The organism is Burkholderia arboris, from assembly GCF_902499125.1.
In the GTDB taxonomy this organism is placed as follows: domain Bacteria; phylum Pseudomonadota; class Gammaproteobacteria; order Burkholderiales; family Burkholderiaceae; genus Burkholderia; species Burkholderia arboris.
In genome coordinates, this window is sequence record NZ_CABVPX010000014.1 from 1 (window position 1) to 55,197 (window position 55,197).

Sequence of the window (55,197 nt, forward strand, 5' to 3'; positions counted from 1 at the left end):
GCCTGAAGTGCCTTGCGATCGAGCAATTCTGCCTCCTGACCTCCATAAAGTCAGGCGTCAGGTTACGCAATCGCTCTTCAAGGCTCCACGGTTTCCTGCGATGAACCAAAAAAAAGCCCGGCACTCGACGAGCCCGGGCCTAACGCGTGATCGTGCCGTGCGGCATCGACCCGCTGCGTGGGTGGGAACGGGCGTGGCCCGTTACCGTTCCGATCGTAGCGGCGAGACGCATCGTGAACCTGATCGGAACATGAAATTTTCGTCACGCGGCGCGCATGGGCGGCGGCCGCGCTCAGAACCGGTGACGCAACCCGAGATTGACGATGCCCTGCGTGCGCGTGCCGCCATAGCCATACGAACCGATCGACGCCTGCGCCGTTTGCGTGCCGCCATCGAGCGTGCGCTGTTCCCCGTTCGCACGTTGCCACGCACCGACCGCATAGAGATCGGTGCGCTTCGACAGCACATAGTCGGCGCCGGCGGACACCTGATGGTAGGTCGCGCTCGTATCGCCGCGGGCACGCGTGTAGCTGTAGCCCAGGCCGACGAGCAGGCTGGGCGTCGCCTGGTAATTGAAGAAGCCGCGCGCGGTGTCGTACTTCTGCGTGCTGCGGAACGCGGACATCGCATCGGCCTTGTACAGCGCATTGCTGTAGTCGATGCCGACCGCGAACGGCGCGAAGTTGTAGCGCAATGCACCGCGCGCGATGCCGATCGATTTCGCGGAGATGTAGCCGCCATTGACCAGCGAACCGTCGAACGTGCCGTCGGAGGTGCCGTTCCAGCCGGTCCGGATGCCGTTGGCGAGCGAAGACCGGTTGGCCGCGTAGTAGTAGCCGCCCGCGACATCGACCGGGCCGTTGCTGTATGAAAGGCCGGCCGACCAGGTTTGCCCGGCGCCGCTCTTGCCGGCCACACCGCCGAGCGCATACATGCCAACGAACTGGAATCCGCCGATCACGGGCGACGTGTACTTCACCGCGTTGTCGGTTCGCGACGAGGTGTCGTAGTTGTCGACGTCGCCGGGCGTTGCGTACACGCTGCCGAAGTAGAAGTCGCCGGTGACGGGCCACGCGACATCGGCGAGCGCATCGTACTGGCGACCGAGCGTCAGCGTGCCCCAGCGCGCGCTTTCGAGGCCGACGAACGCCTGCCGCCCGAACATCCGGTTGCCTTGCCCGAGCGCGCCGGTGTTCGGGTTGAAGCCGTTTTCCAGCGTGAAGACCGCTTTCAGGCCGCCCCCGAGATCTTCCGCGCCTTTCACGCCGAAGCGGTTGCCGAGCAGATTGCCGTTGCCGAGGCCAACGAGATTCTTGCCGTCCGCATTGGCGTTCCATACATACGTGAGCGACGTATCGAACAGGCCGTAGAGCGTGACTTCCGTCGCGTGAGCCGCGTGGGTGGCTGCGAGCAGCGTGCCCGACATCATGACGAGCCGAACTGGAGTTTTCATGGTGTGCCCCTGAGGTTCAAGAAGATCGTTTCGTGCATCGCATCGATTCCGATGCCGAGCCTTGTGGCGGCAGGCCGAAATATCGCGATCGCGCTGGCGATTCTGGAAAGCGTTCGAATCGTGGAGGTGAGGGACAAATGAGAAAAATGTCATCGCGGTGTCATGAGCGACGAAAAATGCGCGAAACTTCGTTTGCACTGCGATGCAGGAGATGTTGGGCCGGTGACGAAACCGTCATGCGGCGATCACGATTCCGCACCGTCGCCGGATCACAGTGAAGGCTCCTGTCACGCCTCTCCCGCAAGGAGCAAACACCATGAACATTCCGCGCCCGATGATCGCCGTCGCCGTTGCCGCACTGTCGATTTCCGCCTTCTCGCAGGCCGTGTCGGCGCAGCCGAAGAGTCGTCAGGAGGTGATTCAGGAATTGGTGCGCGCGCGCCACGACGGCGTGATTCCGAGCCCGAATCACGACTACCCGGCGAGCCCGGCCACCGTCGCGCGCAATCAGGAAATCCATCGTTCGACGGTGCATCGTGGCGAGAAAGCGCCAATGGTCGATGCACACGACAACCGCTTCGCGGTGCTTTGATCAATCATTCGCGGTCGGCCGGGCTGAAGCCCGCCGGCCGGATTCAATCATGCAGAGGAGAGTGTCATGCGCGATATCGCGAAGGGAATCGTGCTGGCGGCATGCCTGATGTCGAGCGCCGCGATGGCGGCCGGCTGGCCGGAGCGGGCGCTGTCGCACGCGCCGGCACACGACGTCGGCCAGCGTGCGAACGAGCGGATGCGCTGCGAATTGGCGGCCGTGCCGGCGGGCGCATGGACCGCGACGTTTTCGCGCGGACAGTGCGAGGTCGACAACGGCCGGCTGACGTTCGTGCCGGCCGATGCGGGAAGCGAGCCGGCCACGGCGGAGAAACGGATCGTGCTCGGTGACGTCCGCACTGCGTCGCATCAGTCGCGCAAGCTCAAGGAACAACTGCAGCTGACGACGCGCGACGAAGTGATCGCGCTGAACGTGCTGACCGACGACGGCAGCCGCAAGTCGCGCGAACATGCGATCGACCTGTGGACCGCACTGCGCAACGAGGGCGTCACGCCCGTGAACGGCACGCGTATCGTCGAGACGTATCCGACGGGCGCGACGACGTGGTAGCCGGCGCGTACGGCTTATCCTGCCTTCACTGATCCTTCGATCAGGAAGAACACGATGAAGCCGATGAAGAACGCCGCCGTCGCGAACGGCGTTTCGGGCACCTCGTGCGCTTCGACCAGCAGTTCTTCGGTCACGAGGTACAGCAGCGCGACGGTGCCGAGCCCCAGCAATGCGGCGTAGATGTTGGCCGGCAGGCCGGCAAACGCCGCGTTGCCGGCCACGGCCGCGATGCTCAGCAGCGCCGCGAGCCCGACCGGCACGACGATCGACAGCATCCGGCCGATGCCTGCGGCGGCAAGCGCCGCGCTGACCGACAGCGCGAGGAACAGCACTTCGAGCGTCAGCGCGACGGTCAGGATGATGCCGCTTTCGTCGCTCGCGGAAAATGCGATGCCGAGCACCAGGCCGTCGACGACGAGGTCGATCGCGGTGACGATGATCAGGCTCACGGGCAAGCGCGCTTCCTCGTAGCGCGTCTCGATCGCGCCCGACAGCGCGCGGATCGCGAGCATCAGCGCGATGCCGAGCACGAACCCGACGACGACCGGAAACAGCGCATGCGCGCGGTCCTGCGGCAGCAGCTCGAGCGCCGCGGCGGCGAACACGATGCCGCCGGTGAAATGCTGGATGACGCTCGACGTTTTCGGGCCGGGCGCGCGCCACGCGGCCGCGAGGGCGCCGAAACAGGCCGCCAGCACGGGCGGTAACGTGAGCAGTGCAAGCTTCGCGGTCGGTGTCATGAGGCGTCTCGGCGGTGGGCGTGCCGCAGCGCAGGCTGCGTTGCACGATCGTACGCGCCGGGCGTCGCCCCGGCATCAACCGGGGATTGAACACCTTGAAGCCGCTTCAAGGTCAAGATGTTTGATGCGGGACGCGCCGGCGAGCCGGCGCGTCCGTTCCGGTCAAAGCTGCGCGAGCGCCTGGTCGAGATCGGCGAGCAGGTCGTCGATATGCTCGATGCCGATCGACAGCCGTACCGTTTCCTCCTTCACGCCGGCTTTTGCGAGCTCGGCTGGCGACAGCTGACGGTGCGTCGTCGATGCCGGGTGCGTCGCGAGCGACTTCGTATCGCCAATGTTGACGAGCCGCGTGAACAGCATCAGCGCGTCCTGGAACTTCGCCCCGCCGTCGCGGCCGCCCTTCACGCCGAACGTCAGGATGCCCGGCGCGCGGCCCGACAGGTAGCGTGCGACGAGCGGATGGTCGGGATGGTCGGGCAGGCCCGCGTAGTTCACCCATTCAACGTGCTCGTGGCGCGCGAGATGCTGCGCGATCTTCAGCGCGTTGTCGCTGATCCGTTCGACGCGCAGCGCCAGCGTCTCGATGCCCTGCAGGATCTGGAACGCGTTGAACGGCGAGATCGCCGCGCCCATGTTGCGCAGCGGCACCACGCGCGCGCGGCCGATATACGCGGCCGGCCCGAACGCTTCCGTATAGACGACGCCGTGATAGCTGACGTCCGGCTCGTTCAGCCGCTTGAAGCGGTCCGCGTGTTCGGCCCACGGGAATTTGCCCGAATCGACGATCGCGCCGCCGAGGCTCGTGCCGTGCCCGCCGAGATACTTCGTCAGCGAGTGCACGACGATGTCCGCGCCATGCTCGAACGGGCGCAGCAGGTAGGGCGACGGCACCGTGTTGTCGACGATCAGCGGGATGCCGTGGCGATGCGCGACTTCCGCGAGCGCGGCGATGTCGGTGACGTTGCCGAGCGGGTTGCCGACCGATTCCGCGAAGATCGCCTTCGTGCGTGCATCGATCAGCGGTTCGAACGACGCGGGGTCGCGCGGATCGGCGAAGCGCGTGGTGATCCCGTATTGCGGCAGCGTATGCGCGAACAGGTTGTAGGTGCCGCCGTACAGCGAACTCGCGGACACGATGTTGTCGCCGGCTTCGGCGATCGTCTGGATCGCGTACGTGACGGCGGATTGGCCCGAGGCAAGCGCGAGCGCGCCGATGCCGCCCTCGAGTGCGGCGATCCGCTGCTCGAGCACGTCCGTCGTCGGGTTCATGATCCGCGTGTAGATGTTGCCCTGGACCTTCAGGTCGAACAGGTCGGCGCCGTGCTGCGTATCGTCGAATGCGTACGCAACGGTCTGGTAGATCGGAACGGCGACCGCGCGCGTGGTCGGGTCGGGACGATAGCCGCCGTGCACGGCGATGGTTTCGAGACGCCAGTTCGAATTGGCCTGATCGGTCATGGGTGCTCCGTTTGTTGTTGTGAAGGTCGAGGGGTCCTGCCGTCCGGCGATTATAGGAGCACGCGCGCTGCTGTCCTTAGAACGAATGGTTTGTTGCTTATGGAGGCGCGGCGAATAGAATGCGTTTTTCCGCAGACGAAAGGTGCGCGATGGATCAGGATCAGTGGAATCAGGTGGATGCGTATTTTTCCGCGACGCTCGTGCCGTCCGACGACGCGCTCGACGCGGCGCTGGCGGCAAGCGACGCGGCCGGGTTGCCCGCGATCAACGTCGCGCCGAACCAGGGCAAGCTGCTGCAGTTGCTCGCGACGATCCGCGGCGCGCGCCGCATCCTCGAGGTCGGCACGCTCGGCGGCTACAGCACGATCTGGCTCGCGCGCGCATTGCCGCCCGGCGGCTCGCTCGTGACGCTCGAACTGAACCCCGGCCATGCGAAGGTTGCGACGCAGAACATTGCGCGCGCCGGGTTCGCGGACGTCGTGTCGGTGGTGGTCGGCAGCGCGAAGGACAGCCTTGCGCGGCTCGTCGACGCCGGTGAGGCGCCGTTCGATTTCATCTTCATCGATGCGGACAAGGACAACAACGCGATCTATCTCGACGCTGCGCTGAAGCTGTCGCGGCCCGGCACGGTGATCGTCGTCGACAACGTCGTGCGGCGCGGGCGCGTGGCCGATCCGGACAATCGCGAGCCCGACGTGGTCGGCGTGCGCGACGGGTTCGCGCGCCTCGTCGCCGAGCCGGCGCTCACGACGACGGCCGTGCAGACGGTCGGTCAGAAGGGCTGGGACGGGTTCTCGATCTCGATCGTCGGCGCGTGACCTGATGCGTCAGTGCGCGCTAGCAGCCGCGTCGGCGCGGCGATACAGGCGCGGCCACTGGTCCTGGAACAGGCCGTTGCAGGTGCCGTGTGTCGCGATGTCGTCGAGCAGGAAGCGCCGGCCGTCGAAGATCCACGATGCGGTCGAACCGCAATCGCCGGCACTGCGCAACCGGACCTTGCTCGACAGCATCGCACTGGCCGGATCGTAGCCGGCCTCGGTCAGTTCATTCGGGAACGACGGCGAATCGAGGCCCGCGTTCGCGTTTTCGCCGAAGTTCATCGCCGTCGGCGCGTATGGTGCGGTGCGGCGGATGCGATACCACAGGTCGGTGTGGTTATACATGCTGCTGGTCTGGCACGGGATCGCGACGAGTGCCTCGTCGGCGGAGATCGCCACGGCCGTCGATGCCTTGCGGCGATCGCTTGCCGACATTTCGTCTTCGACATCGGCCGCGCATTGCTTCACGTCGGCGCCGAATTTCGCGAGCACCGCGTCGACGAGCGGACGCTGTTCTGCCGCCGACAGGTTCGCGGCGGGCGGCGGCGCCGGCGTGACGGCGGGGGGCAATGCGGGCGCGGCCGGCACCGACGACGCAGGCCTGGTGCCGGGGCGCAGCAGCGCCGTGACCGTGCCGACGCGGCCCTGCGTATCGTCGATCAGCAGCAGCGCGGCATTCAACCCCGACAACGGCGTACGCGCGCTGTGTGCCGACGCCGGATCGCCGAAGCTCAGCAGTTGCGCATTGCGCGATGCAGAAAGCCAGGCGGCCACCGTTGCCGGATCGTTCGTGCGGATCCGCAGCGGGTGCGCTTCGTCATCGGTCTTGTCGCCGAATGCATGCCATTGGGCCGGGGCGGCATCGAACGGGCGGCCGTCGACGCGTGCGGTACGCAGGTCCAGCGGCGCCGACGCGTAGAGATCGAGCGACGGTTGCGCATCGGGGCCGGCATCGCGCGTCACGCGCAGGATGACGGCGGGGCGTGCATCGTCGATATCGTCCGTGTGGCTCTCGGCCACGCAGCGATTGCCGTTGTCGCAGACGACCGACCAGCTCTTGAAATCGCGCTCGATCGGCGGCCGCGCGAGCGGGCGGGCCTGTGCGGCGATCGGGGAGGCGGCGAGGAGGACGGCGAGGGCAAGCGAAAAGCGGTGCGGCATGACGGTTCGTATCGACGGTGAAAGGGCGGGCGGAAGATGCCGGACTGCAAGCGCATCGTCGGCAAGCGGTGCAGGTCGAGTGCAGCGGCGCGAACGGCATCAAGTATACCGCTGCAACGGGCGGCGCTTGATGCGACGGCCCGTAACGTGCGGGTACGCGCGTTGCCGGCCGCGCAGCGACAGCTGCAAATGGACCAACGGCGCGATGCCCGAAAGCACCGCGCCGTTTGCTTTTCATCGACAGTCGATGGCATCGCGCGGGAACGTGTCGCGCATCGACACGCCGCACCGCGCTATCCCTTCACGCATACCACCTGGCGCAGCGTGTGCACCACTTCGACGAGGCTGCGCTGGGCCGCCATCACCGCGTCGATGTCCTTGTAGGCCATCGGGATTTCGTCGACGACGCCCGCGTCCTTCCGGCATTCGACACCCTGCGTGGCCTTGGCCTGGTCGTCGGCCGTGAAGCGCCGCTTCGCTTCGGTGCGGCTCATCGTCCGGCCTGCGCCGTGGCTGCACGAGCAGAAGCTTTCCGGGTTGCCGAGCCCGCGCACGATGAAGCTCTTCGCGCCCATCGAGCCCGGAATGATCCCCAGTTGCCCCTTCTGCGCGGACACCGCACCCTTGCGCGTCACGAGCACGTCTTCGCCGAAGTGGCGTTCGCGCTGCACGTAGTTGTGGTGGCAGTTCACCGCGTGCTCGTCGACCGCGAAAGGCTTCGCGATCACGCCGCGTGCCGCGGCAATCACCGCGTCCATCATCGCCTGCCGGTTGCGCCGCGCGTAGTCCTGCGCCCAGCCGACCGCTTCGACGTAATCGTCGAAGTGCCGGCTGCCTTCGGTGAAATACGCGAGGTTGCGGTCCGGCAGGTTCGCGATGTGCTGACGCATGTCGGCCTGCGCGAGTTCGATGAACAGGCTGCCGATCGCGTTGCCGACGCCGCGCGAGCCGCTGTGCAGCATGAACCACACGTGGTCCGCTTCGTCGACGCACACTTCGATGAAATGGTTGCCGGTGCCGAGCGTGCCGAGATGCGCGTAGTGGTTCGTCTTTTCCAGCTTCGGATACTTGTCGACGATCCGCTTGAAGCCCGGTTGCAGCGACTTCCACGATTCGGTCACGGCGGCCGGCGTGCGGTCGCCCCACGCGCCCGGATCGCGGCGGCCCGGCGCACGGCCGTGCGGCACGGCGCGTTCGATCGCGCTGCGCAGCCCCGCGAGCGAGTCCGGCAGATCGGACGCGGTCAGCGTCGTGCGCGCGGCCATCATCCCGCAGCCGATGTCGACGCCGACCGCGGCCGGGATGATCGCGCCCTTCGTCGGAATCACGCTGCCGATCGTCGAACCCTTGCCGAGGTGGACGTCCGGCATCACCGCGATGTGGCTGAAGACGAACGGCATCTGCGCGGTGTTGCGCAGCTGCGCGCGCGCTTCGTCCTCGACGGCGACACCCTGCGTCCACATCTTCACCGGCTTGCCGCCCGCCAGTTCCATCACCTGATAACCCATGTCATTCATTTGCTTCACCATTCATTCCGTTATCCGGCGCGGCACACGTGTGCCGCGCCGTGTCCTGCATTACGTGCCCTTGATGCTGACGAGTCCGTTCAGCACCTGGTCGAGACCGCCGAACACCGAGATGCGGTCGATCCGTTCCGCGACGCGCTCGAGCGTTTCCAGCTCCTTGAGCCGCAGCGCGGTCGGGTTTTCTTCCATCACCTTCGCGGTGTTCAGCAGCGAACGCGTGGCCGCCGTTTCCTCGCGGCGGCGAATCACGTTCGCCTGCGCGGATTTCTCCGCTTCGACCACCTGCGCGAGGATCGCCTTCATGTCGCCCGGCAGCACGATATCCTTCACGCCGACGCTGCGCACGTCCACGCCCGAATCGCCGAGACGGGCGCGCACCTGCGCGATCACGACCTCGTCGATCGACTGCTTGTCCTCCAGCAGCTCGTCGAGCGAGCGCGTGCCGACCGCCGACCGCAGCGCGAACTGCAGCTCGCGATACAGGTGCTCGACCGGCTTCTGCAGCCGGCCGAACGCATGCAGCACGTCCGCATAGCACCACGTCGCCGACAGGTTCAGCCGCAGCGCAACCTTGTCGCGCGTCAGGATTTCCTGTCCGCCGACTTCGATCGCCTGCAGGCGCAGGTCGACGAGTTCGACCGCGATGTCGCGGTTGAAGCGCCAGAACGCCGAGGTACCCGCGTCCAGCAACCGCTCGATCTTGCCGTCGATCTTCAGCACGCCGACGTGGTACGCCGGCACCTGCGCCAGCAGCACGCCCGTCAGGCCCGCCACGCCGCGCGCACGCAGCGCCGGTTGAGCGATGCGCTTCACGAGCGCGGCCGGCAGCATGCTGTGCTGCGCGAGGTCGACGCGTTCGAGGCGATGCTCGGCCAGGCCGCGCCAGTACAGCCGGCGCGTGCCGGGCGCCAGGATCTCGACGAGCACGTCGTCTTCATAGCGCAGGCCCGCTTCATCGTCGGCGAGATCCATCGCGACGAAGTACTGCGCGAGCACGTCCGGTGCGTCGTGACGCAGGTAGTCGGCCAGCGCCGCGTCGGCGAGCGGCGCATCGAGACGCGCGGTCTGCACCGACAGGCGCTTGAGCGGATCGAAGGCCTTGAACACGCCCGGTTCCAGCACCTTGACGAAATCGCCTTCGCTCATCAGCAGCGCGCGCTCGTTCTTTTTCACTACATGACGCTTCCACATATTTTTGTCCTTTTTTTCAATGACCGCCGGGTGACGCGCATCGTGCGAATCGGGGTGCGACGCAATCGGGCGGGCGGCGCGCTGGCCGGCGTCGAAGCCCACGATGACGCATCCTGCATCGCGTCGTCGTGCGCATTCGCGCGGGCCGTGCGGCCGCCCGGCCGATCGCGCGGAACCGCAACCGGTCCGACGCGCGGCGGGCCTGTCGGCCCGCACCGGCGGGTACTGCTTTCATCACAAGACTGTCCTTGCGGACAGTGTTCGAGCGGGATTCGAACCCGCCGCCGGCCGGCTTTCGCCGGCTGCTCCACCTGGCTGAGCTTCCGAACAATGGGCGCTCCGGGATTCGAACCCGGACGAGGCATCCTGGCGCGCGCCCCTTTTGCCTTCATCTGTCCATGGCGGCATGCGCTGCCGCGACGAACGAGGTTCGGCGGCGGCGCACCAGCAGGGCGTTGGAACCCTGGCTCGAGGGCCAGCGGGACATCCGGCGTGTTCTATTTAGCGAGGAGCGTGCCAGCGGGTGTGTTTGCGCTCGGGATATTTTTTAATTCATTGAAAATAAAGGAGTTTTATTTGATGGGCTGCGTTGGGTGTCGATGCCTTCCGTCTCGCGTCATGATGAATTTCCGATACAATCTGATCGTTTTTTATCCCATGAGATAAGCATGCGAAAGACCGTTGCCATCGGTTTCCTCGGTACCGTGCTCGATCAGGGCGACCGCACCGCGCGCCGCTACCCGAAATGGCGGCCGACGATTTCGCTGTGCGAGCATCCCGACCTGCCGATCGACCGGCTCGAACTGCTGTATCCGCAGGAGTACGTGCGTCTCGCCAGTCACGTGCGGGACGATCTCGCGCAGTTGTCGCCGCATACCGACGTGCGGCTTACGCCCGTCACGCTCCACGATCCATGGGATTTCGAGAAGGTCTACGCGACGCTGCACGACTTCGCGCGCGCGTATCCGTTCGACCTCGAGCACGAGGACTACCTGATCCACATCACGACCGGCACGCACGTCGCGCAGATCTGCTGGTTCCTGCTGGCGGAAGCGCGCTACCTGCCCGCGCGCCTCGTGCAGACGGGGCCGCCGCAGCGCACCGACGAAGGGCCGAGCGGGCCGGGCACGATATCGGTGATCGATCTCGACCTGTCGCGCTACAACCGGATCGCGCAGCGTTTCACGCGCGAGCGCGATGAAACGGTGTCGTTCCTGAAGGCCGGCATCGCGACACGCAACGCGCGCTTCAATGCGCTGATCGAACAGCTGGAGCGCGTGGCCGTGCGTTCGCGCGCGCCGATGCTGCTGGTCGGGCCGACGGGCGCCGGCAAGTCGTTTCTCGCGAAACGCGTGTACGAGCTGAAACGCGGCCGCCATCGGCTCGCGGGGCCGTTCATCGAGATCAATTGCGCGACGCTGCGCGGCGACGCGGCGATGTCGACGCTGTTCGGTCACGTGAAAGGCGCGTTCACGGGCGCGCAGTCGGCACGCGCGGGGCTGCTGCGCGCCGCGGACGGCGGGCTGCTGTTTCTCGACGAAATCGGCGAACTCGGGCTCGACGAGCAGGCCATGCTGCTGAAGGCGATCGAGGAGAAACGCTTCTTGCCGGTCGGCGCGGACGTCGAGGCGACCAGCGATTTCGAGCTGATTGCAGGTACGCACCGCGACCTGCGGCAGATGGTGGCGGCCGGCACGTTCCGCGAGGATCTCTATGCGCGGATCAATCTCTGGACCTACGAATTGCCAGGGCTGGCCGAGCGCCGCGAGGACATCGAGCCGAACCTCGAATTCGAACTCGACCGCTTTGGCCGCGAGCAGGGCGAGCAGGTGCGATTCAACGTGGAGGCGAAGCGGCGCTATCTCGCGTTCGCGGCGTCACCGCGCGCGGCGTGGGCCGGCAACTTCCGCGAACTGTCGGCGTCGGTCACGCGGATGGCGACGCTGGCCGATGCAGGGCGGATTACCGAGGAACTCGCCGAGCAGGAGGTCGAGCGGCTGACGCGCACGTGGTCGCCGCCGGGCGGTGCGGGCGGGTCGGAACCGTGCGTCGACGCGGTGTTCGGTACGCGTGCGGCGGAACTCGACCTGTTCGACCGTGTGCAGCTCGAACGCGTGCTCGACGTGTGCCGCACATCGGCGAGCCTGTCGGAGGCCGGGCGCACGCTGTTTGCGGTGTCGCGGCAGAGCAAGCGGCAACCGAACGATGCGGACCGCCTGCGCAAGTATCTTGCGCGGTTCGGGCTGGATTGGGAGGCGGTGAGGCAGGTGCTCGACCGGGGTGTTCCGTCGGCCGGCGGGCGTTAGCGGCGTTACTTCGCAAGCCGTCGGAGCGGCCGGCACGAGCGGCCTGCGGCCAGCCGCCGGTCAGGGCGGCTGGCCGCAGGGGACCTTCTCTCTAAAAAAGGGGCTGCTTCATCCGCGGGGGCGATTGGTGAGGCATCATCGCCCCCGCGTCGGTCGGAGATCGCTTCAGGCGAGGCAGGTCACTTCCGGATCCCACTTGTAGTATCCGGATTTTGCATAATCGATCTCCCCGGTCCTGCGGTCGACCTCCATTGCGTAGAAGGTCACGATGTATTGATCGGTACCGTAACCGACAACGGAAGCGCTGACGCGGTTGTCCAGGAAATTCTTGAGATCGTAGGGTTCCTTCTTGTCGATGTTGTACGCAAGATAGGATCCCGGAACATCGTTCGGCGGGCCCTGGAACTTGAGGACTTTGGAGGCGCCGTTCGGCTCGACCGCAACCAGCGCTCCCGCGTGATTGACGTTCCCGCTGAACGAGAGGCCGCGCCAGCGAACCGTGTCGCCGCTCAAGCCGTAGATCGAGATGTCCGGCGTCGCATTCGTCGAAGGCTTCACATACTCCTCGGGTGCAACCATGTACGCATACTTCACCGAGGCGGGCCCGTGAGGGAGCCAGATGGCGGTCTGAGGCGTCTTGTTACCCACGGGTTTGAAGTCGTGCAGAATCAGCTCGACGTCGAACAGCGTGACGATCTCGATGGTCGCCGGTGCGCCGGCCAGAATTTCGCGGTGTCCCATGATTCGCTCCGAAGAGAAATGATGTGCCAAGTGAGGGCGCCTGCGGCGCCAGCGTCCCTTTCAGGTCGATAGTCTTCTTCCTGGAAGAATCCGAATCGGGTGAAGGGGTGCTGGCAGCGTAGGCGTAATGGGCACGCGAATCGATTACACGCGATTACAGTTCGGCGGAGCAATGGCCGCCGCAGTCCGCGGCGGCCCGGCCGGGAGCGCATGTGCCTTTGCCGTATAATTTCGTTTCAAAGCTAAATTCGCATGACTGCACGGAGCGTCGACGTCATGGCCAAGCAGCAAGAGGAGTCCGTTCTGACCATTACCCACCCGGCCTGCCTGATCGACGGCACGGACACGGAATTCCGCCACCTGATCAACGGGCTGCTGCCGTTCGCGGCCCGCCTGCTGTCGGTGCGCGACGGCTTCGGCTCGATTGCCGGGCTCACCGGCATCCAGTATTCGCTGCTCGTATCGGTCGCGCACCTGTCCCACGACGACGTCGTGACCGTCAACCGCCTGGCGGACCACCTGCACCTGAGCGGCGCGTTCGTGACGATCGAGACCGGCAAGCTCAAGAAGCTCGGCCTGATCGACAAGCGCGCGGACCCGGACGACAAGCGCAAGATGCGGCTCACGGTCACGCCGGCCGGTACGAAGCTGCTGAAGGCGCTGGCGCCGACCCAGCAGCGTATCAACAACGTGCTGTTCGAGGGCGTGACCAAGACCGAATTCAAGGTGCTGTGCTCGGTGATCGACCGCCTTGTCACCAACGGAGATCGCGCGACGCTCGACCTCGCGCACATGATCGCACGCCAGGAAAAAGGCTGACGCACGCCGGCCGCAGGCCGGCGCGACGTCGCGGCGCACGCTCGCTCAGTGCGCGGCCCACTCGATCGTATCGAGATCGACCCCTTCCAGATGCATGTCCCACAGCGGGCTCAGCGCGCGCAGCTTGCCGACGGTGTCGCACACCTGAGCAATCACGCTGTCCACTTCGGCTTCGGTCGTGAAGCGGCCGAGCGTGAAGCGGATCGAGCTGTGTGCGAGTTCGTCGCTGCGGCCGAGCGCACGCAGCACGTACGACGGCTCCAGCGACGCCGACGTACACGCGGAACCTGACGACACCGCGACGCCCTTGATCCCCATGATCAGCGATTCGCCTTCGACGAAGTTGAAGCTGACGTTCAGGTTGTGCGGAATCCGGTGCGCCAGATCGCCGTTCACGTACACCTCGTCGAGCGTCGACAGGCCGGCGAGCAGCCGGTCGCGCAATGCACCGACGCGGCGGCTTTCTTCCCCCATCTCTTCCTTCGCAAGCCGAAACGCTTCGCCCATGCCGACGATCTGATGCGTCGGCAGGGTGCCCGAACGCATGCCGCGCTCGTGGCCGCCGCCGTGCATCTGCGCTTCGATGCGCACGCGCGGCTTGCGGCGTACGTACAGCGCGCCGATCCCCTTCGGGCCATACACCTTGTGCGCGGTCACCGTCAGCAGGTCGACATTCAGCGCATTCACGTCCACCGGAATCTTGCCGGCCGCCTGCACGGCGTCGCAGTGGAACACGATGCCGCGCGCGCGGCACAGCGCGCCGATGTCGGCCACCGGCTGGATCACGCCCGTTTCGTTGTTCGCGAGCATCACCGATACCAGGATCGTGTCGGCGCGCAGCGCCTGCTGCAACGCATCGAGATCGACCAGGCCGTCCTCCCGCACGTCGAGGTACGTGACGTCGAAACCCTGGCGCTCGAGTTCGCGGCACGTATCGAGCACGGCCTTGTGCTCCGTCTTCACCGTGACGAGGTGTTTGCCACGGCCCTGGTAGAAGTGCGCGGCGCCCTTGATCGCCAGGTTGTTGCCTTCGGTCGCGCCGGACGTCCACACGATTTCGCGCGGGTCGGCGCCGAGCAGCGCGGCAACGTGCGCGCGCGCTTCCTCGACGGCTTGCTCGGCGTCCCAGCCATAGCTGTGGCTGCGCGAAGCCGGGTTGCCGAACTGCTCGTGCAGGAACGGCACCATCTTGTCGACCACGCGCGGATCGACGGGCGTCGTCGCGCTGTAGTCCATGTAGATCGGACGGGATTGCATCGAAAAGGCTCCGGAAAGCTGTGTCTCTCGCGGGTCGCGAAAGCCGGGGAATACGGTTGGCGCAGTGTACGTGGACATTCGCGGGCGCCACGCAACATCCATCACGCCAGTAGGGTTGTCTTTCAAATAAAGCTTTTAAGGTCAGGGTTTACGACAACTTGAATCCGTCTTTGTGTTTACATTTAATAAAAGCTAAATAACAAAGCTAAATGACGGTGCTTTGTTGGGCTGGATTCCGCAGCGGAATCCGGCGATGCAACCCAAGGAGGAAGAGATGAGCGAGAACCATGCCGGAACCGGCGCGGGCGCCGACGAGCAGCGGTGCTTTCGCACCGCGCTGTCGATGTTCGCGACGGGCGTCGCGGTGATTACCGCACCGCGCAAAGAGAGGGTGCCGGTCGGCATCACGGTCGCGTCGTTCAATTCGGTGTCGCTGAACCCGCCGCTGATCCTGTTCTCGGTCGACCGCCGCAGCCTGAGCCTCGGCGATCTGGCCGGTGCGGACGGTTACGCGGTCAACGTGCTCGACGAGACGCAGCAGCACCTGTCGAACTGCTTCGCGAAGACGAACGGCGACAAGTGGGGCTGGCGCGCCGGCGCGGCGGACGACGACGGCGCGGTGCTGCTGCCCGATGCGCTCGCGACCTTCGAATGCGCGCCCTATGCGCAATACGACGGCGGCGACCACGTGATCTTCGTCGGCCGCGTGACGCGGCACCGCGTGCGCTCGGAAGGGCGCCCGCTGATCTTCTTCGGCGGCCGCTATCGCACGCTCGACGGCGCGCATGCGCCGTCCGTGTGAACGCGACCCACGATTCATTCCACCCAGGAGGACATCATGATCAAGAACGGGACTCAGCACATCGCGTCGTTGCGCGACGGGCGGCAGGTCTACCTGAACGGCCAGCCGGTCGGCGATGTGACCGCGCACGCGGCATTCCGCAATTCGATCCGCAGCTACGCAAGCCTGTACGACTACCAGGCACGCGACGAGAACGTCGAGAAGATGACGTTCGTGTCGCCCGACACGGGCAACCGCGTCAGCCGGATCTGGCAACTGCCGACGTCCTATGACGAACTCGTCGAACGCCGTGCCGCGCTGGAAGCGTGGTCGGAGTTGCATTACGGCTTCATGGGCCGCTCGCCCGATCACGTCGCGTCATGCCTGTCGGGCATGGTCATGGGCGTCGAGGTGTTCGAGCAATACGACCCGGCGCGTGCGGGTGCGCTGCGCGATTACTACCGCTATGCGCGGGACAACGACCTGTTCCTGACCTACGTGATCGTGAATCCGCAGGCGAACCAGTCGAAGCCGGCGCACGAACAGGAAGACAAGTACCTCGCGGTCGGCATCGTCGATCAGGATGCCGAAGGCATCACGGTGCGCGGCGCGAAGATGCTCGCGACGAGCGGGATCATGGCGAACGAGGTGTTCTGCAGCTGCATCCAGCCGCTGCGCGAAGGCGACGAGATGTACGCGCTGTCGTTCGCGGTGCCGATGAACGCGAAGGGCATGAAGATCATGTCGCGCAAGTCGTACGAGGAAAACGCGACGTCGGTGTTCGACAACCCGCTGTCGAGCCGCTTCGACGAGAACGATGCGGTGCTGTATTTCGACGACGTGAAGGTGCCGTGGGAGCGGATCTTCGTCGCGGGCAATACGGCGATGTGCGCGAAGCAGTTCCATGCGACGCCTGCACACGTGTACCAGAACTATCAGTGCCAGGTACGCCTGATGACGAAGCTGCGCTTCCTCGTCGGGCTCGGCCTGAAGATCTCCGAGGTCAACGGCACGAACACGTTCCCGCAGGTGCGCGAGACGCTGGGGCAGCTCGCGGCCGAAGCGTCGATGGTCGAGGCGTGGGTCTACGGGATGGAGGCGAAGGGCACCGTCGTCAACGGCTTCTACGTGCCCGACCGCAACATGCTGTACGGCTCGCAGGTCGTCACGCAGCAGCTGTATTCGAAGGTGCTCAACACGCTGCGCGAGCTCGCTGGTGGCGGCATGATCATGCTGCCGTCCAGCGTGCGCGATTTCGAGAACCCCGACCTGCTGCGCATCATCGAGAAGACGCAGAAGTCGCCGGTGTGCTCGTCGGAGGATCGCGTGAAGTTCTTCAAGCTCGCATGGGACGCCGTCGGCTCCGAATTCGCGTCGCGCCACAACCAGTACGAACTGTTCTACGCCGGCGCATCGTTCGTCACCAAGGGCCATGCGTACCGCACGTACGACTGGCAGCGCGCGTCGCATCTCGTCGATTCGATGCTCGGCAGCTACTCGCTGAGCCAGGAACTGTCGACGCCGCGCGCTGCCTGACGCGTCCCGTCGCGCCCGATTTCACCCGCTATCGCATTCAGGAGAGACAGATGGCCATCAACAAGCTTCACGACGAATTTCATACGCTGGACATGCAGCGCGACTGGCGGCTGCCGGAAGGCTATGACCCGGCATCCGGCGCGCAGGAACTGATCCTGTCCGGTGCGCTCGACACCGAGCGCAAGCGCGGCAGCCGCACGCGCCTGCTGCGCCTGCCGGCCGGACTGCATACGAAGAAGCCGTTCGTGCACGACTACTGGGAAGAAGTCTTTCTCGTCGAAGGCGACCTGACCGTCGGCAACGACGAGCACGGCAACGGCGGCACGCCGTTCAAGGGCTACACGTACGCGGTGCGGCCGCCCGGCGCATGGCACGGCCCGTTCAAGTCGAACGGCGGCTGCGTGCTGCTCGAGATCCACTACTACGATCCGGCGTAAGCCGGCCGGTCAATGACACACGGCGGGCGGCGGCACGTCGCGCGTGCGCTGCCCGCCACCAGGAGCATTCGATGAAAACCATCACGTTCGCGATCGACGGTCGCGACGGCCGCACCGAGCGCGCGATCGCGATCGACACGCTCGTGATCGCGGGCTGGACCGGCCGTGACACGGTCGCCATGGAGAAGCATATCCGCGAACTCGAAGCGCTCGGCGTCAAGCGCCCGGCGACGACACCGGTGTTCTACCGTGTCGCGGCCGATCGCCTCGATCCGTCGCCTGCGATCCAGGTCTCGGGCGGGCAGAGCAGCGGCGAAGCCGAATTCGTGCTGGTGCGCGACGGCGGCGAAACCTTCGTCGGCATCGCGTCCGACCATACCGACCGCGAGGTCGAGACGTACGGGATCACCGTATCGAAGCAGATGTGCGGGAAGCCGTGCGCGAACACGTTGTGGAAGTTCGACGACGTGGCCGGCCACTGGGATCAGCTCGTGCTGCGCGCATATGCGACGATCGACGGCGAGCGCGTGTTGTATCAGGAAGGCAAGGTGACGGCGATGCGCACGCCGGACGATCTGCTCGCGCAGTTTGCGCGCCACGATGGCCGCTTCGAGGATGGCACGGCGATGCTGTGCGGGACGCTGGCCGCGATCGGCGGCATTCGGCCGGCCGAGCGGTTCGAGGTCGAGCTGGAAGATCCGGTGCTGGGCCGCACGATCCGGCATACGTATGCGGTGGATACGCTGCCTGTCGCGGGCTGACGCAGCCGACGCCCGCGCAACTCAGGCGCGGCAGATCGCGATGATCTCCGCGCTGGTCGCTTCGTCGAACGGGGCATGCTGCCAGTCGCCGCACCAGTCGGCCGATGCGAAACCGGCTGCGGCCACGCGTACCCGCAGTTCGGGTTGCGCGATGAAGCGCAGCCGGCTCGTGTTCGTCAGCAGCGTATCGTCGCGGCCGAAGCGGTAGCACGTGTCGAACGTCACGATCGCGTTGTCGATCGCGCGCACCGCGTGATGGAGAACCACGCTGCCGACGTCGCGCGATTCGACACTGCGTGCCGAATGCGCGGGCGTCCACGCACGCCACGGCTCGACGCGCGGATTGCGGGTGTCGAACAGGAAGCGGCCGCCGTCGACGAGCACGCGTCGCACGCCATGCAGCGTCGCGTCGATGTCGTCGTCGGTCAGCAGGCACTGGAACGCATGCCCGGTCATCACGACCGTATCGAACGGCGCGCCGGGCGGCAGGCTGCCGAGTCCGGCTGCGAGCCAGCGCACGGCGCCGGCGCCCGGCTGGCGTCGTGCGTAGTCGATCATCGCCGGTGCCGGATCGATCGCGACGACGTCGTGGCCGGCCGCCGCGAGCCGGCGCGCGAACGTGCCGGTGCCGCAGCCGAGATCGAGGATGCGTTGCGGAGCGGCGCCGATCACGGCGGCATAGAACGCGAAGTCCCGATCGCCCGCGTTGAACAGGTCGTAGAGCGCGACGAGGCGCGGATCGGTGTAGAGGGTTTCGCCGTCGGGCGTCATGCGGCCGCGGGTATCAGCGCTGCTGCACGGCCACGCGCAGCCCGAGCGCAATGAAGATCGAGCCGATGATCTTGCCCTGCCAGCGCGTGAGCCACGTGAGCCGCTTCACGATGCGGCCGAGCGGGCGGATCGAGCACGCGATCAGCGTCGTGTAGAGCGAGCTGAGCACGACGAAGATCAGCCCGAGCACCGCGAACTGCACGAACGTCGAGCCGCGCTCCGGATGCACGAACTGCGGCATGAACGCGAGGAAGAACAGCGCGGTCTTCGGATTCAGCACTTCGGCGGGAATGGCCTGCAGGTAGGCCTTGAGCGGCGTGACGGGCGACACTTGCGGCAGCGACGGATCGGACGCCTTCTCCAGCAGCGCGCGCACGCCGAGATAGATCAGGTACGCGGCGCCGACCAGCTTCACGACGTTGAACGCGAGCGCCGACGTCATCAGCAGCGCGGACAGCCCGACGGCCGCGAACAGCGTGTGCACGAAGTCGCCGCTCGCGACGCCGAGGCCGGTGAGGATGCCGGTCTTGCGCCCGCCCTGCACGGTGCGGCTCAGCACGAGCAGCACGGCGGGGCCGGGGATCAGGAACAGGCCCAGAACGACGGCCGTGAAGGTGGTCAGCGTGGTCAGGTCGAACATGGCGGCTCCGGCGGGGTGGCGCAGCGGTAGGGGGTCGGGGCATTGTATTCGGTTCGGCGCGCGGCCGCAGACGCCCCGTCGAACGGCCCGGCTGCGCCGCTGCCTTTCTGGTATAAGCACGAAAGGACGCGCGGTGCCGGTGTCCCTCCTTTTCCATCTCCTGTCGTTCCATGCGCGAGCTTCCACCGACTACCGATCCCGCAGCGGACGCCGACGTCTATCACGTGCCGCGTCCGCTCGTCGTGTTCGGCGGCTCGGTCGTCGAGCCCGAATGGCGGCTGGAGCGGCACAGCCATCGCCAGGCGCAGTTGCTCTACACGCTGAGCGGCGTCATCTATTGCGAGATTGACGGCGGCGTATGGAGCGCGCCGCCGCAATGTACGGTCTGGATTCCGGGCGACGTGCCGCATGCGGCGCGCGGCTCGGCCGGCGCGACTTTCTACGCGGTGCTGGTCGAACCCGATGCGGCGCTCGACCTGCCGAGGCACTGCTGCACGCTGGCCATGTCGCCGCTGCTGCGCGAACTGCTGCTGAAGGCGGCGAGCTTCCCGAACCTGTACGACGTCGACGGGCCGCAAGGGCGGCTGGTGGCGACGCTGCTCGACGAACTCGTCGCGGCGCCGGTCGAGGATCTATACCTGCCGATGCCGGCCGACCGCCGGCTGCGCAAGCTGATCGATCATCTGCTCGACGATCCGGCCGACAAGTCGCCGCTGCCCGAACTCGCACGGCGCGCGGGCATCAGCGAGCGCAGCCTCACACGGCTCGCGACGAAGGAACTCGGGATGAGCCTCGGCGACTGGCGCCGGCGGCTGCACGTCGCGCTGTCGCTGCGGATGCTGACGACCGGCCGCCGCGTGCACCAGATCGCGATCGACCTCGGTTACGAGAGCGCGAGCAGCTTCGTCACGATGTTCCGCAAGGCGACCGGCAAGCCGCCGACGCAATTCCTGACCGATCGGCAACGCTGAGCGGCCGGGCCCGCCCGTGCACGGTTGGCCGGATTGAGAAAGCAGTTGGCCGGGATGAGAAATGACGCATGGAGTGTCGATCCATAAAATGAGAACCATTCTCATCTGGAGGCCGACATGCAAATCACCACGACTGAGTTCCCGTTCGTCTGGCTGCGTTACAGCGGCGCGACCCATACCGATCCCGCTCGCCTGATTGCCGAACTCGACGCGTTGCTGGCGCGCCGCGAACGCTTCGTTCTTCTGACCGACGATGCGCCGTCCGGCGACGATCGCGCCGACAACGATCACGAGATGCGCAAGCAGCTCGCGAAGTGGAGCAAGGCCAATCGCGCGCAGTCGCGCGAATGGATTCCCGCGATGATCGCGATCGAGCCCGACGCGGCGCGGCGCGCGGCGCTTGATGCGTTCTCGGGCACGTTCGAGAAGGTCTGGGGTTATCCGCTGAACGCGGCGGCGAGCCGCGACGACGCGCTGGCGCTCGCGCAACGGCTGCTGGCCGAACCCGCGCGCAGCGTCGCGGCGGCGAACGCCTGACCCGGCGGCCGCGCCGTTCGCGCGGCTTTCGTCGACATCGACACGCAGGCACGGTGCGCACGCGCGCGCCGCGGCATGTCGCAATCACGCAGGGGTGACCGGTGGACAATCCGATCCGCGCGATGCGCATCTTCACGCGCATCGTCGAAATGAAGAGCTTTACACGCGCGGCGCTGGCGCTCGGCATCTCGCGCGCCACCGCAACGCGGACCGTGCAGGAACTCGAAGCGGCGCTCGGTACGCCGCTGCTGGTGCGCACGACGCGCGCGCTGCGGACGACGTCCGAAGGCGATGCGTATTACCGGCGCTGCGTCAGCATCACGGCGGACGTCGACGAGCTCGAAGCCAGCATTCGCGGTGCCGCGCGGCATCCGAGCGGGCCGCTGCGCGTCGAGGTGCCGGCGTCGGTGGCCGGCGCGATCGTGCTGCCGGCGCTCGACGCATTTCATGCGCGGCATCCCGATCTCGTGCTGATGCTGGGCGTGGCCGGGCGCGCGGGCGATCGCGACGCCGACGCGATCGACTGCGGCATCCGGCTGGGCGCGCTGCCCGATTCGTCGCTCGTCGCGCGCCGGCTCGGCACGCTCGAACGCGTGACGTGCGCGAGCCCCGCGTATCTCGACCGCTTCGGCGTTCCGCGCACGCTCGACGCGCTCTCGGCACACCGTGCGGTCAGCGGCGTGCTGGTGACCGGCCAGCGCGCGGCCGAACTCGATTTCATTGTGGACGATGCCGTGCGCAAGGTCCGGCTCGACAGCATCGTCAGCGTCGATGACGAACAGGCGTATCTGGCGTGCGGCGAGCACGGCCTCGGGCTGATCCAGCCGACGCGCGTCGCCGCCCAGCCGCTGATCGATGCGGGACGGCTGCAGGAAGTGCTGCCGTGCTGGCAACCCGATGCGGTCGCCGTGTCGGCTGTCTACGTAAAGCGCCCGCATGTGTCGCCCGGCGTGCGCGCGTTCGTCGACTGGATCGCCGAGCGTTTCGTGCAGGCCGTGCACGAGCACGAGGGGCGGGTGGCAGCGGGGGCCGTGGGGTGGCGGCCGGCGCCGGATGCGCGCGTTGCGCACGCGCCGGAAAGCGGCGCGACCGGGCGCGACGGTACGCGCGCGGCGTTCGAAACGACCGCCGGCGCGCTCGAACAGGCTGCGCTGGCCGCGGTGAACTGAGCCTGCCTTTCACGCCCGGCGCGAAAGGGCGGCCGCCGCGTCACGCGCCTTTCAGGCGCCCGAGTTCTTCCGCCAGAAAATCGACGAACGCGCGAATCCGCGTGGACATCTGGTGACGCTGCGCATACACCGCATAGATATCGGCGCTCGGCGTTTCGTGATCGGGCAGCACGACGACGAGACGCCCGTCGGCGAGATAGTCGCGCAGGTCCCATTCCGCACGCATCAGGATCCCGTGCCCGTCGAGCGCCCACTTCACCGCGATCTCGCCGTCGTTCGTTGTCAGGTTGCCGTTGATCCGCACGGCTTCCGTGCGACGCGCCGCGCCGCGTCCGCTCGTCAGGCGCCAGACGCCGTAACCCTCGTCGCCTTGCCGGATGCCGATGCAGTTGTGCCGCGCCAGGTCGTGCGGCGTGCCGGGCACGCCGTGCCGCGCGAGATACGCGGGCGCCGCGCACAGCAGCCGGCGGTTCGGCGCAAGCCGCCGCGCGACGACGCGCGTATCCGGCGGCTCGCCGAAGCGGATGCACACGTCGAACGCGTCGTCGGTGAGCGGCGGCGGCATCACCGACAGCTGCAATTGCACCGTCACTTCCGGATAGCGCGCGACGAAGCGCGAGATCGCGGGGCCGATATGGCTGCGCCCGAACCCGAGCGTCGCATTCACGCGCAGCAGCCCTTTCGGCCGCTGCTTCGCGCTGCCGAGCAGCTCGCCGAGTTCGTCCATCTGGTCGAGGATCCGGCGCGCGTAGTCGAGATACACGTCGCCTTCGGGCGTCAGCATCATCCGCCGCGTCGTGCGGTTGACGAGCGTGACGCCCGCGCGCCGCTCCATCTGCGTGAGCCGCTTGCTGACGGCCGCGGCGGTCAGCCCGAGTTCGCGCGCGGCCGCGCTCAGGCTGCCCGACGCGGCCAGCGTCGAGAAGAAGCCGAGATCGGCCGGCTGGACGGTATCCGCCATGGCGGGATTCATGAATTCAAGTTAAAGATGCTTTGAGTATAGCCCCGGTTTCTACACTGTTGGTTCGGTAAAGTGCATTCACGCTCACGATCAATCGAGGATCTCCGCATGAAGACCTACCGTATCGCAACGATTCCCGGCGACGGCATCGGCAAGGAAGTGGTGCCGGCCGGCAAGCAGGTGCTGGAAGCGCTGGCCCGCGGCAGCGACCGCTTTGCCTTCGAGTTCGAGGATTTCGACTGGGGCGCCGACTACTACCGCCAGCACGGCGCGATGATGCCGGCCGACGGTCTCGACGCGCTGCGCGGCAAGGACGCGATCCTGTTCGGCTCGGCGGGCGATCCCGACGTACCCGACCACGTGACGTTGTGGGGGCTGCGCCTGAAGATCTGCCAGGGCTTCGACCAGTACGCGAACGTGCGCCCGACGCGCATCCTGCCGGGCATCGATGCGCCGCTGAAGCGCTGCGGGCCGGACGATCTGAACTGGGTGATCGTCCGCGAGAATTCCGAAGGCGAATACGCGGGCGTCGGCGGCCGCGTGCACCAGGGCCATCCGATCGAGGCCGCGACCGACGTGTCGATCCTCACGCGCGCCGGCGTCGAACGGATCATGCGGTTTGCGTTCCGGCTCGCGCAGTCGCGTCCGCGCAAGCTGCTCACCGTGATCACGAAGAGCAACGCGCAGCGGCACGCGATGGTGATGTGGGACGAGATCGCGAAGCAGGTCGCGCAGGAATTCCCCGACGTGACGTGGGACAAGGAGCTCGTCGATGCGGCGACCGCGCGCATGGTCAACCGCCCGGCGTCGCTCGACACGATCGTCGCGACCAACCTGCACGCGGACATCCTCAGCGATCTCGCCGCCGCGCTGGCCGGCAGCCTCGGCATCGCGCCGACCGGCAACATCGATCCCGAGCGCCGCTATCCGTCGATGTTCGAGCCGATCCACGGCTCCGCATTCGACATCATGGGCAAGGGGCTCGCGAATCCGGTCGGCACGTTCTGGTCGGTCGTGATGCTGCTCGAGCACCTCGGCGAAACGGACGCGGCCGCGCGCGTGATGCAGGCGATCGAGGCCGTGACGGCCGACCCGTCATTGCATACGCGCGATCTCGGCGGCAGCGCGACGACCGCGCAGGTGACGGCGGCTGTTTGCGAGCGCGTTGCGCACGCGGCGGTCGCAGCCTGACAACGCGACGGGCGGCGGGCGGCGGGCGGCGGGCGGCGCGAAAGCGTCAAGCGGTAATCGGCGCGCCGCCCGTTCATCGCCCCGGATTTTCCTGCCCGAGACTCGCGCATCCGACGCGAGCCGGGCGCCGGCCGCCCGCGTCATCGCGGTGCCGGCGAGCATTCACAGACAGAGCACGGCTCGACCTCGAAGGAGGAGACACATGCAAGCGGATCTGGAAACCCGTGTCGCGCGGAAACTGATGTGGCGCATCATTCCGTTCGTGATGCTGCTTTACTTCGTCAGCTTTCTCGATCGCGTCAACGTCGGCTTCGCCGCGATGACGATGAACAAGGCGATCGGCCTGTCGCCGACCGCGTTCGGGTTCGGCGGCGGCCTGTTCTTCATCGGCTACTTCCTGTTCGAAGTGCCGTCCAACCTGATCCTCCACCGCGTCGGCGCGCGCATCTGGATCGCGCGCGTGATGATCACGTGGGGGATCGTGTCGGCCGTGTCCGCCTTCGCGGCGGGGCCGACGAGCTTCTACGTGCTGCGCTTCCTGCTCGGCATGGCCGAAGCCGGATTCTTCCCCGGCATCATCCTGTACCTGAGCCTGTGGTTCCCCGCGAAGCAGCGCGCGGTGGCCGCCGCGTGGTTCATGGCGGCCGCGCCCATCTCGACCGCGATCGGCTCGCCGCTGTCGGGCGCGATCATGCAGATGCCGCCGATGTTCGGGCTCGCCGACTGGCAGATGCTGTACGTCGTCGAAGCGCTGCCGGCGGTCGTACTCGGCTTCGTCGTGCTGAAGTGCCTGACCGATTCGCCGTCGAAGGCCGCGTGGCTGCGCGCCGACGAACGCGACTGGCTGATCGCGAAGCTCAAGGCCGAAGCGGACGCGCGCCATACGCACGCCGGGCACACGGCCGGCGCGTGGCAGGCGCTGCGCGATCCGCGCGTGCTGGCGCTCGCGCTGATCTACTTCGGCACGTCGGCGGGGCTCTACACGCTCGGCCTGTGGGCGCCGCTGATGGTCAAGCAGTTCGGCTTCACCGCGCTGCAGACGGGCCTGCTGACCGGTATCCCGAGCATCGCCGCCGTCGTCGCGATGATCGTGTGGGCGCGGCATTCGGATCGCACCGGCGAGCGCACGTGGCACGTCGTGATTCCGTGCGTGCTCGCATGCATCGGTTTCGTGTTCGCGGGGCAGGCGAGCACCGCGCTGCTGACCGTGCTTGCGCTGGTCGTCGTCAACATCGGGATCAGTGCCGCGAAAGCGCCGTTGTGGGCGATGCCGAGCGCGTTCCTGTCCGGCGCGGGTGCGGCGGCGGGCATTGCAATGATCAACTCGATCGGCAATCTCGGCGGGTTCGTCGGGCCGTTCGCGATCGGCTGGCTGAAGCATGTGACGGGCGGGTATGCGGCAGGGCTCTACGTGGTGGCCGGCACGCTCGCGGTGTCGGCGGTCGTCACGCTGATGCTGAGCCGCAAGCGTGCGCGGGAAGCGGTCGTGCCGGGCGTGCGGCATCACTCGTAAGCGCGGGATGTGTGCAAAAAGCCGGGCGGGTGCGCGTTGCGTACCCGCCCGGCTTCATGCGTCGGGACGCGCGTTCACCTTCAGCTGTGCGTGAGCGTCAGCGCATAGAACTTCACGACGGTGCCGGGCGTCGTCAGCGGCGTGCCGGACACGGCCGTCTGGTCGTAGTCGCCCGCCTTGAAGTAGAAACTTTCGCCGTCGAAGCTCGAATCCATCGTGAAGGTCCTGGTCGTGCCGTTCGCGGTGACGGTGATCGTCGTACCGCTCAGGCTCATCGCGTAGCTGAACTTCTTGCCGACGCCGACCGTCGTGATCGGCGTGGTCGTCGACTTGCCGCCCTGGTTGGTGCTTTCGAGCAGCAGCTGTACGACGCCGCCGGACGTGAATTGCAGTTCGCACAGCGGCTTGCTCGGGCCGGTGCCCTGGAAGATCTGGCCGATCGTCGTGTGATCGGGCACCTGCGTGACGGCCACCGTCGCATTCAGCCGGTTGGTGCCGGAGGTTGGCCAGATCGCGTTCTCGCGCAGTTCCGTGCGCGGATGCAGCGAGCCGGACGTGGTCCAGCCCTGCGTCGGATCCATCATCACCATCGAGCCGTCGCTGCCGTCCGTGTAGAAATACGTCGGGTTCACGTAGCCGCCCGCGAGCGACGAGCCGCTCACGGTGTCGACCTTGCCGGACGAGCCGGTCGGCAACTGCAGCGTGAACGGCGCGAGGTTGAAGTTCGAGCCGGGCGGATTCGACGGACTGAGCGCCATCGCGGTGGCCTGCTGGCGCGCGGCGGCGGCCGGGCTGGCCGGGTCGTCACCGCCGCAGGCGGAAAGGAACGCAACGGACAGAACGGCGACGACGCACGGGATGATCCTGTTCTTCATGGTGTCTCTCTCTGATGGTCCGTGGCTGGGCGCCACGTTGTGGATAACGTTTTCCTGTTTGGGCGTGAGATTGCCGCGAGGGCGATCGGCTGCCGGTAGAAAGCACTCCAAAATACAGAAAGCAGATATGGCTCGAAGACAGCTGGATAAACTGGAATAAAAAGCGGGAAAGCTGAAATTTATGATGCTTGCGATCGGCTTTCTGAATGGTTTTGTCAACCGATCGGAGCCGATGCTATCAAGAAGATCAGAAAGAGTAAACGTTTTCCTTTCAAGGCTGTCGAGGCCGTTTGATGCCGGGATGCGCCGAGCGCGATCCGCGTATCGGCACCGGGATGTGCGCGCAGGCGCTACGCCGCCGTCGCCGCGAGCTGACGCCCGATGCGTGCCGCACACGCTTCGGGCGTCGCACCGGACGTATCCAGCACCATCTGGCTGAACGGCCGCGACGCATAGCCTTCGCGATACATCTCGGCGATCCGGTTGCGCTCCCAGTCCGTCAGCACGCGCGCGCCGCGATTCGACGCCGCGATTGCTTCGGGCGGCGCGAGCGTGACGACGAACAACCGCGCATCACGCGCGTCGCAGGCGGCGCGCAGCCGTTCGTGTTCCGCTTCGCCGATCGGATAGGCAATGACCAGATGGCGTTCGCGCGCGTCCGTGATCTGCGTGACGAGACGTTCGAGCGCGATCGCCCACTGCACGTCGAACGGCGCATCTTCAGGGGCATCGTGATCGTCGCCGTCGATGAAGCGCGCATCGGGCAGCACGCGTGCGAGTGCGAGGCCGATCGTCGTCTTGCCGCTGTTGATCGGGCCGTTCAGGTGGATGACGGTCAGGGTGGTCATGAGCCAACGAAGAAATCGAACGACTCGCAGCTTGCCACGACCGGCGCAGCGGTGCAGTGCCGAACGGCACCGGTGACGGCGATGGATCAGCGCGCGTTTGGTCAGTAAGATGCGTGTCGCGCTGGGTGGGCCGGGTGCGGGAATTCGCACGGGTGCCGTTCAAACCGGGTGCCCCGAAAGTGAAGTGCGCCCTATGTTCCTTATTGTGAATCTGCGTAGATGACGAATATTCCGCAAGAGTTGGCAGATGCGTTGTCGGTGTCGCTGTCGGCAATTACGGCTGACGGGGAGCTTCCGGCTGCCGTGCGCAGGGAGCTACTTCGGTTGATCGAGACGTTGTCGTCTGCCGAACATGGCGATGCCGGATACTTGCGCCGCGTGCGGCTGGCGATGCTGTGTGCCGAAGAGGCGATCGATTGGCTGAATCCGTACGCGAACGTGCTGACGGCGGCACGGACCATTCTGGCGAACGGCGCCGACGCGCTGGCCGGAAAATATGACCTGGTCTGTCTGGAAAGAGACAACGGCGTGTACCACACCCGGGTCATCGATCTGTTTGAACACGGCGAAGCGGCGTTTGTCCCGGTTTATGCCGGCATGACCGTTTTTGCGGCGATCAATACGATCTTGTACGACACGAATTTCGATGCGGCCGGCGAAAACGAAAAAAACGTGTGCCCGGACGATTGGGATGTCGGTTATTACGGGGCGCTGGCGCTTTCGGGCAGTGCAGTGTGGGAGGAGAAGGGAGGTGATGCAAGTCGCCGATTGTATTGGCGATGGTATCTGGAGAAGGCAGTCCCTCGGGCGTGGGACGTTCTCGCGCCGCTGCCGTTCAAACGGGTGCAGGCGAACCCGGGGCAGAGCGTCTGATTGGTGATCGAGTCGGCCGCTCACGGGGCGTGTCGGAAATCGACCGGCCCGCGAGCGGCGTCAAGCGACTTACTTGTCGTCGCCCTTGATCTGCGGCAGCGCCGACGTTTCACCCGGCGTCAGCAGCCCGACTTGCGAGTACACGCGCAGCTTGTCGCGCGTATCGGTGATGTCAAGGTTGCGCATCGTCAGCTGGCCGATCCGGTCGCGCGGCGAGAACGTCGATGCAACCTTCTCCATCGACAGGCGTTCCGGCTGGTACGTGAGGTTCGGCGACTTCGTGCTCAGGATCGAGTAGTCGTTGCCGCGGCGCAGTTCGATCTTCACTTCGCCGGTGATCGCGCGTGCGACCCAGCGTTGCGCGGTTTCGCGCAGCATGATCGCCTGCGGGTCGAACCAGCGGCCCTGGTACAGCAGGCGGCCGAGGCGGCGACCGTTCTCGCGGTACTGCTCGATCGTGTCTTCGTTATGGATGCCGGTGACGAGACGCTCGTATGCGATGTACAGCAGCGCGAGGCCCGGGGCTTCGTAGATGCCGCGGCTCTTCGCCTCGATGATGCGGTTCTCGATCTGGTCGCTCATGCCGAGGCCGTGGCGGCCGCCGATGCGGTTCGCTTCCAGCAGCAGCTCGACCGGGTCGGTGAACTCGACGCCGTTCAGCGCGACCGGCTGGCCGGCTTCGAAGCGCACCGTCACTTCTTCGGCGGCGATCTTCACGTCGTCGCGCCAGAACGCGACGCCCATGATCGGGTTCACGATCTTGATGCCGCTTTCGAGGCTTTCCAGATCCTTCGCTTCGTGCGTCGCGCCGAGCAGGTTCGAATCGGTCGAATATGCCTTCTCGGCCGACATCTTGTACGCGAAGCCCGCCTGGTTCATGAATTCGGACATTTCGGCACGGCCGCCGAGCTCGTCGATGAACGTCTGGTCGAGCCACGGCTTGTAGATCTTCAGATCCGGGTTCACGAGCAGGCCGTAGCGGTAGAAGCGCTCGATGTCGTTGCCCTTGTACGTGCTGCCGTCGCCCCAGATGTTGACGCCGTCTTCCTTCATCGCGGCGACGAGCATCGTGCCCGTCACGGCGCGGCCGATCGGCGTCGTGTTGAAGTACGTGACGCCGGCCGTCGTGATGTGGAACGCGCCGCTTTGCAGCGCTGCGATGCCTTCGGCGACGAGCTGCGCGCGGCAGTCGATCAGGCGGGCGCCGGCTGCGCCGTATTCGATCGCGCGTTTCGGGATCGCGTCGTAATCGTCTTCGTCGGGCTGGCCGAGGTTCGCCGTGTATGCGTACGGGACGGCGCCCTTCAGTTTCATCCAGTGCAGCGCAGCGCTGGTGTCCAGGCCGCCGGAGAAGGCGATACCGACCTTCTGGCCGGTCGGGAGGCTTTCGAGAATCGTGCTCATAGGAATAACCGTGGATTGAAGCCGGTGGGATCGTATTTCGCGGAATATGCGAGTATCGGCTGTCCGGGAAGTTGGGGCAAGGGCTGATTTTCGTGCGGAATCGTCGTCCGGCCCGTCGGGCGGGCCTGGCGAGCGGTTAACCAGGCGGAGAAAGCGATGCGGAAAGGCGCGAAACCGCGGCCGAAACGGGCCTGGACGAGTGCGGTCGCGGGCCGGGTTTGCGGGGCCGGATCGACCGCCGGGCGGGGCGGCGGCCGTCAGGCGGCCGGCTTGCTGCGCCGAAAGGAATATGAAAGACGGCCATTGAAACCCGGAATCCGTCAGCGCCTCAGATATTCCACGACTGTGCGGTATCCAGCAGCTTCTCGCGCAACTGATCGACTTCGCCGGCCAGCTTGGCCGTGATCGACACGTACCCGGACAACTGCGGCGGCGGCGCGTCGTGCGGCGGATCGACGGGCCGGCGGCGCGGGGCGAGCCGGCTCGGCGTGCCGAACTTGAGCGCGCGGCTCGCGCCGACCAGCGTGTCGCGGATGCGCCGGTTCACGGCCTTCATCTCGACGCGCATGTATTCGCGGGCCGCCACGTCGTCGCGGGCCGGCACCGCGCTCGACAGGATCTCCAGGTAGCCGATGCACAGGCGCAGGCTGCGCTGGATCGCCTCGAGTTGCGTCATCGACGTCTCGCATTCCTTCGATACCGACGGCATCAGCGAGCGCAACTGCACGAGCAGCGCGCTCAGCGCGGCCATTTCCTTCAGGTGTGCGTCGTCGCTCACGTGGCGGTCGCCCGCGAGGCGGGCATGCACGGCCGCGCACGCGCGCAGCGCGTCGGCGAGCTTGTAGCGCCACGAGTAGGTCGCGTAGAGCGGCAGCGCGAACGAGAACGCCAGCGCGATCGCGATGCCGGCCAGCACGTTCACCGCGCGCCACAGGCCGTCGACGATCTCGTTGTCGCCGTGCCCGGCGACGATCACCATCGTGATCGCCGACAGCAGCGCGATGTAGCCGGCCTTGCCGATCGCGTGATACGCGCAGAAGCCGCACGCGACGGCCATCAGCAGGTAGATCGCGACGGGCGCATGCACGACGGAATACAGCAGGATCAGCCCGAGCCCCGCGAGCGCGCCGATCGACGTGCCGAGCGCGCGCTCGGCCGCCTTCTTGCGGATGTTGCCGTGGTGCTGCAGCCCGCCGACGACGATCAGCACGGTGATCGTCGACCACTCGCCGTGCGGCACGTGCAGGCCGGTGGACAGCGCGATCGACACGAGAATCGCAAGCGCGACGCGCGCCGCATGGATCAGCTTCGCGTGCCGGTAGCGGCGGTACGGGTCGAGCAGCGGGCGCAGCGTGTTGCGCAGCAGGGGCGGCAGCCGGGTAGGAAGCGGGGTGGTCATGACGGAGCTGGGGTGGCCGGAACGCGCACGGCGGCCTGCGCGGGCCGGCGCCGCGCCGCATGCGCAGCAGACGTCACGCTAACCGAACGCGCGCGGGCTGTCCACGGCGCTACGCTGAGCTGCCGAGCTGCCGAGCTGCCGAGCTGCCGAGCTGCCGAGCTGCCGAGCTGCCGAGCTGCCGAGCCGGCGGGCAGACGGGCAGACGGGCAGACGGGCAGACGGGCAGACGGGCAGACGGGCAGACGGGCAGACGGGCAGACGGGCAGGAAGACGGGTAGACGGGTAGACGGGCAGGAGACGGGCAGGAGACGGGCAGGAGACGGGTAGACGGGTAGACGGGTAGACGGGTAGACGGGTAGACGGGTAGACGGGCAGACGGGCAGGAGACGGGTAGGCGGGTAGGCGGGTAGGCGGGCAGACAGGCAGGCAAGCAGTCAGGCGGCACAATCCGACGCGTGACGTGACGTCAGGTCACGCGTCGGCCGTGGTCGGCAGCGCGTCCAGTACGCGGTTGCGGCCGCCGGACTTCGCGCGGTACAGCGCTTCGTCGGCGCGCCGCAGCAGCGTTGCGGCGTTCATCCGGCCGTCGGCCGTGGTTGCCGTGCCGATGCTGGCCGTGACGCGGCCGTACGGGCTCTTCACGTGCTCGATGCCGAGCCCCGCGATGGCGCGCCGGATGCCTTCGGCGACGGTGGCCGCGCCTTGCGCGTCGGTGTCGGGCAGCGTGACGACGAATTCCTCGCCGCCGTAGCGCGCGACGTGATCGCCGTCGCGGCGCAGGCAGCGTGACGCGGATTGCGCGACCCGGCGCAGCACGTCGTCACCGGCCGGGTGGCCGTAGTAGTCGTTGAATGCCTTGAAGTGGTCGACGTCGACGAACAGCACGGACAGCGGGCGGCCGCTGCGCGACGCCCGCTGTGCCTCCTTCGCGAGCACCGTGTCGAACGTGCCGCGGTTGTCGAGGCCCGTCAGCGAATCGGTGTGCGCGAGCCGGTACAGCTTCGATTCGGCGATCTGCCGGCGCTTCAGCTCGCGCGACAGCGCGAGCGAGCCCCACGCGATGAACCCGGTGAACAGGCCCATCAGCACGATGGTCCAGAACGCGCGGTGGTGCCACGACGCGTAGATGTCGATCTCGGCGGGCGCGACGTCGACGATCAGCGGCAGGCCGGCGAGATGCTTGTAAACATAGATGCGCCGGACGCCGTCGATCGCGCCGACACCGGTCAGCTCGCCGTGGCGGCTGCGCAGCGAATCGATGAACAGCGGCGAGTCGTGCAGGTCGAGGCCGACCACGTGCGTGTCGTACGGCAGGCGCGACACGAGCGTGCCGTTGTCTTCGACGATCGCCGCGCTGCCGTGCGTGCCGACCGCGAGGCCGTCGAGCAGCGCGCGGAAGTAGTCGATGCTGAGCGTACCGACGACGATGCCGCCGAACGTGCCGTCGGGCCGGTTGATCCGGCGGCTCAGCGCGATCGTCAGCGCGCCGCCGCGCAGCCGGGATGCGTACGGCCGGCTGATGTAGAGGCCTGGTGCGAGCCGGTCGCGGTGCACGGCGAAATAGTCGCGGTCGGCGAAATTGCCCTGCCGCGCGGGCGACGCGCTCGAATCGATCACGATATTGCCGTGCGGATCCATCACGAAAATCGAACCGAGATACTCGCCGGTCGCCGCGCGGTCGAACAGCAGCCGATGGCGCTGGCGCGGCGGCAACGTCATCAGTTCCGGATCGGCCACGCCGTCGACGACGTTTTGCAGCGACAAATCGTAGAGCTCGATATTGCGTGCGATATCGCGTTCGATCAGCAGCATCAGGTTGCGCGCATTTTCGACCGCATGGTCATACGCGTCGCGCCGTGCCTCGATTAATAGCGACGTGGAAAGTCCCCAACTGAACATCAGCAGGACGATGCCCGCAACGAGCACGCCGCGGGGCGACAGAATGCGTGCCACGATCGACGCGGTATGGCGGCGCAGCGTGGCGGGCAGCGGGAGTGACTTCATCCTCGGGCGTGGCGGGCGGCGGATATTCGCGTCGTTGGCGGTTCCGCGCGCTGATTATTTCGAATTAACCCGCATTATCTCGCGAATTCCGGACTTTCGCGTGCGCATGCAAAACATGCATGCGGATACGGCGATTCGAAACGGTTACGCATCATTACTGCATTGCGCGCGGGTGATTTGATTTGAATCAATTATCAGTGTCGGTCTTTTTGTCTGATTAATGGTGCGCCGATCGGTCGATTTTGCGTATTGGTGAAGTATTTGGCGGATCGGGACAGGATTGCGCGCTGACCGGCCACGACGAGAAAACCAAATAACCCCGAATTAACCAAGGTTTTTGCGCCGGCATGCGGTCGCGGCCGTGTCGATGCAGCCAACTCCTTGATTCTGCGAAATCTCCCGCGCGGCGGCGGGCGTGCCGACCTGCGCTGTCCCCGCGGCGAATCAGGTAGAATCCGCGCTTCGCCGCAGGCGCCCGCCGCGCAACGCGTATCGGGGCCGCATCGATTGCATCGCAGGACGCGCACCGCGCTCCGATCCCGCATGCGCCGGCAACGGATGCCGGCCCGCTCAACGTTCGTCTCGTTTATGTCCGCAATTCCGAATTCCGACCCACCCGGTTCGTCCGCGAACCCCCCCAAGCTTCATCGCGCGCTGAAGGCGCGCCACCTGACGATGATCGCCATCGGCGGCTCGATCGGTACGGGCCTGTTCGTCGCGTCCGGCGCGTCGATCTCGCAGGCCGGCCCCGGCGGCGCGATGGTCGCTTACATGCTGATCGGCCTGATGGTCTACTTCCTGATGACGAGCTTAGGCGAGATGGCCGCGTTCATGCCGGTGTCGGGTTCGTTCGCGACCTACGGCGCGAAATACGTGGACGAAGGCTTCGGCTTCGCGCTCGGCTGGAACTACTGGTACAACTGGGCCGTGACGATCGCGGTGGAGCTCGTCGCCGCGCAGCTCGTGATGCATTACTGGTTTCCGGACGTGCCGGGCGTGTGGTGGAGCGCGGCTTTCCTCGGCGTGATGTTCCTGCTCAATGCGCTCACCGTGCGCGGTTTCGGTGAAGCCGAATACTGGTTCGCGCTGATCAAGGTCGTCACCGTCGTCGCGTTCATCGGCGTCGGCTTGCTGATGATCTTCGGCATTCTGAAGGGCGCGCCGAGCAACGGCTGGGGCAACCTGACGATCGGCGACGCGCCGTTCGCGGGCGGCCTGCCGGCGTTGATGGGCGTCGCGATGATCGCGGGCTTCTCGTTCCAGGGCACCGAGCTGATCGGCGTCGCGGCCGGCGAATCGGAAAACCCGCGCACGACGATCCCGCGCGCGGTGCGTCAGGTGTTCTGGCGGATCCTGCTGTTCTACGTGTTCGCGATCTTCGTGATCGGCGTGCTGATTCCGTACACCGACCCGAACCTGCTGAAGACGGACGTGACCGACATCGGCGTGAGCCCGTTCACACTCGTGTTCCGCCACGCAGGCCTCGCGTTCGCGGCCGGCGTGATGAACGCGGTGATCCTGACGGCCGTGCTGTCGGCCGGCAACTCGGGCATGTATGCGTCCACGCGGATGCTCTACACCCTCGCGACCGAAGGCCGCGCGCCGAAGATATTCGCGAAGCTGTCGTCGGGCGGCGTGCCGCGCAATGCGCTGTACGCGACCACCGCGGTCGGCGCGCTGTGCTTCTTCACGTCGCTGTACGGCGACAAGACCGTCTACCTGTGGCTGCTGAACACGTCGGGGATGACGGGCTTCATCGCCTGGCTCGGCATTGCGGTCAGCCATTACCGGTTCCGCAAGGGTTACGTGAAGCAGGGTTATTCGCTCGACCAGCTGCCGTACCAGTCGAAGTGGTTCCCGTTCGGCCCGCTGTTCGCGTTCGTGCTGTGCCTCGTGATCGCGCTCGGCCAGGACTACCAGGCGTTCCTCGCGAACCGGATCGACTGGGCCGGCGTGGCCGCGACCTATGTCGGCATTCCGCTGTTCCTCGTGGTGTGGCTCGGCTTCCGGTTCCTGAAGAAGAGCCGCTTCGTGCGCTACGAAGACATGGAAATCGCACCGTGGATCGCCGCGAGCCGCGGCGCGCAGCGGCAGCCGGTGGCGAACCGCGAAACCGCGGGTTGACGCGGGCGCGGCAGGCCGCCGCGCGACGGTCGACGAAACAACGGGAAGCCGCGCGCTTCCCGTTTTTTTTGCCCGGCTTTTGCCTGCACGGGGTCAAAGCCGGTTATATTGCCCGACCCTACCGGGCCACGGCCCGGCCGGCGCGACAGGCGCAGCGCGGATCGGCATCCGGCGTGCGCGGCGCGCGACGGCCGGCGACATGTCCGGCGTTTTCATCGTTCCATCCGGGCCGGCACGGCCCGCGGAGCGCGCAACCCAGAGGAATCCATGAGCGCATCACCCGCCGAGCGGAAGGCCGGACCCGTTTCCATCGTGCGAATCGAAGCCGCGATCAACGCGTGGCGCGAAGTGTACCCGCCGGCGCCGGACGGCGAGGACGGCTACGCGCTGGACGCCGGCAGCAACTGCCTCGCCGAGCTGTACGGCACGATGATCTGCTACCAGCTGCCGGACGTGCCGCTCGACTCGCTGAGCCATGAGCAGCGCGACGCGCTCTACGCGACCGAGGGGTGACGCGCGGTCGCGATGCCGCCGCGCTGCGGCGGCGATGAAACGACGGGAAGCTCGCGGGCTTCCCGTTTTGCTTTACGCGGCGCGATGTGCGCCGCCTGCGGTATCGTGACGACATCATCCGGCCGCGGTTTGCGCCGGATCGCTGTCCGGGAGGCATCGAACATGGAGTTGAGACACCTCCGCTACTTCGTCGCGGTGGCCGAAGAGCGGAATTTCACGCGGGCGGCGGAACGGCTGCATATCGCACAGCCGCCGCTGAGCCGGCAGATCCAGCAGCTCGAGGAGGCGCTCGGCGTGCCGCTGTTCGAGCGCAACGCGCGGCCGCTGAAGCTGACCGACGCGGGGCGCTTCTTCTATTCGCATGCGGTGCAGCTGCTTGCGCAGACGACCGAACTCGAATCGATGACGAAGCGGGTCGGCAAGATCGAGCGCAGCATGTCGGTCGGCTTCGTCGGTTCGACGCTGTACGGGATGCTGCCGAAGATCATCCGGCGCTTTCGCAGCGAATATCCGGCCGTCGAGCTGAGCCTGCACGAGATGTCGACGATGGACCAGATCAAGGCGCTGAAGGAAGGACGCATCGACGTCGGGTTCGGGCGCATCCGTCACGAGGATCCGAGCGTGCGGCGCGTCGTGCTGCGCGAGGAGCGGATGATCGTCGCGCTGCCGGTCGGCCATGTGCTCGACAGCGCGAAGCCCGTGCTGTCGCTGCACGATCTCGTCAACGACACGCTGATCATCTTCCCGAAGGCGCCGCGCCCGAGCTATGCGGACCAGGTGCTCGCGGCCTTCCACGATCGCGCGTTGCAGCCGCGCAGGATCTACGAGACGCGCGAACTGCAGATCGCGCTCGGCCTGGTTGCGATGGGTGAGGGCGTGTCGGTCGTGCCGCACAGCGTGTACGGGCTGAAGCGCGACGACATCAGCTACAAGCCGCTCGACGATCCGAACCTCGTGTCGCCGATCATCATGAGCATGCGGATGCTCGACGAATCGGAGGACATCCGCGCGATGCAGGCGCTGATCTACCGGCTGTACGACGAAGCGCAGATGGAGTACCTGCCGCCGCAGCCCGAATGAACGCGCGGGCCGTAGGGGCTTGCTTGACGCCGCGCGCGCCGGCAGGCCACCATGTCCCGATCCGATGCGGCCGCCTGTGTGCGGCCGCTTTCACGCAGACGACCGACACATGACCGATATCGTGACCGAGGAGACAACCGTCGGGACGCCGCAAGGACGTCTCTTTGCGAAACGCTGGCGTGCGCGTGCGGCGCACGACGCGACAGCGCCCATCGTGCTGCTGCACGATTCGCTCGGCTGCGTCGATCTGTGGCGCGATTTTCCCGAGCAACTCGCGCGTGCCACGCAGCGCGACGTGATCGCATACGACCGCCTCGGCTTCGGCCGCTCGGATCGTCATCCGGGGAAGCTCGGCACGACGTTCGTGCGCGACGAGGCCGATCATGCGTTCGCTGCGGTGCTCGAACAACTGCGCGTCGATGCGTTCGTCGTGTTCGGGCACAGCGTCGGCGGCGGGATGGCGGTGGGCTGTGCGGCCGCCTATCCGGATCGCTGTCGCGCACTCGTGACGGTTGCTGCGCAGGCGTTCGTCGAGGATCGCACGCTGGCCGGCATTCGCGATGCAGGACAGCAGTTCGATGAGCCGGGGCAACTCGGGCGGCTTGCGCGCTATCACGGCGACAAGGCCGAATGGGTGCTGCGCGCCTGGGTCGACACGTGGCTGTCGCCGGCGTTCAGCGACTGGAATCTTGATGACGAGCTGCCGCGCGTGCAATGCGCGACGCTCGCGATTCACGGCGAAGACGACGAATACGGGTCCGACGTGCATCCGAAGCGGATCGCCGCGCGCGTCGCGGGGCCGTCGTCGTTCCTGCTGCTCGCCCAATGCGGGCACATGCCGCACCGCGAGCGGACGGACGACGTGCTGGCCGCCATCGCGACGTGCGTGCGCGACGCGGGCGCCTGAGCGCCCGGCAACCGGCGGGCGGGGCCCGCCCGCCGTCAGAACGACAGCTGGATCGCGAGATCGAGCGCGAGTACCGCGATCGAGCAGCCGATGCCGAGCATGACGTTCGGCAGCCGGTGCTCGAAGTCGCGATTGTCGCGGCGCATCGCGGCGCCGAGCAGGAAGATCGCCTCGACGACGATCTGTAACCCGACGAACAGCAGCATCAGCAGATACTCGTAGCCCATCTGCTTGAACGCGGCGAATTGCATCCCGTGATCGCGGATCCACTGGCCGACGCGCAACAGTTCGTACACGAACAGCAAGGCGGGGAACAGGTAACTGATGAAGTAAGTCGGCGCGGTGGCGTGCCGTAGTTCGAGGTGGAAGTGCTGATGCGTGGTAGCCATCACAACCCTCCTTGCAACGCATGATTGCGGTCGCGACGGCGGCGCGATCACGTGCGAACGAAGGGATTACCCGATGCACAGTGCGCCGCCGTACGTCATCAGCATACTGCTGCGCGGGAAATTTGGCATGCGGTGCGTGCGTTCGTCGTAATAATGTGTGTGCGTCGCGCGACGCATTTACCGCGCCGTACGTGCCGGATGCGGTACGTGATCCTGCCGCGTGACGCCTGAACCGTTCGGCAGCAACCATTCCGGATGTTGTTCCAGATCGTCTGCCAATACGCGCAGTGCGCTCGATGTACGCGCAAATTGCGTCAGCGTGCGGCGGACGTTCGATGCGTTCGCACCCTCTTGTCGAAGCATGGTCTGCGCAGTCATGAATGCCCCACGTGCGGTGCGCAGCGCATCGCGCGTTTGCGGCGCGAGTTCGGTATCGAGTCGTGCGAACAGCGCATCGGTGTTCATGAGCGCGGCGTTCAGGTGCGCGCCCATCCGGTCGAGCGGCAATCGGGAAACCGTACCGGCGATGTCGGCAATCTGGTCGCGCAGCACGTCGAGCGTGCCGGGCACGGTCGGGAGTGCAATCGGTTCGCGGGTCGTGTCGACCGATGCAGGCGGCGCGTGCGGGAACATGTCGAGCGCGACATACGACCGGTTCGCAATCGGATTGCCGATGCGCAACTGGCCGCGCAAACCGCGTGCGACGAGCGTGCGCAGCAATGCCCTGCCGGCGTCGGTGTCGCCGTTGCCGAGCACGTCGCGATAGCGCTGCCCGAGACGATCGGGGTAGAGCGCCATCGTCACGCGCATCGTGACGTCGCCGCGTGCGGCGTTGTATTCGGTGCCGACGGCCGTCACGTCGCCGAGTTCGATACCGCGAAAATCCACCGGCGCACCGACCGCGAGGCCGCGCAGCGAGCGGTCGAAACGCATCACCACCGGCGCGGCCGGTGCATTCGGCGTGCGCATCGCGTCGATTTCGTTGTCGGCCACGCGAAAGCGTGTGCCTTCCGGTGCTGCGATGGTCGATGCGCGTCCGGGCGGTGACCCGAACGCGAGCGCGCCGGCGAGCAGCGCGGCAATCGACGGCGTGTCGAGTTGCATGCCGCCTGCGTCGAGCCGCAGGCCGAGGCCGCCGGCCTGCCACCAGCGCGTATCGACATCGACGTGGCGATCGAACGGCGCGGCGATGAATACGTCGATCGATACGCCGTGTCCGTCTGCATCGAGCGCATGGCCGGTCACCTGGCCGACGCGTGCGCGCCGGTGGTAGACCGGCGAACCGGTTGCGACCGAGCCGAGCGAGGTCGCGCGCAGCGTGTAATGCCGGCCGCCGTCCTCGGTCACGGGCGGCGCATCGAGCCCGGTGAAACGCGTGCGCGGTTCGTGCGAACGGCCGAGGGTGGCCGCGAGGTATGAACCGGACAGCACCGAGTCGAGACCCGACAGGCCACCGGGCCCGATGCGCGGCCGCACGATCCAGAAGCGCGTGTCCGCCACCGCCAGTGCGCGCGCGTCGGTGTCCAGACGGACATTGATCACGACACCCGGCTGTCCGCGCGCTGCACGAACGCGCGTGACGCGACCGATTTCGACGTTGCGCAACCGCAGCGTCGATCGGCCGGCTTCGAGTCCGTCGGCGGTCGCGAATGCGATCGTGATCGTCGGGCCGCGGCTGCCGAGCAGCGACGCACCCCATGCGAGACAGCACGCAGCGGCCGCGAGCGGAACGAGCCAGAAGATCGCCGCCCGCGGCCACCCCGCACGCATCTGTGCGACACGTGCCAACGTACGCCGGCAGGCTTCAGTCGAATTGTGCGACGAGCGCATCGGCACCCTTGTCGATGCCGGTCCTTGCCGCGCTGAGCGCGCCGAAACTCGCGCCGATGTTCATCGCATTCGGATACTGCTTCGTCACGTATGCGTTGATCAACCGGTTCGTCGACGCGTCGCGGATCTCGACCGCGTAGATGACCGAACCCGTGAACGCGCCTTCGCGGCCGCGGATCGCCTGCACGCCGTTGTACACGTTGCCTGCGAGATCGAAATGCGCGAAGGCGCCGGCAAACGTCGTCGTCGTGACGGCGCCCGTCAGCGTCAGCTTTACGCGCAGCGTGTCGGGGCCCGGCGTGCTCGTCAGCTCGAAGCGCTTGCCGAGCTTCTTCGCGAACGTGTCGCCCATGTACGTGGCGAGCGTCGACTTGTCCTGGTCGGTCAGGTTGCCGAATTGATGATCGGTGCCGCGATAGATCGCGACCGGGTCGAGGATCAGCTTCCGGTAGGGGTGCCAGTCCGCCGGCAGCGCGTAGCGATAGGGCACGCGGCCCGACTTGTCCTGCGGATCGCCGCGCAGGTACGGCGACGATTCGATGCCGCTGTAGCGGGCAGGCTGGACGCCGGCGCATCCGGCGAGTGCGACGCAAAGCGCGGCATTGAGCAGGTGGTTGGGCTTGATCGATCGGTTCATCTGACTCTCCGGGTCGGGATTCGCGCCGGTGGAGCCGGTGCGAAGGGTCGTGCAACAGGGCGGCATCGCCGCTCGGGTTTATGAAAAAAACCAACCAGACGGTTTGTTTGTGGGGCGCAATAACCGCATGAAGATCGGGGACGACAGGCCATCCGGTAGCAGTCATCGGCCGGAAAGCCAGGCTGCAGATGGCGCTCGCGTCGCACCATGCCGTGCGCGACGTGCCCGTCATCCGGCCGGGGCCGATGCGGGAGCCGATCGTAGCACCGCCATTTCCGGATGTAAACCGACCAGGCGGTTTGTTTGTGATAGACTCCGCGCACTTCTTTCATGCGATCGTAACGGTACGCCGCGGTCGCATGGCCTCACTCCATACCGGGGACAGTTCATGGATAACCCGACGCGTTCCGAGCGAACGCGCACTGCCGCGATCCAGGCGGCGCTCGCGATTCTCGAGCGCGACGGTCCGGGCAAGCTCACGTTCGATGCGATTTCGCGCGAAAGCGGGATCAGCAAGGGCGGCCTGATGCATCAGTTCCGCACGAAAGGCGACGTGCTGAACGCGCTGATGGAACATCAGCAGGACACCTACCAACGCTTCCAGCGCGACTATCTGGCCGCACGCGATCCGCGCGAAGCGCAGCCGACGCTGTCCGCGCAGATCGCGACGATGCGTGAAGTGATCGGCCAGCAGCCGTCGGCGGCGCTCGCGATCATGGCGGCGCTCGTCGAGGATCCCGCGCCGTTGCAGAAGGTGCGGGAAACCGATGCCGAGAACGTGAAGCGGATGGCGGCCGAATCGGGCGATCCCGATCTCGCGCTGCTGCGATGGAAGGCCGCGTGGGGGCTCGCGCTATCGGCGATGTTCGGGCTGTGTCCGCTGTCGGACGACGAGCGCGCCAGGCTGTTCGACCGGCTGCTCGACGAGACGCAATGGCCGTCGGGCGGTGACGCTGCCGCGCAACGCGGTGCGCGGGCGGCGAACGCGACACCGAAAAAATGAAGCGTGCGTGGGTGACATGCGGCGCGGCGGTCGCCCGTTTCGGGCGCTCGCTGCTCGCGGTCGTGCTCGGGCGCTTGTAAGCGTACGAGCGTGTGACTGCCTGAGGTGAACGCGGGCGTTGCTCAGCGCTTCGCTTCCGCGCCTTCGATGAACAGCTTCGCGACCGACTGGAACTCCCGTTTCAGCGACAACCCCGGCACGGTCAGCCAGCGCAGCATCGCCGCGAGATACAGGTGATGGAACCAGGTGGCGAGCTGATCCGCCTGCAGCGTGCCGTTCAGTTCGCCGGCCTGTTGTCCCGCGACGATCAGTTGCTGCCACACCAGCGCGATGTCGCTGCCGTTCTGTCCACTCCTGTCCGGTTCGACTGCACCGATGCTCATGAGCCGGTGCCGCAGGTACGCGAGCAGGTACGCGGGATGCTGTTCGCACCATGCGGCCGACGCGTCGAGCACGCAGCCGATGCGCGACGCGAAGGTCTTGCGCCGCGCGACGTCGTGCTGCAGATGTGCGAGATCGCGCGCGAGTTCGCCTTCGAGCCAGTGCGCGAGCACGGCTTCCTTCGTCGGAAAGTGGTTGTACAGCGTGCGCTTCGCGACATCGGCCTCGGCGGCGATCTGCTCCATCGTGACGGCCTCGTAGCCGTGCGCATCGAACAGGCGCGCAGCGGTGGCGGCGAGATGCGCGAGCATCTGGATGCGTTTGCGTGCACGGCGGCCCGGATCGTCGGTCTGAATCGTCATGGCGGGGGATTGGCTGAAAATGTACGAATTGCATTAGTATACGACGTGCATTTTTTAGAATCCACCTGCTTCCGTCGTGCGAGGAGTCGTGCATGAAGTTCGTCATCGCCACCTATGGCACCGAAGGCGACACGCGTCCGCTCGCGGCGCTGGGCCGCGCGCTGCTGGACGCCGGCCACGACACCCGGTTGCTTGCCGACGCGGCGACGCTCGGGGCCGCTGCCGCGCTCGGCGTGCCGTCGGCACCGTTGTCCGGCGACATCCGCCGCGCGATCGCGCCGGACGGCGCGCTGGCCGATGCGGTGCGCGGGCGTGGTGGCTTCACCGACACGTCGAAGGCGCTCGCGGCGATCGCGAATGCGAACACGGCGGCGTGGATGCGCGAAGTCGCGGATGCGTCGGCCGGTTGCGACGCGATCCTCGTGTCGGGGCTTGCGTCGTTCGTCGGGCTGTCGGTCGCCGAGTATCGCGGTGTACCTGCGATCGGCACCGGCATGATTCCGATCACGCCGACCGCCGGATTCGCGTCGCCGTTCCTGCCGCCGGGAAAATTGCCGCGCTGGCTGAATCGCGCGAGCCACCGGTTCGTGAATGCGCTGTTGTGGCAGGCATTCAGGAAGTCGACGAACGTGGCGCGCGGCAGCGTGTACGGGTTGCCGCCGCGCAAGCATGTGTGGACCGAGCATCCAATGCTTTATGGTGTGTCGCCGGCGCTGCTGTCCGGCCCGGTCGACTGGCCGGAGAATGTGCAGGCATGCGGCCAGTGGCGGATCGATGCGCGTGCATGGGCGCCGCCGCCCGAGCTGTCGGCGTTTCTCGAAGCGGGCGATCCGCCCGTGTACATCGGATTCGGCAGCATGGCCGGCTTCGACCGGGCAGCCATGGTCGACGCGCTGACCGATGCGCTCGCCGGCCGGCGCGCACTGTTCTATCCGGGCTGGAGCGGTATCGACGCGTCGATGCTGCCGGCACGGGTTCGCGTGATCGGTGACACGCCGCACGACTGGCTGTTCCCGCGCGTATCGATGGCGATTCATCACGGCGGGTCGGGCACCACGCATTCGGCTGCGCGGGCCGGCATTCCGTCGGTCGTCGCGCCGTTCGCGGGCGATCAGTTCTTCTGGGCGAACCGGTTGCAGCGACTGGGTGTCGCCGATGCACCCGTGGCGGGGCGGCGTATGGAGGCTGCAGTGTTGGCGCGTGCCATCGCGTTTGCTGATCGCAGCGAGACGAAGGCGCGTGCGGCGGAACTCGGCACGCGCATCGCGCAGGAGGACGGTTTGACGCTGGCCGTCAGCGCGATCGAGCGATGGGGGCGCGCCGCCGCGCGGTGAACCCGCGCATCGGCATCAGAAATGCCCGGTGAACCGGTAACGGCTGCCCGGGTGCCACAGATTGGCGACCGACGCGACCATCCCCTGCGACCACGTGCGCCGATGCAGCAGCAGGCACGGCTCGCGGTCGTCCATCGTCAGGTGGCGGCGCGTTTCGGCGTCGGGCATCGCGGCCTCGATCCGGTATTCGACGCGCTGCAGCGGCGCGACGCGCGTCAGGTACTGGTTCGGCGTCGTCGTCGTGAAGTCCTGCAACGCATATTCGGGCGCGCAGGCCGGATTGACCCAGCGTTCCTCGAGTTGCACCGGCGTGTCGTTCTCGAAATGCAGCACGCGCGAATGGAAGATCGGGCTGCCGGTGTCGAGCCGCAGTTCGTCGGCGAGCTTCGCATCGGCGACGGCCGCGCCGACCTGCAGCACCTGCGCGCGGTAGCCGTGGCCGCGCGCGGCGACTTCGTCCGAGATGCTGCGGATCGCGACGAGCGTCGATTCGTACTTCGGCGATGCGACATACGTGCCCGAGCCGCGCGTGCGCGTGAGCACCTGTTCGGCCGTCAGTTCGCGCAGCGCGCGGTTGACGGTCATCCGCGCGACGTTGAATTCGCGCGCGAGTTCGTTCTCCGACGGCACCTGGTCGCCTTCCGCCCACTCGCCGGCATGAATGCGGGCGAGGATGAAGTCCTTGATTTCCTGATAGATCGGTGTGGTCATGGGATCGCGATTCCAGAGTCGGCGGCGGCCCGCTGCCGAATGCCGATCCGGCGCGCGCCCGGCGCCGAGTGTACCGGTTTCGCGGGCGAGCGGGCCCGGATTCCCCGAATGATCCCTGTTCGGCCGGCGCGCGTCCATGCGGGATTGCACAGAGCGGCCGGCCTGCGACGGCCGGCGCGCGGTCAGAACCTATGCCGGATGCCGACCGTCGCGACCACCTGCGTATTCGTCGACGAAGCCGCGAGCCCCGTCACGTTCGCGAACCCGAGCGTCGCGCCGGACGGCACGCCGAACTGGTGCTGGTACACGGTTTCCGCATACACGTCGGTGCGTTTGCTCAGTGCGTAGCCGGCCATCAGCGTCACCTGATGCCATTTCGGCCGGTGGCTGCCGGCTGCGTCGTCGTAGCGGCCGTCGGTGAACGTGTAGGCGCCCGCGAGCGAGACGGCCGGCGTCAGCGCATAGCGCGCGTTGACCTCGTAGTTGTCGAAGCGCAGCGCATTCAGCGCGCCGGGCAGCGACGAGGCGGCCGTTTCGTCGAACATCGAATGCGTCCACAGCGCGCCGACCGTCAGCCGGTCGAATGCGTAGCTGCCGCCGGCGCCCATCACGCGCTGGCGCACGGACGGGAAGTTCGGCGCGTCGTTGGTCGACAGCGCACCGCCGGCCGTCAGCCCGCCGCGGTTGAGCTGCAGGTACGCGGCGCCGAGGCTGACCGGCCCGTTCGCATACGACACGCCCGCGCTGTACGCGCGGTTGTTCGCGAAGCCGCCGGCCGCGTTGCTGAACCCGTACAGGCCGCCGAACTGCCAGCCGGCGAGCGTCGGGCTCGTGTATTTCACCGCGTTGTCGATGTAGAACGAATCGTCGATGTTGTCGTTGTCGAACGGATGCGACGCGAGGTTGTTGCCGTCGCCGTTGTTCGCCATCGCGAGCGGGCCGAGATAGTCGACCACCGCGTCGTACTGGCGGCCGAGCGTCAGCGCGCCGTAGCGGTCGCTCTGCAGGCCGACGTACGCACGGCGGCCGAACATCGTGTTCTTGTAGGACTGCGTGCCGTTGTTCAGGTTGAAGCCGTTCTCGAGGCGGAACAGCGCGTGCAGGCCGCCGCCGAGATCCTCGTTGCCGCTCAGGCCGAAGACCGTATTCGACAGCAGGCCGCTGCCTTGCTGCCACGCGCTTTTACCCGACTGGTTGTTCGTATAGGCGATACCGGCATCCAGCATCCCGTAGAGCGTGACGCTGCTTTGCGCGTGCGCGGCGGCGCCGAAGAAGGCGAGGGAGAGGGTACCGACGACTGCTTTTTTCATTGCGAGTGCTTCCTGGAAAGGCCCGTTGCGACGGGAACGACGATTCGCCGCGCGTGTCCTTGCGTGCACGCGCGTTCGAATCGATGAAAGGGGGCGCGTGTCACGCGTGTCACGTGTCACGCGCGGCGGCGGTGAACGCCGGCTAGTGCTGCAGCAGGCGGATCGTGCCGAATTCGGCGGCCGGCAGCAGGCGGAGGATCGACAGGATCGCGGGCGATGCTTGCGACCGCGCGACTTCGAGCTCGATGCATGCGCGCCCGGTACGGTTGTCGATCGCGGCCGTGTAGAAATTGAGCGCGGCGCCGACGGCCTGATGCAGCCGGCGGCGCACGGCCGCGAGGTTGTCCGATTCGACACGGATCGACAGCAGCACGAGTTCGTCTGCAGGGAGCCTGCGCCGCGAGCGGACGGGCGGCAGATCGCGTGAAGCAGCGGATTCGGTTCTGGTCGGTTTCATGCTTTCATCCCCCGGCACGCATCGAGCTCCGCACCGCGGAAAGCTCGTCTTGGACATGGCGCCCAGTTTAAGAATCGCGGTGGCGATACGGTGTATAGACTCGCACCGGCCCTGAAAAGAATGCATAAAAACGCGCGCCGGCCGGTTGCCGTCTTTACAGCTTTTTTATTCCCTGCAAGGAAATTGAACACCGCTTTGATACGCGGATTTCTACACTGTCGCATCCCATTCGCCAGATGAGCATGGGGGCGTCATCCGAGCCTGCGCCGATACGGCAGGGCCCGCTGCGCCGACGGTCGCGCGGCGTTGCCGCGCATACGAAAAAAGGGGAAAGCCATGTTGTGGATCACCGGCGCGTTGTCGCTCGCGCTCTTTATCTATCTGTTTCATGCATTGATCAAGCCCGAGCGGTATTGATCGGCGCGATTCAACAGGAATTCGAAAATATCGGTGAATGTCATGAGCGATCTGCTTTTCATTTTTTTCACGCTCGCGTTCTTTGCATTGACGGCCGGTTTCATCACCGGCCTCGACCGGATCTGAGCGAGCGTCGACATGTTCAACAATCTCATTCAATTCGCGATCGTTCTCGCGATCATGCTGGCGCTGGTGCCCGTCGTCGGGAAATGGCTCGCGCACGCCTTCACGAGCCCGCGCCACGCGTGGGTCGAACGCCGTACCTATGCGCTGCTTGGCGTGAACCCCGACGAAGCGATGTCGTGGCAGCGCTACGGGATGGTGCTGCTGCTCAGTAACGCCGGGATGATGCTGATCGGCTACCTGCTGCTGCGCATCCAGGACGTGCTGCCGTTCGATGCGCTGCAGCGCGCGTCGCAAAGCCCCGACCTCGCGTTCAACACGGCCGCGTCGTTCATCACGAACACGAACTGGCAGGCGTATGCGGGCGAGAGCAGCCTGTCGAACGTCTCGCAGATGGCCGTCATCACGTTCCTGATGGTGGTCAGCGCGGCGACCGGCGTCGCGGCCGCGGGCGGTTTCATCCGCGGGCTGAGCCGCAAGAGCGCGGCGGACATCGGCAACTACTGGGTCGACTTCACGCGCGTGACCTATCGCGTGCTGCTGCCGCTCAGTTTCGCGATGGCGCTGGTGTACGTATGGCAGGGCATGCCGCAGACGCTCGCCGCCGACGCGTGGGCGACCACGCTCGAAGGCGCGCGCCAGCAGATCGTGATGGGGCCCGTCGCGAGCCTCGAATCGATCAAGCACATCGGCACGAACGGCGGCGGCTTCTTCAGCATGAACGCCGCTCATCCGTTCGAGAACCCGACGCCGCTCACCAACACGCTGCACATGCTGTCGATGCTGCTGATCCCGTCCGCGCTGACCTATACGCTCGGCACGATGATCAGCCGGCGCCGCCAGGGCTGGGTGCTCCTCGGCGCATTCGTCGTGATGTTCGTCGGCTTCCTCGCCGTGATCTATTCGGCCGAGCAGCACGGCAATCCGCTGCTCACCGGGCTCGGCGTCGATCAGCAGATGAGCGCCGCGCAGCCGGGCGGCAACATGGAAGGCAAGGAAATGCGCTTCGGCATCGCGCAGACGAGCCTGTTCGCAACCGTCACGACGGCGGCGACCACCGGTTCGGTCGACGCGATGCACGACTCGCTGACGCCGCTCGGCGGCCTCGTGCCGATCGCGCAGATGATGCTGAACAACGTGTTCGGCGGCGACGGCGTCGGGCTGATCAACCTGTTCACGTTCGCGATCCTCACGGTGTTCCTCGTCGGGATGATGATCGGCCGCACGCCGGAATTCCTCGGCAAGAAGATCGAGGCGCGCGAGATGAAGTTCGTGATGCTCGCGGTGCTCGCGCACCCGTTCAGCATCCTCGGCTTCACCGCGCTGGCCGCGATGCTGCACTCGACGATGGATAGCCTCGCGAACCTCGGCCCGCACGGCTTTAGCGAAGTGCTGTACGCGTACACGTCGGGCACGGCCAACAACGGCTCCGCGTTCGCAGGGCTGAACGCGAACACGCCGTTCTTCAACACGACGATCGGCTTCGCGATGCTGATCGGCCGCTACCTGACGCTGCTGCCGATGCTCGCGGTCGCGGGCAGCCTCGCCGCGAAGAAGGGCGTACCGGAAAGCGCGGGCACGCTGTCGACGTCGACGGGCCTGTTCGCCGGCCTGCTGGTGTTCGTGATCCTGGTGGTCGGCGGTCTCACGTTCCTGCCCGCGCTCGCGCTCGGCCCGGTCGTCGAGCACCTGCTGATGTCGGGCGGCCAACTGTTCTGAGGGAAACATCATGATTCAAGGCAATCGCCAGGCAGCGGCCGCCGCCGCGCCGGCACCCGGTTCTTCGTTCGGCGCGGCGACGCGCGGCCTCGTGCGGCCCGTGATCGCATCGTCGGTGCTGTTCATGCTCGTGACGGGCCTCGCGTATCCGCTGCTCACCACGGGCGTCGCGAACGTGCTGTTTCCGGCGCAGGCGCGCGGCAGCCTCGTGCAGCAGAACGGCACGACGATCGGCTCGGCAGTCATCGGGCAGCAATTCACGCGAGCCGGCTACTTCCATGCGCGGCCGAGCGCGACGGTCGGCACCGATCCGGCCGATCCGTCGAAGACGGTCGACCAGCCGTACAACGCGGCCGGCAGCGGCGCCAGCAACCAGGGCGCGACCAGCAAGAAGCTGCTCGCCGACATCGCGCAGCGCGTGCGTGCGTACCGGCAGGAGAACGCGCTCGCCGACGGTACGCCGGTACCGGCGGACGCCGTCACCGCGTCCGCGTCCGGGCTCGATCCCGAGATCTCGGTCGCGAACGCACGGCTGCAGGCGGCGCGCGTTGCCCATGCGCGCGGCGTCGATGCCGCGCAGGTCGCGACGCTGGTCGACCGCATCGCCTCGCCGCGCCAGCTCGGCGTGCTCGGCGAACCGCGCGTGCGCGTGCTCGACCTGAACCTCGCGCTCGACCGCGCGTTCGGCCACGCGGCCGGCGCGAAGCAATAGCAGGAACCACGGAGTCACTCATGTCCCATATCGAAACCCCGATCAACCCGGCGGCCATGCCGGTCGGCGCCGTGCCGCCGATGCGCTGGACGGCCGTGGTGCGCGAAGCGTTCCGCAAGCTCGCGCCGCAGGTGCAGTTGAAGAACCCGGTGATGTTCGTCGTCTATCTCGGCAGCATCGTCACGACCGTGCTGTGGCTGCAGGCGCTGACTGGCACCGCCGACGCGCCGGCCGGCTTCATCTTCGCGGTCGCGTGCTGGCTGTGGTTCACCGTGCTGTTCGCGAACGCGGCCGAGGCGCTGGCCGAAGGGCGCGGCAAGGCGCAGGCCGATGCGCTGCGCGCGGCGCGCAAGCGCGTGTACGCGAAGGTGCTCGACGAGCCGAAGCAATTCGGCAGCACGAGCCATCGCGTGCCGAGCGATGAGCTCGCGGCCGGCAGCATCGTGCTCGTCGAGGCGGGCGACACGATTCCGGCCGACGGCGAAGTGATCGACGGCGTTGCCTCGGTCGACGAGTCGGCGATTACCGGCGAATCCGCGCCGGTGATCCGCGAGTCGGGCGGAGATTTCTCGTCGGTGACGGGCGGCACGCGCGTGCTGTCCGACTGGATCATCGTGAAGATCACCGCGCAACCGGGCGAAGCGTTCCTCGACCGGATGATCGCGATGGTCGAAGGCGCGAAGCGCGGCAAGACGCCGAACGAAGTGGCGCTGACGATCCTGCTCGTCGCGCTGACGATCATCTTCCTGCTCGTGTGCGTGACGCTGCTGCCGTTCTCGCAGTTCAGCGTGCTGCTGAACGCATCGGGCTCGGCCGTGAGCCTGACCGTGCTGATCGCGCTGCTCGTGTGCCTGATCCCGACGACGATTGGCGCGCTGCTGTCGGCGATCGGCATCGCGGGGATGAGCCGCATGATGCGCGCGAACGTGCTCGCGACGTCGGGCCGTGCGATCGAGGCGGCCGGCGACGTCGACGTGCTGCTGCTCGACAAGACCGGTACGATCACGCTCGGCAACCGCGAGGCCGTGCAGTTCCGGCCGGCGCCGGGCGTGGACGAACGTGCGCTGGTCGAAGCCGCGCAGCTGTCGTCGCTCGCCGACGAGACGCCCGAGGGGCGCTCGATCGTCGCGCTCGCGAAGCAGCGCTTCTCGCTGGACGTGTCGGCGGCCGACGGCAGCATCGCGGTGCCGTTCAGCGCACGCACGCGGATGAGCGGCCTCGATATCGGCGAACGCCAGGTGCGCAAGGGCGCGGCGTCCGCGATCCGCGCGCATGTCGATGCGCTCGGCGGCGTGTTTCCGCAAACGGTCGAGACGGCCGTCAACGACATCGCACGGCGCGGCGGCACGCCGCTCGTCGTCGCCGACGGCTCCACGGTGCTCGGCGCGATCGAGCTGAAGGACATCGTCAAGCACGGGATCGGCGCGCGCTTCGCCGAGCTGCGCAAGGTCGGCGTGAAGACGGTGATGATCACCGGCGACAACCGCCTGACCGCGGCCGCGATCGCGGCGGAAGCCGGCGTCGACGACTACCTGGCCGAAGCGACGCCCGAAGACAAGCTGCGGCTGATCCGCGAGCACCAGGCGAAGGGCCATCTCGTCGCGATGACGGGCGACGGCACCAACGACGCGCCGGCGCTCGCGCAGGCCGATGTGGCCGTCGCGATGCACAGCGGCACGCAGGCGGCGAAGGAGGCGGCCAACATGGTCGACCTCGACAGCAACCCGACGAAGCTGATGCAGGTGGTCGAGGTCGGCAAGCAGATGATCATGACGCGGGGCGCGCTGACCACGTTCAGCGTCGCGAACGATCTCGCGAAGTATTTCGCGATCATCCCGGCCGCGTTCGTCGCGACGTATCCGGCGCTCGGCGCGTTGAACGTGATGGGCCTGCACAGCCCGACGTCGGCGATTCTGTCGGCGGTGATCTTCAACGCGCTGATCATCGTCGCGCTGATTCCGCTGGCGCTGAAAGGCGTGAAGTACCGCGCGGAGCCGGCCGAAAAGCTGCTGGGGCGCAACCTGCTGATCTACGGGGTGGGCGGGATCGTCGCACCGTTCATCGGCATCAAGCTGATCGACATGCTGCTGACGCCGTTTATCTGACCGAACGCGCCGTCGCGGCCCCGCTCACGCCTTCGCGGCGTGCGCGGGGCCGTTCGGCGTTTCAATTGCCGGAAGCGATCATGGATGTGAATGTGGACGTGAACGAAGCGAATCGACGGGCGAGGGCGCCGCTGGAAACCGGTGCGGGCCGCGATCGCTGGCGCAGCGTGCTGCGCGCATGCGCGGCGATGGCCGACCGCATCGCGGGCGCCGGGCCCGACACGCAGCCCGCGCTGGCGGTGCGCGAGGCGCATCCGCGCACGCATGTCTGGGTGTCGCAGTACGTGGTGCCGCTGCTGCTGGCCACGCTCGTCTGCGCGCTCGCGACGCTCGCGGCAAGCGCGCTGCTGCGCGTGTTCGACCTGTCGAACGTCGTGATGCTGTTCCTGATGACCGTCGTGCTGATCGCGCTGCGGCTCGGCCGGCTGGCCGGTGCATGGGCCGCGTTCGTCTGCGTCGGCTGCTTCGACTTCTTCTTCGTCGAGCCGCGGCTGTCGTTCGCGGTGTCCGATACGCAGTACGTGTTCACGTTCGCGCTGATGCTGGCCGTCGCGCTCGCGATCGGCCAGCTCGCGGCCCGCCTGCGCGCGGAGGCACGCGCCGCGCGGGCGAACGAGAAACGCTCGGCCGCACTCGCGCGCGTCGCGCACGATCTGTCGGCCGCGATCGAGACCGAGCAGATCGCATCGATCTGCACCGGCACGATCGCGCCGCTGCTCGGCGTCCGCGTCGCGCTCGTACTGCCCGATGCGGACGATCGCCTGATGCCCGCGCAGCACGCACGGTTCGTCGAAGTGCCGACTGCACGCTGGGTCTTCGAGAACGCACGCGCTGCCGGTTGCGGGATGCCGCCGTTCGAACGCGCGGCCGCGCAATACCTGCCGTTGAAGGCGCCGATGCGCGTCCGCGGCGTGCTCGTGCTGTTCGGCGATGCGCAGCCGGTGCCGACCGACCCCGACGATCGCCGCCTGATCGATGCATTGTGCTCGTCGATCGCGATGGCGCTGGAACGCGTGCACTACGTCGGCGTCGCGCAGCACACGCTGGTCCGGATCGAAGGCGAACGGTTGCGCAATGCGCTGCTGGCCGCCGTGTCGCACGACCTGAAGACGCCGCTCACCGCGATCCGCGGGCTCGCCGAGACGCTGGAGAAGCCGGAGCGTCTGGCGGAAGGGCAGCCGGCCGCGCTTGCGCACGGTATCCGCAACCAGGCCGAGGCGTTGCACGGGCTCGTCGTGAACCTGCTCGATCTCGCGCGCATGCAGAGCGAAGGCGTGCGGCTCAATCGCGAGTGGCACATGCTCGACGAGATCGTCGGCAGCGCGCTCGCGCATTCGGCCGGCGTGCTGGTCGGCCGCGACGTGAGCGCCGACTTGCCGGCCGACCTGCCGCTGATCGACGTCGACGCGCTGCTGATCGAGCGCGTGCTGATGAACCTGCTCGACAACGCGGCGAAATACGCGGGCGCGGAGGCGGCGGTGTCGGTGCGCGCACGCGTGTTCGGCGAAACGCTGTACGTGTTCGTCGAGGACGACGGGCCCGGTTTCATCGCGCGCAACACCGAGCCGCTGTTCGAACCGTTCGAGCGCGAACGCAAGGAATCGTCGATCAGCGGCGTGGGGCTCGGGCTCGCGCTGTGCCGCAGCATCGTCAACGCGCACGGCGGCTCGATCCGCGCGGTGCCGCTCGATCCGCACGGCGCGCGGTTCGAGCTTCGTCTGCCGCTGGGCGCGCCGCCCGACATCGAACACGAGAGCCGGACATGATCAGATCGCGCGTACTTATCGTCGAAGACGAATCGGACATTCGCCGCTTCGTGCGGATGGCGCTGGAACAGGAAGGGCTCGACACCTGCGAGGCGTCGACGGCCCGCGAGGCGCGGATGTATGCGTCGAGCAGCAAGCCCGATCTCGTGATCGTCGATCTCGGGCTGCCGGACGACGACGGCAAGACCTTCATCCGTGAATTGCGCGAGTGGTCGACGGTGCCCGTGATCGTGCTGTCGGCGCGCCAGCAGGAGGTGGAGAAGGTCGCGGCGCTCGACGCGGGCGCTGACGATTACCTGCCCAAGCCGTTCGGCGTGCCCGAACTGCTCGCACGGGCGCGCGCGCAGCTGCGGCGCGCGGCGTTCGTGTCGGCCGACGGGCAATCGTCGTCGATCGTGCGGTTCGGCGACGTGACGGTCGATCTCGGCAAGCACGAAGTCGCTCGGAGCGGCGAGCCCGTCCACCTGACGCGCCTCGAATTCCGGCTGCTCGCGGCGCTGATCCGCGCGCGCGGCGGCGTGGTCGCGGCGCGGCAGCTGCTGGCCGAGGTCTGGGGCATTCACGACGCGGATCGCGCGCACTACGTGCGCGTGTACATGACGAACCTGCGGCAGAAGCTCGAACCGGTACCCGCGCGGCCGCGGCACCTGCTGACGGAGCTGCAGTTCGGGTACCGGCTGGTCGGTCTGGAAACGGTCGGGATGGCGGACGGGCCGCGCGGTGCGGCGTAGCCACGTCTAGACAAGTGAAAGCCGGCTCGTGGCGGTGCGAGTACGTATGGAGAAAGCTGTTGTTTAGCTTTTCGTAATTCGTAGTTAATTGAAATTAAAGGAAAAACGCCGTTGGTGAAACAATCCGCCGACAACTAGTGATAAACACGGATTGCTGGCGTACCTCCTGAAAAGGCAAAGTTGTATGTACAACTTCGAGTGTCGCCGGAAGGGCGATCCCCGGGTTGGAAGGGTTCACGGCGGCGCCGCCCGACGGGATCCCTGCCCAGTTCGCCTCTGACAGGAACGCCATGAAGAAACTCGCGCTCAGTATTGCCCTTGCCTGCATCGCGGTCGGTGCCCACGCCAAGGATTGGTCGACGATCCGGTTCGGCGTCGACGCCAGCTACCCGCCGTTCGAATCGAAGGACGCAAGCGGCAAGGTCGTCGGCTTCGACGTCGATCTCGGCAACGAGATCTGCGCGCGCCTGAAGGCGAAATGCGTGTGGATCGAGAACGACTTCGACGGGATGATCCCGGCGCTGAAGGCGAAGAAGTTCGACGGCGTGCTGTCGTCGATGTCGATGACACCGGCGCGCGCCGAGCAGATCGCGTTCTCCGACAAGCTGTTCAATACGCCGACGCGCCTCGTCACGAAGAAGGGCGCGAACCTGCAGCCGACGGCCGATTCGCTGAAGGGCAAGTCGGTCGGCGTCGAGCAGGGCACGATCCAGGAAACCTACGCGAAGGCCTACTGGGCGCCGAAGGGCGTGCAGGTCGTGCCTTACCAGAACCAGGACGGCGTGTACCAGGACCTGATGTCGGGCCGCCTCGATGCGGCGCTGCAGGACGCGGTGCAGGCCGACATCGGCTTCCTGAAGACGCCGCGCGGCGCGAACTTCGAATTCGCCGGCAAGGACATCGACGATCCGAAGACGCTCGGCAACGGCGCCGGCATCGGCCTGCGCAAGGACGACGCCGACCTGAAGGCGAAGATCGACCATGCGATCGCCGACATCATCAAGGACGGCACGTACAAGAAGCTCGAGAAGAAGTACTTCGCGTTCGACGTCTACGGCGGCTGATCAAGCATGCGGCGCGCTCCGGCTGTGGCGCGCGCCGCGCCTGTCGTGGGTGCAACCCGCATCGCGTGACGTGTCCGACTTGATGAGCAGGGTGCATCAGGTTGTGCGCAGATATCGTTTGATGCGCGGCTAATGGCTATTGACAATCCAGCCACCTCGTTCTGGATCCCTCATATGATCTTCCAAGGATTTGGCCCGCTGCTGTGGGCCGGCACGGTC

54 protein-coding genes and 1 tRNA gene (1 of these 55 only partly in view) are annotated in these 55,197 nt (G+C 66.8%); 29 read left to right on the plus strand and 26 right to left on the minus strand.

Annotated features, from left to right (window positions below; all coding sequences use genetic code 11):
• Positions 1–292: 292 nt before the first annotated feature.
• Positions 293–1,453, minus strand: coding sequence for a porin (locus BLA15945_RS18105; RefSeq protein ID WP_059237477.1), 1,161 nt, complete (start codon positions 1,451–1,453; stop codon positions 293–295).
• A 316-nt stretch (positions 1,454–1,769) separates the two neighbouring features.
• On the opposite strand from BLA15945_RS18105, the gene BLA15945_RS18110 reads away from it, so the two are divergent.
• Positions 1,770–2,045 (plus strand): DUF4148 domain-containing protein, encoded by a 276-nt coding sequence (locus tag BLA15945_RS18110; protein WP_059237476.1) that lies wholly within the window; start codon positions 1,770–1,772, stop codon positions 2,043–2,045.
• A 66-nt stretch (positions 2,046–2,111) separates the two neighbouring features.
• A complete protein-coding gene (locus BLA15945_RS18115; protein WP_174993059.1) occupies positions 2,112–2,615 on the plus strand; it encodes a hypothetical protein in 504 nt (167 codons plus the stop codon).
• A gap of 14 nt (positions 2,616–2,629) precedes the next feature.
• Here the strand turns inward: BLA15945_RS18115 and BLA15945_RS18120 are convergent, their stop codons facing one another.
• Positions 2,630–3,355, minus strand: a complete 726-nt coding sequence (locus BLA15945_RS18120; RefSeq protein WP_059237474.1) for a ZIP family metal transporter — start codon at positions 3,353–3,355, stop codon at positions 2,630–2,632.
• A gap of 162 nt (positions 3,356–3,517) precedes the next feature.
• On the minus strand, positions 3,518–4,813 hold the full coding sequence (locus BLA15945_RS18125) for an O-acetylhomoserine aminocarboxypropyltransferase/cysteine synthase family protein (protein ID WP_059237473.1): 1,296 nt from the start codon (positions 4,811–4,813) through the stop codon (positions 3,518–3,520).
• A 149-nt stretch (positions 4,814–4,962) separates the two neighbouring features.
• Here BLA15945_RS18125 and BLA15945_RS18130 point away from each other — a divergent pair, with 149 nt between their 5' ends.
• Complete coding sequence (locus tag BLA15945_RS18130; RefSeq protein WP_059237472.1) at positions 4,963–5,631, plus strand: O-methyltransferase; 669 nt, start codon at positions 4,963–4,965, stop codon at positions 5,629–5,631.
• A gap of 9 nt (positions 5,632–5,640) precedes the next feature.
• Here the strand turns inward: BLA15945_RS18130 and BLA15945_RS18135 are convergent, their stop codons facing one another.
• From BLA15945_RS18135 to BLA15945_RS18150, 4 genes are all read right to left on the minus strand, one after another.
• Complete coding sequence (locus tag BLA15945_RS18135) at positions 5,641–6,792, minus strand: DUF1176 domain-containing protein (protein WP_059237471.1); 1,152 nt, start codon at positions 6,790–6,792, stop codon at positions 5,641–5,643.
• Positions 6,793–7,085: 293 nt separating this feature from the next.
• Positions 7,086–8,309, minus strand: coding sequence for an RtcB family protein (locus BLA15945_RS18140; protein ID WP_059240791.1), 1,224 nt, complete (start codon positions 8,307–8,309; stop codon positions 7,086–7,088).
• A gap of 60 nt (positions 8,310–8,369) precedes the next feature.
• The gene (locus tag BLA15945_RS18145; protein WP_059240790.1) at positions 8,370–9,509 is read right to left on the minus strand and encodes a slipin family protein; all 1,140 of its coding nucleotides are present in this window, start codon (positions 9,507–9,509) and stop codon (positions 8,370–8,372) included.
• 257 nt (positions 9,510–9,766) lie between these two features.
• Positions 9,767–9,839, minus strand: a tRNA-Phe gene (locus BLA15945_RS18150).
• Between the two features lie 338 nt (positions 9,840–10,177).
• On the opposite strand from BLA15945_RS18150, the gene rtcR reads away from it, so the two are divergent.
• Complete coding sequence (gene rtcR / locus BLA15945_RS18155; RefSeq protein ID WP_174993060.1) at positions 10,178–11,815, plus strand: RNA repair transcriptional activator RtcR; 1,638 nt, start codon at positions 10,178–10,180, stop codon at positions 11,813–11,815.
• 165 nt (positions 11,816–11,980) lie between these two features.
• On the opposite strand, the gene BLA15945_RS18160 is transcribed toward rtcR, so the two are convergent.
• Positions 11,981–12,556 (minus strand): AidA/PixA family protein, encoded by a 576-nt coding sequence (locus BLA15945_RS18160; protein ID WP_059237469.1) that lies wholly within the window; start codon positions 12,554–12,556, stop codon positions 11,981–11,983.
• 276 nt (positions 12,557–12,832) lie between these two features.
• Here BLA15945_RS18160 and BLA15945_RS18165 point away from each other — a divergent pair, with 276 nt between their 5' ends.
• On the plus strand, positions 12,833–13,375 hold the full coding sequence (locus BLA15945_RS18165; protein ID WP_059240789.1) for a MarR family winged helix-turn-helix transcriptional regulator: 543 nt from the start codon (positions 12,833–12,835) through the stop codon (positions 13,373–13,375).
• Positions 13,376–13,420: 45 nt separating this feature from the next.
• Here the strand turns inward: BLA15945_RS18165 and BLA15945_RS18170 are convergent, their stop codons facing one another.
• Positions 13,421–14,632 carry an IscS subfamily cysteine desulfurase gene (locus tag BLA15945_RS18170; RefSeq protein WP_174993061.1) on the minus strand — a complete coding sequence of 404 codons (1,212 nt, stop codon included), beginning with the start codon at positions 14,630–14,632 and terminating at the stop codon, positions 13,421–13,423.
• Between the two features lie 274 nt (positions 14,633–14,906).
• On the opposite strand from BLA15945_RS18170, the gene BLA15945_RS18175 reads away from it, so the two are divergent.
• The 4 genes from BLA15945_RS18175 (at position 14,907) to BLA15945_RS18190 (ending at position 18,147) form a co-directional block, all read left to right on the plus strand.
• The gene (locus BLA15945_RS18175; protein ID WP_059240788.1) at positions 14,907–15,434 is read left to right on the plus strand and encodes a flavin reductase family protein; all 528 of its coding nucleotides are present in this window, start codon (positions 14,907–14,909) and stop codon (positions 15,432–15,434) included.
• A 36-nt stretch (positions 15,435–15,470) separates the two neighbouring features.
• Complete coding sequence (locus BLA15945_RS18180; protein WP_059237467.1) at positions 15,471–16,949, plus strand: 4-hydroxyphenylacetate 3-hydroxylase family protein; 1,479 nt, start codon at positions 15,471–15,473, stop codon at positions 16,947–16,949.
• A gap of 50 nt (positions 16,950–16,999) precedes the next feature.
• Positions 17,000–17,386, plus strand: coding sequence for a hypothetical protein (locus tag BLA15945_RS18185; protein WP_011356002.1), 387 nt, complete (start codon positions 17,000–17,002; stop codon positions 17,384–17,386).
• A 71-nt stretch (positions 17,387–17,457) separates the two neighbouring features.
• Positions 17,458–18,147 carry a DUF2848 domain-containing protein gene (locus BLA15945_RS18190; protein WP_059237466.1) on the plus strand — a complete coding sequence of 230 codons (690 nt, stop codon included), beginning with the start codon at positions 17,458–17,460 and terminating at the stop codon, positions 18,145–18,147.
• Positions 18,148–18,168: 21 nt separating this feature from the next.
• Here BLA15945_RS18190 and BLA15945_RS18195 read toward each other — a convergent pair whose 3' ends face one another.
• Positions 18,169–18,918 carry a class I SAM-dependent methyltransferase gene (locus BLA15945_RS18195; protein ID WP_174993062.1) on the minus strand — a complete coding sequence of 250 codons (750 nt, stop codon included), beginning with the start codon at positions 18,916–18,918 and terminating at the stop codon, positions 18,169–18,171.
• Positions 18,919–18,931: 13 nt separating this feature from the next.
• A complete protein-coding gene (locus tag BLA15945_RS18200) occupies positions 18,932–19,558 on the minus strand; it encodes a LysE family translocator (RefSeq protein WP_059237464.1) in 627 nt (208 codons plus the stop codon).
• A 170-nt stretch (positions 19,559–19,728) separates the two neighbouring features.
• On the opposite strand from BLA15945_RS18200, the gene BLA15945_RS18205 reads away from it, so the two are divergent.
• From BLA15945_RS18205 to BLA15945_RS18215, 3 genes are all read left to right on the plus strand, one after another.
• A complete protein-coding gene (locus BLA15945_RS18205; RefSeq protein ID WP_059237463.1) occupies positions 19,729–20,529 on the plus strand; it encodes an AraC family transcriptional regulator in 801 nt (266 codons plus the stop codon).
• A gap of 117 nt (positions 20,530–20,646) precedes the next feature.
• Positions 20,647–21,066 (plus strand): ATP--cob(I)alamin adenosyltransferase, encoded by a 420-nt coding sequence (locus BLA15945_RS18210; protein WP_174993063.1) that lies wholly within the window; start codon positions 20,647–20,649, stop codon positions 21,064–21,066.
• 101 nt (positions 21,067–21,167) lie between these two features.
• A complete protein-coding gene (locus tag BLA15945_RS18215) occupies positions 21,168–22,235 on the plus strand; it encodes a LysR family transcriptional regulator (protein WP_081051943.1) in 1,068 nt (355 codons plus the stop codon).
• Between the two features lie 40 nt (positions 22,236–22,275).
• On the opposite strand, the gene BLA15945_RS18220 is transcribed toward BLA15945_RS18215, so the two are convergent.
• Entirely contained in the window at positions 22,276–23,196 is a 921-nt protein-coding gene (locus tag BLA15945_RS18220; RefSeq protein ID WP_059237461.1) for a LysR substrate-binding domain-containing protein, read from the minus strand.
• 108 nt (positions 23,197–23,304) lie between these two features.
• Between BLA15945_RS18220 and BLA15945_RS18225 the strand changes: the two genes are divergently transcribed.
• Positions 23,305–24,387 (plus strand): tartrate dehydrogenase, encoded by a 1,083-nt coding sequence (locus tag BLA15945_RS18225; RefSeq protein ID WP_174993064.1) that lies wholly within the window; start codon positions 23,305–23,307, stop codon positions 24,385–24,387.
• Positions 24,388–24,589: 202 nt separating this feature from the next.
• Complete coding sequence (locus BLA15945_RS18230; RefSeq protein WP_059237459.1) at positions 24,590–25,900, plus strand: MFS transporter; 1,311 nt, start codon at positions 24,590–24,592, stop codon at positions 25,898–25,900.
• 80 nt (positions 25,901–25,980) lie between these two features.
• On the opposite strand, the gene BLA15945_RS18235 is transcribed toward BLA15945_RS18230, so the two are convergent.
• The gene (locus BLA15945_RS18235; RefSeq protein ID WP_059237458.1) at positions 25,981–26,775 is read right to left on the minus strand and encodes a polysaccharide lyase family 7 protein; all 795 of its coding nucleotides are present in this window, start codon (positions 26,773–26,775) and stop codon (positions 25,981–25,983) included.
• Positions 26,776–27,125: 350 nt separating this feature from the next.
• A complete protein-coding gene (locus BLA15945_RS18240; protein WP_174993065.1) occupies positions 27,126–27,623 on the minus strand; it encodes a nucleoside/nucleotide kinase family protein in 498 nt (165 codons plus the stop codon).
• A gap of 219 nt (positions 27,624–27,842) precedes the next feature.
• On the opposite strand from BLA15945_RS18240, the gene BLA15945_RS18245 reads away from it, so the two are divergent.
• A complete protein-coding gene (locus BLA15945_RS18245; RefSeq protein ID WP_174993066.1) occupies positions 27,843–28,496 on the plus strand; it encodes an Imm5 family immunity protein in 654 nt (217 codons plus the stop codon).
• A gap of 69 nt (positions 28,497–28,565) precedes the next feature.
• Here the strand turns inward: BLA15945_RS18245 and argG are convergent, their stop codons facing one another.
• The 3 genes from argG to BLA15945_RS18260 form a co-directional block, all read right to left on the minus strand.
• The gene (gene argG, locus BLA15945_RS18250; RefSeq protein ID WP_031399031.1) at positions 28,566–29,900 is read right to left on the minus strand and encodes an argininosuccinate synthase; all 1,335 of its coding nucleotides are present in this window, start codon (positions 29,898–29,900) and stop codon (positions 28,566–28,568) included.
• Between the two features lie 328 nt (positions 29,901–30,228).
• Positions 30,229–31,299 carry an FUSC family protein gene (locus tag BLA15945_RS18255; protein WP_174993067.1) on the minus strand — a complete coding sequence of 357 codons (1,071 nt, stop codon included), beginning with the start codon at positions 31,297–31,299 and terminating at the stop codon, positions 30,229–30,231.
• Positions 31,300–31,770: 471 nt separating this feature from the next.
• Positions 31,771–33,303 carry a sensor domain-containing diguanylate cyclase gene (locus tag BLA15945_RS18260; protein ID WP_174993068.1) on the minus strand — a complete coding sequence of 511 codons (1,533 nt, stop codon included), beginning with the start codon at positions 33,301–33,303 and terminating at the stop codon, positions 31,771–31,773.
• Between BLA15945_RS18260 and BLA15945_RS18265 the strand changes: the two genes are divergently transcribed.
• From BLA15945_RS18265 to BLA15945_RS18275, 3 genes are all read left to right on the plus strand, one after another.
• Entirely contained in the window at positions 33,242–33,484 is a 243-nt protein-coding gene (locus tag BLA15945_RS18265) for a hypothetical protein (RefSeq protein WP_174993056.1), read from the plus strand. The genes BLA15945_RS18260 and BLA15945_RS18265 overlap by 62 nt on opposite strands.
• Before the next feature lie 407 nt (positions 33,485–33,891).
• Complete coding sequence (locus tag BLA15945_RS18270; RefSeq protein WP_059237453.1) at positions 33,892–35,427, plus strand: amino acid permease; 1,536 nt, start codon at positions 33,892–33,894, stop codon at positions 35,425–35,427.
• A 267-nt stretch (positions 35,428–35,694) separates the two neighbouring features.
• Positions 35,695–35,940 (plus strand): DUF3717 domain-containing protein, encoded by a 246-nt coding sequence (locus BLA15945_RS18275; protein ID WP_006482527.1) that lies wholly within the window; start codon positions 35,695–35,697, stop codon positions 35,938–35,940.
• On the opposite strand, the gene BLA15945_RS18280 is transcribed toward BLA15945_RS18275, so the two are convergent.
• The gene (locus tag BLA15945_RS18280) at positions 35,922–36,104 is read right to left on the minus strand and encodes a hypothetical protein (protein WP_155627215.1); all 183 of its coding nucleotides are present in this window, start codon (positions 36,102–36,104) and stop codon (positions 35,922–35,924) included. The genes BLA15945_RS18275 and BLA15945_RS18280 overlap by 19 nt on opposite strands.
• On the opposite strand from BLA15945_RS18280, the gene BLA15945_RS18285 reads away from it, so the two are divergent.
• Positions 36,103–37,020, plus strand: a complete 918-nt coding sequence (locus BLA15945_RS18285; RefSeq protein ID WP_059237452.1) for a LysR family transcriptional regulator — start codon at positions 36,103–36,105, stop codon at positions 37,018–37,020. The two genes, BLA15945_RS18280 and BLA15945_RS18285, sit on opposite strands and share 2 nt — an antisense overlap.
• A gap of 109 nt (positions 37,021–37,129) precedes the next feature.
• Positions 37,130–37,927: an alpha/beta fold hydrolase gene (locus BLA15945_RS18290; RefSeq protein WP_174993069.1), complete on the plus strand. Its 798-nt coding sequence runs from the start codon at positions 37,130–37,132 to the stop codon at positions 37,925–37,927.
• Positions 37,928–37,962: 35 nt separating this feature from the next.
• Here the strand turns inward: BLA15945_RS18290 and BLA15945_RS18295 are convergent, their stop codons facing one another.
• The 3 genes from BLA15945_RS18295 to BLA15945_RS18305 all read right to left on the minus strand — a co-directional run bounded on the left by BLA15945_RS18295 (position 37,963) and on the right by BLA15945_RS18305 (position 40,783).
• Entirely contained in the window at positions 37,963–38,316 is a 354-nt protein-coding gene (locus BLA15945_RS18295) for a hypothetical protein (protein WP_059237450.1), read from the minus strand.
• 177 nt (positions 38,317–38,493) lie between these two features.
• Positions 38,494–40,086: a PqiB family protein gene (locus BLA15945_RS18300; RefSeq protein WP_174993070.1), complete on the minus strand. Its 1,593-nt coding sequence runs from the start codon at positions 40,084–40,086 to the stop codon at positions 38,494–38,496.
• 34 nt (positions 40,087–40,120) lie between these two features.
• A complete protein-coding gene (locus BLA15945_RS18305; RefSeq protein ID WP_174993071.1) occupies positions 40,121–40,783 on the minus strand; it encodes a DUF3313 domain-containing protein in 663 nt (220 codons plus the stop codon).
• Positions 40,784–41,171: 388 nt separating this feature from the next.
• Between BLA15945_RS18305 and BLA15945_RS18310 the strand changes: the two genes are divergently transcribed.
• On the plus strand, positions 41,172–41,786 hold the full coding sequence (locus BLA15945_RS18310; RefSeq protein ID WP_174993072.1) for a TetR family transcriptional regulator: 615 nt from the start codon (positions 41,172–41,174) through the stop codon (positions 41,784–41,786).
• 122 nt (positions 41,787–41,908) lie between these two features.
• Here BLA15945_RS18310 and BLA15945_RS18315 read toward each other — a convergent pair whose 3' ends face one another.
• On the minus strand, positions 41,909–42,529 hold the full coding sequence (locus BLA15945_RS18315) for a TetR/AcrR family transcriptional regulator (RefSeq protein ID WP_174993073.1): 621 nt from the start codon (positions 42,527–42,529) through the stop codon (positions 41,909–41,911).
• A gap of 92 nt (positions 42,530–42,621) precedes the next feature.
• Here BLA15945_RS18315 and BLA15945_RS18320 point away from each other — a divergent pair, with 92 nt between their 5' ends.
• Positions 42,622–43,863 (plus strand): glycosyltransferase, encoded by a 1,242-nt coding sequence (locus BLA15945_RS18320; RefSeq protein ID WP_174993074.1) that lies wholly within the window; start codon positions 42,622–42,624, stop codon positions 43,861–43,863.
• Between the two features lie 15 nt (positions 43,864–43,878).
• Here BLA15945_RS18320 and hutC read toward each other — a convergent pair whose 3' ends face one another.
• The 4 genes from hutC to BLA15945_RS38105 form a co-directional block, all read right to left on the minus strand.
• Positions 43,879–44,574 carry a histidine utilization repressor gene (gene hutC / locus BLA15945_RS18325; RefSeq protein ID WP_174993075.1) on the minus strand — a complete coding sequence of 232 codons (696 nt, stop codon included), beginning with the start codon at positions 44,572–44,574 and terminating at the stop codon, positions 43,879–43,881.
• A gap of 182 nt (positions 44,575–44,756) precedes the next feature.
• Complete coding sequence (locus BLA15945_RS18330; protein WP_174993076.1) at positions 44,757–45,884, minus strand: porin; 1,128 nt, start codon at positions 45,882–45,884, stop codon at positions 44,757–44,759.
• Positions 45,885–46,026: 142 nt separating this feature from the next.
• Positions 46,027–46,341: a hypothetical protein gene (locus BLA15945_RS18335; protein ID WP_081051941.1), complete on the minus strand. Its 315-nt coding sequence runs from the start codon at positions 46,339–46,341 to the stop codon at positions 46,027–46,029.
• 210 nt (positions 46,342–46,551) lie between these two features.
• A complete protein-coding gene (locus tag BLA15945_RS38105; RefSeq protein WP_230950415.1) occupies positions 46,552–46,917 on the minus strand; it encodes a hypothetical protein in 366 nt (121 codons plus the stop codon).
• Here BLA15945_RS38105 and kdpA point away from each other — a divergent pair.
• From kdpA to BLA15945_RS18375, 7 genes are all read left to right on the plus strand, one after another.
• A complete protein-coding gene (gene kdpA, locus BLA15945_RS18345) occupies positions 46,897–48,600 on the plus strand; it encodes a potassium-transporting ATPase subunit KdpA (protein ID WP_174993077.1) in 1,704 nt (567 codons plus the stop codon). The genes BLA15945_RS38105 and kdpA overlap by 21 nt on opposite strands.
• A gap of 10 nt (positions 48,601–48,610) precedes the next feature.
• The gene (gene kdpC, locus BLA15945_RS18350) at positions 48,611–49,312 is read left to right on the plus strand and encodes a potassium-transporting ATPase subunit KdpC (protein ID WP_174993078.1); all 702 of its coding nucleotides are present in this window, start codon (positions 48,611–48,613) and stop codon (positions 49,310–49,312) included.
• Positions 49,313–49,368: 56 nt separating this feature from the next.
• Entirely contained in the window at positions 49,369–51,417 is a 2,049-nt protein-coding gene (gene kdpB, locus BLA15945_RS18355; RefSeq protein WP_174993134.1) for a potassium-transporting ATPase subunit KdpB, read from the plus strand.
• An 80-nt stretch (positions 51,418–51,497) separates the two neighbouring features.
• On the plus strand, positions 51,498–53,183 hold the full coding sequence (locus BLA15945_RS18360) for a DUF4118 domain-containing protein (RefSeq protein ID WP_174993079.1): 1,686 nt from the start codon (positions 51,498–51,500) through the stop codon (positions 53,181–53,183).
• Positions 53,180–53,914: a response regulator gene (locus BLA15945_RS18365; RefSeq protein ID WP_059237440.1), complete on the plus strand. Its 735-nt coding sequence runs from the start codon at positions 53,180–53,182 to the stop codon at positions 53,912–53,914. The genes BLA15945_RS18360 and BLA15945_RS18365 overlap by 4 nt, the downstream gene beginning before the upstream one ends.
• A gap of 290 nt (positions 53,915–54,204) precedes the next feature.
• Positions 54,205–54,978 (plus strand): ABC transporter substrate-binding protein, encoded by a 774-nt coding sequence (locus BLA15945_RS18370; RefSeq protein ID WP_059237439.1) that lies wholly within the window; start codon positions 54,205–54,207, stop codon positions 54,976–54,978.
• Between the two features lie 174 nt (positions 54,979–55,152).
• Positions 55,153–55,197: the 5' end (the start) of an ABC transporter permease gene (locus BLA15945_RS18375; RefSeq protein ID WP_059237438.1), read on the plus strand. 645 nt of this gene lie beyond the right edge of the window; 45 of the gene's 690 nt are visible here — the first part of the coding sequence; it begins with the start codon at positions 55,153–55,155; its stop codon lies off the right edge, out of view.

Bases quoted from the DNA above. Each gene is read 5' to 3' on its own strand.
- BLA15945_RS18125 (WP_059237473.1), bottom strand. From the start codon at position 4,813: ATGACCGATCAGGCCAATTCGAACTGGCGTCTCGAAACCATCGCCGTG.
- BLA15945_RS18195 (WP_174993062.1), bottom strand. From the start codon at position 18,918: ATGACGCCCGACGGCGAAACCCTCTACACCGATCCGCGCCTCGTCGCG.
- BLA15945_RS18310 (WP_174993072.1), top strand. From the start codon at position 41,172: ATGGATAACCCGACGCGTTCCGAGCGAACGCGCACTGCCGCGATCCAG.
- BLA15945_RS18305 (WP_174993071.1), bottom strand. From the start codon at position 40,783: ATGAACCGATCGATCAAGCCCAACCACCTGCTCAATGCCGCGCTTTGC.
- kdpA (WP_174993077.1), top strand. From the start codon at position 46,897: ATGTTCAACAATCTCATTCAATTCGCGATCGTTCTCGCGATCATGCTG.
- kdpB (WP_174993134.1), top strand. From the start codon at position 49,369: ATGCCGGTCGGCGCCGTGCCGCCGATGCGCTGGACGGCCGTGGTGCGC.
- BLA15945_RS18230 (WP_059237459.1), top strand. From the start codon at position 24,590: ATGCAAGCGGATCTGGAAACCCGTGTCGCGCGGAAACTGATGTGGCGC.
- BLA15945_RS18235 (WP_059237458.1), bottom strand. From the start codon at position 26,775: ATGAAGAACAGGATCATCCCGTGCGTCGTCGCCGTTCTGTCCGTTGCG.
- BLA15945_RS18240 (WP_174993065.1), bottom strand. From the start codon at position 27,623: ATGACCACCCTGACCGTCATCCACCTGAACGGCCCGATCAACAGCGGC.
- BLA15945_RS18290 (WP_174993069.1), top strand. From the start codon at position 37,130: ATGACCGATATCGTGACCGAGGAGACAACCGTCGGGACGCCGCAAGGA.
- BLA15945_RS18180 (WP_059237467.1), top strand. From the start codon at position 15,471: ATGATCAAGAACGGGACTCAGCACATCGCGTCGTTGCGCGACGGGCGG.
- BLA15945_RS18145 (WP_059240790.1), bottom strand. From the start codon at position 9,509: ATGTGGAAGCGTCATGTAGTGAAAAAGAACGAGCGCGCGCTGCTGATG.
- rtcR (WP_174993060.1), top strand. From the start codon at position 10,178: ATGCGAAAGACCGTTGCCATCGGTTTCCTCGGTACCGTGCTCGATCAG.
- BLA15945_RS18275 (WP_006482527.1), top strand. From the start codon at position 35,695: ATGAGCGCATCACCCGCCGAGCGGAAGGCCGGACCCGTTTCCATCGTG.
- BLA15945_RS18260 (WP_174993068.1), bottom strand. From the start codon at position 33,303: ATGAAGTCACTCCCGCTGCCCGCCACGCTGCGCCGCCATACCGCGTCG.
- BLA15945_RS18300 (WP_174993070.1), bottom strand. From the start codon at position 40,086: ATGCGTGCGGGGTGGCCGCGGGCGGCGATCTTCTGGCTCGTTCCGCTC.
- BLA15945_RS18265 (WP_174993056.1), top strand. From the start codon at position 33,242: ATGCGTGCCACGATCGACGCGGTATGGCGGCGCAGCGTGGCGGGCAGC.
- BLA15945_RS18270 (WP_059237453.1), top strand. From the start codon at position 33,892: ATGTCCGCAATTCCGAATTCCGACCCACCCGGTTCGTCCGCGAACCCC.
- BLA15945_RS18225 (WP_174993064.1), top strand. From the start codon at position 23,305: ATGAAGACCTACCGTATCGCAACGATTCCCGGCGACGGCATCGGCAAG.
- BLA15945_RS18315 (WP_174993073.1), bottom strand. From the start codon at position 42,529: ATGACGATTCAGACCGACGATCCGGGCCGCCGTGCACGCAAACGCATC.
- BLA15945_RS18165 (WP_059240789.1), top strand. From the start codon at position 12,833: ATGGCCAAGCAGCAAGAGGAGTCCGTTCTGACCATTACCCACCCGGCC.
- BLA15945_RS18220 (WP_059237461.1), bottom strand. From the start codon at position 23,196: ATGGCGGATACCGTCCAGCCGGCCGATCTCGGCTTCTTCTCGACGCTG.
- BLA15945_RS18130 (WP_059237472.1), top strand. From the start codon at position 4,963: ATGGATCAGGATCAGTGGAATCAGGTGGATGCGTATTTTTCCGCGACG.
- BLA15945_RS18205 (WP_059237463.1), top strand. From the start codon at position 19,729: ATGCGCGAGCTTCCACCGACTACCGATCCCGCAGCGGACGCCGACGTC.
- BLA15945_RS18190 (WP_059237466.1), top strand. From the start codon at position 17,458: ATGAAAACCATCACGTTCGCGATCGACGGTCGCGACGGCCGCACCGAG.
- BLA15945_RS18105 (WP_059237477.1), bottom strand. From the start codon at position 1,453: ATGAAAACTCCAGTTCGGCTCGTCATGATGTCGGGCACGCTGCTCGCA.
- BLA15945_RS18135 (WP_059237471.1), bottom strand. From the start codon at position 6,792: ATGCCGCACCGCTTTTCGCTTGCCCTCGCCGTCCTCCTCGCCGCCTCC.
- BLA15945_RS18335 (WP_081051941.1), bottom strand. From the start codon at position 46,341: ATGAAACCGACCAGAACCGAATCCGCTGCTTCACGCGATCTGCCGCCC.
- BLA15945_RS18175 (WP_059240788.1), top strand. From the start codon at position 14,907: ATGAGCGAGAACCATGCCGGAACCGGCGCGGGCGCCGACGAGCAGCGG.
- BLA15945_RS18255 (WP_174993067.1), bottom strand. From the start codon at position 31,299: ATGACCACCCCGCTTCCTACCCGGCTGCCGCCCCTGCTGCGCAACACG.
- BLA15945_RS18280 (WP_155627215.1), bottom strand. From the start codon at position 36,104: ATGTTCGATGCCTCCCGGACAGCGATCCGGCGCAAACCGCGGCCGGAT.
- BLA15945_RS18365 (WP_059237440.1), top strand. From the start codon at position 53,180: ATGATCAGATCGCGCGTACTTATCGTCGAAGACGAATCGGACATTCGC.
- hutC (WP_174993075.1), bottom strand. From the start codon at position 44,574: ATGACCACACCGATCTATCAGGAAATCAAGGACTTCATCCTCGCCCGC.
- BLA15945_RS18210 (WP_174993063.1), top strand. From the start codon at position 20,647: ATGCAAATCACCACGACTGAGTTCCCGTTCGTCTGGCTGCGTTACAGC.
- BLA15945_RS18295 (WP_059237450.1), bottom strand. From the start codon at position 38,316: ATGGCTACCACGCATCAGCACTTCCACCTCGAACTACGGCACGCCACC.
- BLA15945_RS18320 (WP_174993074.1), top strand. From the start codon at position 42,622: ATGAAGTTCGTCATCGCCACCTATGGCACCGAAGGCGACACGCGTCCG.
- BLA15945_RS18370 (WP_059237439.1), top strand. From the start codon at position 54,205: ATGAAGAAACTCGCGCTCAGTATTGCCCTTGCCTGCATCGCGGTCGGT.
- BLA15945_RS18285 (WP_059237452.1), top strand. From the start codon at position 36,103: ATGGAGTTGAGACACCTCCGCTACTTCGTCGCGGTGGCCGAAGAGCGG.
- BLA15945_RS18120 (WP_059237474.1), bottom strand. From the start codon at position 3,355: ATGACACCGACCGCGAAGCTTGCACTGCTCACGTTACCGCCCGTGCTG.
- BLA15945_RS18245 (WP_174993066.1), top strand. From the start codon at position 27,843: ATGACGAATATTCCGCAAGAGTTGGCAGATGCGTTGTCGGTGTCGCTG.
- BLA15945_RS18200 (WP_059237464.1), bottom strand. From the start codon at position 19,558: ATGTTCGACCTGACCACGCTGACCACCTTCACGGCCGTCGTTCTGGGC.
- kdpC (WP_174993078.1), top strand. From the start codon at position 48,611: ATGATTCAAGGCAATCGCCAGGCAGCGGCCGCCGCCGCGCCGGCACCC.
- argG (WP_031399031.1), bottom strand. From the start codon at position 29,900: ATGAGCACGATTCTCGAAAGCCTCCCGACCGGCCAGAAGGTCGGTATC.
- BLA15945_RS18360 (WP_174993079.1), top strand. From the start codon at position 51,498: ATGGATGTGAATGTGGACGTGAACGAAGCGAATCGACGGGCGAGGGCG.
- BLA15945_RS18170 (WP_174993061.1), bottom strand. From the start codon at position 14,632: ATGCAATCCCGTCCGATCTACATGGACTACAGCGCGACGACGCCCGTC.
- BLA15945_RS18110 (WP_059237476.1), top strand. From the start codon at position 1,770: ATGAACATTCCGCGCCCGATGATCGCCGTCGCCGTTGCCGCACTGTCG.
- BLA15945_RS18115 (WP_174993059.1), top strand. From the start codon at position 2,112: ATGCGCGATATCGCGAAGGGAATCGTGCTGGCGGCATGCCTGATGTCG.
- BLA15945_RS18160 (WP_059237469.1), bottom strand. From the start codon at position 12,556: ATGGGACACCGCGAAATTCTGGCCGGCGCACCGGCGACCATCGAGATC.
- BLA15945_RS18185 (WP_011356002.1), top strand. From the start codon at position 17,000: ATGGCCATCAACAAGCTTCACGACGAATTTCATACGCTGGACATGCAG.
- BLA15945_RS18330 (WP_174993076.1), bottom strand. From the start codon at position 45,884: ATGAAAAAAGCAGTCGTCGGTACCCTCTCCCTCGCCTTCTTCGGCGCC.
- BLA15945_RS18140 (WP_059240791.1), bottom strand. From the start codon at position 8,309: ATGAATGACATGGGTTATCAGGTGATGGAACTGGCGGGCGGCAAGCCG.